Below are 43577 nucleotides of genomic sequence, written 5' to 3' on the forward strand. Positions count from 1 at the left end.
GATTATTTTAGTTCTTATCGAGAACTTGGTGCGGAAAGAGAGACTTGAACTCTCACATCCGAAGATACTGGAACCTAAATCCAGCGCGTCTACCAATTCCGCCACTTCCGCATATTTTATCTCATAAAGAGATGGCTGGAGTACCAGGATTTGAACCTGGGAATGGCGGGATCAAAACCCGCTGCCTTACCGCTTGGCGATACTCCAACAATGGTAGTTGATTATTTTGATTCTTATCGAGAATATGGTGCGGAAAGAGAGACTTGAACTCTCACATCCGAAGATACTGGAACCTAAATCCAGCGCGTCTACCAATTCCGCCACTTCCGCATGTATTTTCTTTTTTAAGAAAATGGTGGCTATGCCCTGATTTGAACAGGGGACCCCATCATTATGAGTGATGTGCTCTAACCAGCTGAGCTACATAGCCATTGGCTGGAGTACCAGGATTTGAACCTGGGAATGGCGGGATCAAAACCCGCTGCCTTACCGCTTGGCGATACTCCAACGAAACTTCAAATCTAAATTGTTGGTCCCAGGATTTGAATCTGGGGGTGGATGAGTGAGGGATCAAAACCTCTCTCTTCTGTCCTTACCGCTTGGCGATACTCCAACGAAACGATTATTTTAGTTCTTATCGAGAACTTGGTGCGGAAAGAGAGACTTGAACTCTCACATCCGAAGATACTGGAACCTAAATCCAGCGCGTCTACCAATTCCGCCACTTCCGCACATTAGGGTAGTTAGTTTTAAAGTTGCTAATCAACTTGAAAATGCATGGTGGCTATGCCCTGATTTGAACAGGGGACCCCATCATTATGAGTGATGTGCTCTAACCAGCTGAGCTACATAGCCATGTCTTTTTCGTTTATCACCATCGCTGGTGCGGGGCGTATTATGCGTATATGCCCCCATGCCGTCAACACCTTTTTTCGAAAAAATTTCGTATCACAGATTGTTTGCAGATAAATTAAGCGAAACGGCCTGTTTTTATACCAAATCAAATAGAAAAGTACAAATATTGATAGTAGTCAGGTTTAAAAAATATAAAGGTAGTTTGTACCTTTTAGGGTGGAAGCCTATAAAAGTGAGCTTATGAATAGATAGAGTGGTTCAGTTGAAACAAAAAAAGCCCTGCATAAGGGCTTTTTTAGCTGTTCATTAAGAAGGGTAATTAAACGTTGAACAAGAAGTTCATCACGTCGCCATCTTTTACGATGTAATCTTTACCTTCTTGACGCATTTTACCTGCGTCTTTTGCTCCACTTTCGCCTTGGTATTCAACGTAATCATCAAAACCAATGGTTTGTGCACGAATAAAGCCACGCTCAAAGTCTGTGTGGATCTTGCCTGCGGCTTGTGGTGCAGTTGCACCAACAGGAATAGTCCATGCACGGACTTCTTTTACACCAGCGGTGAAGTAAGTTTGAAGTTTTAGAAGCTCATATCCACCACGAATAACGAGGTTAAGACCTGGCTCTTCTAAGCCAAGATCAGCCATAAACTCAAGTTTGTCTTCTTCTTCAAGTTCTGATAGTTCAGATTCAATCGCCGCACATACTGGGATCACAACTGCATCTTCTGCTTCTGCGATTTCACGAACCTTGTCCAAGAATGGGTTATTTTCAAAGCCATCTTCAGGTACGTTTGCGATATACATCGTCGGTTTGATCGTTAAGAAATTAAGCGGCTTGATTGCCACTAGTTCTTCTTTAGTCAATTCCAAAGAACGTAATGTTAGGCCTTCATCAAGGTGTGCTTTAACTTTTTCTAGTACGTCGTTTTGGAATTTAGCTTCTTTATCGCCGCCTTTTGCTTTTTTAGCATTACGTTGAGCCGCACGATCTGCCGCTTCCATATCTGCTAAAACAAGCTCAGTATTGATAACGTCAATATCATCCGCTGGGTTTACTTGACCCGAAACGTGTACGATATTTTCATCTTCAAAGCAACGAACAACGTGGCCAATGGCATCAGTTTCACGAATGTTTGCTAGGAACTGGTTACCAAGACCTTCACCTTTTGAAGCGCCTTTAACCAGACCGGCAATATCAACAAATTCCATCGTTGTTGCAATGGTCTTTTGTGGATTAACAATCGCAGCCAATTGGTCTAGACGAGGATCCGGAACGGCAACAACGCCTGTGTTTGGTTCGATTGTACAAAACGGAAAGTTTGCGGCTTCGATCCCCGCTTTAGTTAATGCATTAAATAGGGTTGATTTACCAACGTTTGGTAAACCCACAATGCCACATTTAAAACCCATAATTTTGAACCTTCAGTTAATCAAATTGTTGCCGTATAAAAATACTTTACGGCTTAAATGAATGTAGTCTGTTTTGTGCTTTTAACACACCGTCTTTCGCTAAAATTTCCATGCAACGAACTGCTTCATCAACGACCGCATCAATTTTTTCTTGGTCAGCTTTCGGTGCTTTGCCTAATACCCAGCCCGTGACTTTGTCTCGGTGACCCGGGTGACCAATGCCTATTCGCAAGCGCATAAATTCTTTGTTATTGCCAAGCTTAGAAATAATGTCTTTCAAGCCATTATGTCCACCGTGGCCACCGCCCTTTTTAATTTTAGCGATACCAGGGTCCATATCCATTTCGTCATGTGCAACGAGAATGTTTTCGGCTGGAATTTTAAAAAAGTTTGCAAGGCTTGAGACTGCTTTGCCACTTAAATTCATATAAGTGGTGGGAATAAGCAATTTAAATTCTTGGTTATTGATAAGTATTTTGCCCGTAAGGCCATGATACTTAGAGTCAGGTTTGAGAATGCAATTGTAGCGCTTAGCCAGTTCTTCTACGAACCACGCACCGGCATTGTGACGAGTGTTTGCATATTCGGGGCCTGGATTAGCCAGGCCCACAAGCATTTGAATATTATTCAAGGTGTTAACACCTTAAAAATTACTCAGCAGCTTCTTCAGCTTCTTCTTCAGAAGCAGCGCCTTTAGGAGCGTTCAAAGTAACAACAGCTTGGTCGTGGTCCGCACCTTTAGCTAGTTCTACTGAAACAACACCTGCAGGTAGTGCAACGTCAGATAGGTGTACAGTTGCACCTACTTCTAACGCAGCAACATCAACTTCTACGAACTCAGGAAGTTGAGCTGGTAGACATGTGATTTCGATTTCTGTTACGTGGTGAGCAACAGTGTTACCGCCTTTAGTAGCAGCTTCTTCGTTGATGAAGTGTACTGGTACTTTAGTGTGGATCTTCTGAGAAGCATCAACACGTTGGAAGTCTAAGTGAGTGATCTTAGGCTTGTATGGGTGACGCTGGATGTCTTTAACGATAGCTTCAACAGACTCACCGCCAATGTTTAGCGTAAGGATGTGAGTGTAGAAACCTTCGTCTTCTTGCATGTGGATCACTTTGTTGTGATCTAGAGTAAGAGAAACAACTTCTTTGCCTGCACCGTAAAGGATTGCAGGAACTTTCTCAGCGCGACGTAGGCGGCGGCTCGCACCAGTACCTAATTCTACGCGTACTTCAGCGTCTAAAACGTATTGTGACATAACTGTCTCCAAAATATTTAAAGTTAATAATGTCAGAAAACTCGCGACCAAATTTTCTGGCGTATACCTATCGAACTGACAAATTTGTCTACTCAGTAGGTAAAAAAGGCGCGCTAATATAGCACTATCATGGCTAGATTAAAACCATTAGAGCAATAAAAAAGCACCGTTAGGTGCTTTTTTATTTAATCTTGCAATGAATTAATGTTCAAACATCGCAGAGATTGATTCTTCGTTGCTGATACGGCGAATTGTTTCAGCCATCATATCAGCCAAGGTTAGTACTTTAACCTTGTCAATTGCACGAAGTTCGTCTGACAGTGGGATTGAATCTGTAACGATGACTTCGTCAATTACTGAGTTACGCAAGTTTTCTGCTGCATTACCAGATAATACTGGATGAGTAGCATAAGCAAATACGCGCTTAGCACCATGCTCTTTTAATGCCGCAGCTGCCTTACATAAAGTACCACCTGTATCGATCATATCATCAACAATGATGCAGTCACGGCCTTCAACGTCACCGATAATGTGCATAACTTGTGATACGTTTGCTTGAGGACGACGCTTGTCGATGATAGCAAGGTCTTTGTCGTCAAGTAGCTTTGCAATAGCACGCGCACGTACTACGCCACCAATGTCAGGTGATACAACGACGACATCATCAAAGTCACGCTCTTTCATGTCTTCGATAAGTACTGGGCTACCAAATACGTTATCTACTGGAACATCGAAGAAACCTTGGATTTGTTCTGCATGTAGATCCACAGTTAAAACGCGGTCAACACCTACACTTGATAGGAAGTCTGCTACCACTTTCGCAGTGATAGGCACACGTGCTGAACGAACGCGGCGGTCTTGACGTGCATAACCAAAATATGGGATCACTGCGGTAATACGGCCCGCAGAGGCACGACGAAGTGCATCAACCATAACGATAAGTTCCATTAGGTTATCGTTTGTTGGCGCACAAGTTGATTGAATAATAAAGACGTCTGAACCACGTACATTTTCATTGATTTGAACGCTGATCTCACCGTCACTAAAACGGCCTACAACGGCATCACCTAACTCAATAAATAAACGTTTTGCAACTTTTTGAGCTAGCTCGGGTGTTGCGTTACCAGCGAAGAGCTTCATGTCGGGCACGGTAGGGTTCCTCAGGCACTGAATTTTTGGACTAACATGCAAAGACTAAAATAGCACAGTCAATACAGGCTAACTTAAACTAATTTACTTCTCTTTGTTTAGCCACGTAGCTAATTGCTTGTGAGTGATCGACTCACGTGCACTTTTGGCTACAAAGCCTTGCCAAGATGACGGCATTTTCTGGAGTACACGCAGTGCTGTTTGCTCGTCATCAAAAACTGCAAAACAACAACTTCCAGTTCCTGTCATTCTTGACGGCGCATATTTTAGCAACCACGTCAGGGTCTTTTCAACCTCAGGGTAAAGCTTTTTAACTAACTCTTCGCAGTCATTCCGTGTCTCGGCCATTTTCCAAGGGGTTTTTAGTTTCGGTGTGCTGCGTGGTAAGTTCGGATCGGTGAACACTTTAACTGTGCTGACATGAACGCCTGGAGCGATAACTAAATACCATTTTTCCGGGTGTTCAAATGGGCTTAATTCTTCTCCAACACCTTGGGCTAGCGCGGTTTTACCATGTATAAACACGGGGACATCTGCGCCTAGTTTGAGTCCTATTTCAGCCAAAGTTTGTATAGAGAGCGAGCAGCCCCACAGAGCATTTAAGGCAAGCAAGGTTGTCGCCGCATCAGATGAGCCACCACCAACACCTCCGCCCATCGGTAAGTGTTTCGTTAAATGTACGTTTACCCCTTTTTTCATCTTTCTATATGGAAGTAGTTCGTTTGCGGCTTTAAAAATGAGGTTGTCTTCTTTGTTAATGCCTGCCACATCACCGCTGATCAAAATCTCATCTTGGTCGATTAACTCAAAGCTCAGTTCATCACCAAAGTCGAGCATAGTAAAGAGACTTTCAAGTTCGTGGTAGCCATCGGCTCTACGACCATTAATATGTAAAAAAAGATTGAGTTTGGCCGGGGCTGTTAGAGTGAGTTTATTCATTAGGAGTCGAACTGCCATGCGTTAATTTGAATTTTTATTGTGATGTCTTGATGGGACAATGTCAGCCTTGCGGGCAGGGTTAAGCCACTAAAATTACGGTAGCGTTGATACTTTATGGTCCATATTTTCCCCTGCTCATCCTGCCAACTGGCCTGTTTTACTCGGCCTGTACTATCTAATTGGAAGTCATTTTCAAAGCGAGTTGCTGTAAACCAGCTAGGTGCTTGCTTGATTGGCAGCTGCCAGCCACTAACACGCTGAATTAAAGGGCCGCTCTCTGGTCCTGTATATGATTTACCATCGATGACTAGCTCACTATACTGTGCAAGCTCAGTCATTTTTAATATTTGTGTGCCGATGAAGCTAGTGAGTGTGAGTGCTTGCTTGTTATTCGTGTACTGCCAATTAAAATTCACAGACTGGCGATCATCAGGTGCGATAAAAGCAATTTTGCCACGGGCCTGCCATTTGTTGTACTCAACAAGGGTATTTAAAGCCGTTTGTCCCTGTGCTGGGTGCTTGGGTGATTGCGCACAGCCACCTAGAAACAAAAAAAACATGAGCAAAATCAAATGAAATTGTTTCAAATGAGGTTCCTTACTTTCCATATTCGATTGATTTTTGGTAAAATTGGCCGCTTTAAAGCAGGGCTTGGGCAACACTGGCATTTATGACCATCATCGCACTTGGTATTAATCACAAAACCGCTTCCGTTGAATTACGTGAAAAAGTCGCATTTTCACCAGAGCAATTGTCTCGTGCTTTGGAGCAGCTCAATCGGTTATCAGAGTTTCATGAATCAGTGATTGTGTCTACCTGTAACCGTACCGAAATCTATTGTAGCCTCGACAATGATAATTCCCAAGCGCTTCTCGGTTGGCTGGCAAATTTTCATGATATTTCGCAACAAGAACTGGCTGACAATGTGTATATTCATCAAAATCAAGATGCGGTGAATCATTTAATGCGAGTTGCATGCGGTTTGGATTCATTGGTGTTAGGTGAACCGCAAATTCTTGGCCAGATAAAGCAAGCTTATAACAGCTCGAAGCACCATCATGTGATCCAGCCCATGTTTGAGCGCTTATTTCAAAAAACCTTCTCGGTTGCAAAGCAGGTACGCACTGAAACTGAGATTGGTGCCAGTGCGGTATCCGTTGCTTATGCTGCGGTGAATCTAGCAAAACACATCTATGGTAAGCTCGATAAAACAAAGGTCTTGTTGATCGGAGCAGGTGAAACCATAGAGTTAGTTGCCAAGCACCTCTCTCAACATCACCCGCAGCACATTACCGTTGCAAACCGAACGATTGAGCGTGCTAAAAATCTCGCCGAGGAAATTGGCGGGGATGTCATATCTCTTGCTCAGCTACCCGATGAATTACACAATGCAGATATCGTGATAAGCTCTACAGCAAGTACTTTACCGATAATTGGTAAAGGGGTGGTAGAGCAAGCGTTAAAGCAAAGAAAGTATCGTCCTATGTTGTTTGTTGATATTGCAGTGCCAAGGGACATTGAAAGCCAAGTCAATGAACTCGATGCTGCTTATTTATATACGGTTGATGACTTACAAGCCATCGTCAATGAAAACATCGCAAGCCGCGAACAGGCAGCAACACAAGCCCAGGAGATCATTGACGATAAAACCAGAGAGTTTGCAGATTGGCAGCGCTCTTTAAAATCGGTTGATGTGATCCGTCAGTACAGGACATCAGCACAGGAAATAAAATTAGAGCTCGTGGAAAAGGCTGTAAATCAGCTACAATCGGGTAAAGATTCAGAAAAAGTCTTGCTTGAGTTGGCTAATAAGCTCACAAACCGACTTACTCACGCCCCTACGCACGCTATCCAAAAGGCAGCAAAAGATGGGGATACAGAGCAGTTAATATTGCTTAAGCAGGCATTAGGTATTGAACAGGAATAATATATAGATGAAAGAGTCTGTCTATCGTAAGTTAGAAACCCTAGTTGAGCGTCATGAAGAAGTAGAAGCAATGCTAGGCGATCCAGAAGTGATTGGCGATCAGAACCGCTTTCGCGCACTTTCTAAAGAGTACTCGGAGCTTGAAGATGTTGTAAAAACATTTACTGCTTATCAGCAAGCACAAGAAGATGTCGCTACAGCAGAAGAAATGTTGAAGGATTCAGATCCTGATATGCGCGAAATGGCGCAAGAAGAATATAAAGAAGCAAAAGCGGCGATTGTTGAATTAGAAGATCAGCTACAAGTATTGATGCTGCCAAAAGATCCAAAAGACGATAACAATGTTTACCTAGAAGTGCGTGCTGGTACGGGTGGTGATGAGGCGGCTATTTTCGCCGGTGACTTATTCCGTATGTACAGCCGCTACGCTGAAACGCAAAAGTGGCAAGTAGAGGTTGTCAGCGCTAACGAAGGTGAACATGGTGGTTATAAAGAAGTCATTGCCAATATTAAAGGTGATGGTGTGTATGGCAAGTTGAAGTTTGAATCAGGTGCGCACCGTGTACAACGTGTTCCTGAAACTGAGTCTCAAGGACGTGTTCATACCTCAGCATGTACTGTTGCTGTTATGGCCGAAATTCCAGAAGCTGAAGCAATAGAAATTAATCCTTCAGACCTTAAAGTAGATACATTTAGAGCGTCAGGTGCCGGTGGTCAGCACGTCAACAAAACAGACTCTGCCATTCGTATTACGCACATTCCAACAGGCGTTGTTGTTGAGTGTCAGGATGAACGTTCTCAGCATAAAAACCGAGCGAAAGCACTTTCGGTATTAGGAGCGCGACTACAGCAAGCTGAAGATGAAAAGCGCCAAGCAGCAGAGGCCAGTGAGCGCCGCAACTTAGTTGGTAGTGGTGATCGCTCAGAACGTATTCGCACCTATAATTACCCACAAGGTCGTATTACAGACCACCGTATTAACTTAACGCTTTATCGCTTAAATGAAGTAGTCAGTGGTGAACTGGGCGCGATCATTGACCCACTTCTGATTGAACATCAAGCAGATTTACTTGCTGCAATGGGTGATGACTAAGGTGATCCCGCAGTCCAATGCCCAAGCGATTGCTTGGGCTACGAATCAATTGCTTGAGCATTCGGACTCTCCCAAACTTGACGCAGAGGTACTGCTGCTGCATATCCTCGACAAGCCTAGAAGTTACCTATTTACATGGCCCGAAGCTGAACTTGCTGAAAAACACCAACAATTATTCAAAGAGTATATTGCGCGGCGATTGCAAGGCGAGCCTGTTGCGCATATTACAGGTGAACGAGAGTTTTGGAGTTTATCATTCTATGTTAACAACAGCACGCTAATCCCAAGACCTGATACAGAGACTTTGGTTGAGTATGCCCTTGACTTAGCATTACCTGAGCAGGCAAAAGTGTTAGATTTGGGCACTGGCACAGGCGCAATTGCTTTATCTCTTGCCTCTGAAATGCCCAATTGGCAAGTATGGGCGGTTGATTATTCTCACGACGCCGTCGCACTAGCAGTGCGGAATCAACAAAGGCATGGCTTAAATAATGTGACTATTGCACAAAGCGATTGGTTCTCTAATGTACCTGAGCAGCTATATGACCTAATTGTCAGCAACCCTCCTTATATCGAAAGTGATGACGTTCATTTAAAGCAGGGAGATGTTCGCTTTGAACCTTTGTCAGCGCTGGTTGCACCAGAAAAAGGTTATGCTGATATTCGCCATATTGCTTCGCAGGCTAGAAAATACCTACGCCCAAGTGGCTTTATTTTAGTCGAACATGGTTTTGAACAAGGTTGCGGTGTCAGAGAGATTTTTGCACAAATGGACTATCGCAATATACTTACAATAAAAGATATGGCAGGCTGTGATAGAGTAACTTTGGCACAAATGCCTCAGTGATGCGTTGAATGCATTAATATTTTTTAGTTACAGCCCGCGTCAAACAAGCGTTAAGGACTCTCTATGGATGATTTTTTGTTTTCAGATGAGCCAACAGATGTCATAGAAACGGAACAAAGTGGCACTTGGAAAGTCATTATTGTCGATGACGAACCTGAAGTACATGCAGTCACAAAGCTTGCATTGAGTGATTTTGAGTTTCAAAAGAAAAAACTAGAATTCCTCAGTGCTTACTCTGGTGAAGAAGCAAAGCAAGTGGTTATTGAGCACCCAGATGCAGCCATTGTGTTACTCGATGTGGTGATGGAAACTGACGACGCGGGTCTTAAGGTCGCGCAGTTTATTCGTGAAACGGCAAAGAATAACAATATCCGAATTATTCTTAGAACGGGACAGCCTGGACAAGCCCCCGAACGACAAGTGATCGTTAACTATGATATTAATGATTATAAATCTAAAACAGAATTGACCGCGCAAAAACTGTTTACAGTTGTGATGTCTAGTTTGCGTTCCTATCGAGATATTTTATCTATCGATCAATCTCGGCAAGGCCTTGAGAAAATTATTACCGCCTCACGCGATATTTTTGCAACACATTCAATCGAGCAGTTTATCGAAGGCGTTATGCAGCAACTGACCTCACTGCTAGGCACAGTTGATGAAGCCATGTATGCAACCTCCCTAGTTGCCAGCAACGAACCTGATACATGCAGTGAAGAACTTGTCGTATTTACTGGGCGAGGAGAGTTTGCAAAATGTGAAGGTAAGCCGATAGAAGACGTCCTCAACGAAGAGCAAATTCGAGCTTGTAAACAAGCCCTCAATGAGAAAAGCATAGTTTACAAAGACAACTATTTATTCTCATATTGCTCGAGTGAATATAATCATGCTTCTATGTTATTTGTGTCTGGGATCCCTGAGTTTTTAACCGATACACAAAAACACTTAATCGAAATATTTTCTCAAAATGTGCAGTTGGCGTACGAAAATGTGCAGCTGCAAGCCGAAATTGAAGATACACAGCAAGAACTTGTTTATCGCCTTAGTGAAGCATTGGAAATGCACTCGACTGAGTCTGGCAACCATGTAAAGCGTGTAGCGTATATTTGCCATGCGCTTGCTGTGGGCTATGGACTTGGAAATAGAGAAGCAGATCTCGTTCGGATCGCGTCACCTTTACATGATGTTGGCAAAGTGGGCATTCCTGACGCCATACTCAATAAGCCAGCAAAACTTGATGACGAAGAATGGACAGTGATGCAAAGCCATGCCAAAAAAGGTTATCAATTATTGCGTGACTCGAAGCGGGAAATTGTGAATGCAGGGGCGATCATTGCAAGAGACCACCATGAGAAGTGGGATGGTAGTGGTTACCCTAAAGGCACTAAAGGTGAAGATATTCATGTGTTTGGACGAATTGTCGCCTTGGCTGATGTATATGATGCACTGCGCCATCGCCGCTGCTACAAAGAAGCATGGGAGCTGCCTGACGTCATTAAAGAAATTAACAATCAAAGCGGAAAGCACTTTGACCCGAAATTGGTCAAGGTGTTCAATGAGATCATAGATGATCTAGAAGATATCTTGGTGCGTTACCCAGATAAAGAGTGAGGTTGATGTGGATTATATTGCTCTAAAACATACCCATATGATTTTTGCCCTGTTGAGTATCATACTGTTCTATACACGCTCAGTATCCCGTTTAGCAACTGGCAAATTGGCAAAACAAAAATTAGTGTTTATTACCAGTCATGGCGTTGATACCTTGTTGCTTATATCTGCTGTGTATTTGGCAATAACATTAGGAATGAAACCTAGCTCACAACCTTGGTTAATGGAAAAAATTATCCTTGTTGTGGGCTATATTGCACTGGGCTTTGTGATTGCGAAGTCAAAAAGTAAGGCAAAACAAATCCCTGCGTTGCTTGGGGCGACAGGCGCTTTATTAGCGATTGGTTATTTGGCTTCGACTAAGAGTGCATTTATTCTTTAATCTATTGCCAGAAAACCCACTACAGCCCGGCGTGTTCGAATAATCAGCGAGTTAATTGAGCGATAAATTTCCCCTTGGGAATGGGCTAAAAAGTGTTACACTACCGCCTTATTACTTTCACATGGGTTAGCAGTACAGTCTATGACGGATACTTGGTTTGATGAACAGCAAGAATTAGGTATGGATTACGCCGTGCCTGCATTACTTCGTAGCATTTATGCTGAACAGCGTTGGGATGCGCAAGCCGACACCGAGCAAACGCTGTGCCTATTGGCTGAGCTAGAGTTGGCTGTTGACGAAATGTGTGTAAAGGAAAAAGATGTACACAAGCGTGTAGACTTGTTGCTTGATACATTTTATACCAAGTGGTTGTTTAGCGGGACGGGGCAAAAAGTTCCTGAGTACTTACTCAATAACATCGCTTATGTGATTAAAATGCGCAGTGGCACTAGCACTGCGTTGGCTATTTTGCTTGCGCACCTTCTGGAGCGTGCAAACTTTAATGCGACTGTTGCACTGATGCAAAATGAAGTCATGGTACATGTGGCATTAAGTAGTGAAGAAGGCTATATCATAGATCCGGCTTCCGGCCAGCAATCTTGGTACGTAACCCCCGAAAATGATAGCGAAAAAGATCAAGAGCCAATGGAGTTGATCATAGGGGATGAGGCTTTCAAACTTTATCTTGCTCAACAAAAATGGTCTTTTATTGCTGCTGAAAAGTTTAGCCACGCGTTGAGCTGTGTTGAGTTACTAATGGAACTATTAGGCGATGACCCTTACGAGAGACGTGACAGAGGGTATTTACTCAATCAACTTAACTGCCCCAAAATGGCCAAAGATGATTTACAGTTTTTTGTAGATGAATGCCCTGATGACCCTACCATTGAGATCATACAGAACCAAATAGAAGAGCTTGCCGACCACAATAACATATTGCACTGATGTGTGCTGGCCATGTCAGCACAACAAGTAGTGGATGTTATAGCCGTTGAAAATACGCAAGTAAAATACCGATCATCGACTAACCGCGAGTAGTCAAACCAAGTGCAAGATTATATGCTCTAAACACTTTAATTAGAGTTTTTGGTTAAGCTGAGTGCTCTTAGGAATCGTATTGCCAAACTAAGAAGCGCACTCAGCTTTTTTGCCATAATGGCACTATGCTTGATTTTATCAATCGCAGATTTGCCCTCAAAGAGAATAAAAAATACAGTGTACTAGGTAGCAGGGCATATTGATTGTTCTTCACCTGTTTAAATTGGATTGAAATATGAATACACAGATTATAAAAGTTGGAAACATCGAAGTTGCTAACGACAAACCCTTTGTTTTGTTCGGTGGCATGAATGTGCTTGAATCACGTGATCTTGCAATGCAAATTGCAGAGCACTATGTTGAAGTCACTTCAAAGCTCAACATCCCATATGTATTTAAAGCTTCTTTCGATAAGGCGAATCGCTCTTCAATTAATTCATACCGCGGGCCGGGAATGGAAGAAGGACTTAAAATTTTTGAGGAGATCAAACGTACTTTTAACGTTCCGGTGATCACTGATGTACATGAACCATTCCAAGCAGCCCCGGTTGCGGAAGTGGCAGATGTGATTCAATTGCCTGCCTTTTTGGCGCGCCAAACTGATTTAGTTGTGTCTATGGCAAAAACAGGTGCTGTGATCAATGTTAAAAAGCCGCAATTCTTGGCACCTCATGAAATGCGTCACATCATCAAAAAAATTAATGAAGCGGGCAATGAGCATGTAATTTTATGTGAACGCGGAAGCAGCTTTGGTTACAACAACCTCGTGGTTGATATGTTAGGTATGGATGATATGAAACATATGGCACCGGTGATTTTTGATGCGACACACGCGCTACAACGTCCTGGTGGTCGCACTGATTCTGCAGATGGCCGCAGAGCACAGGCGGCTGAATTAGCAAGAAGTGGGATGGCACTCGGGCTTGCTGGTTTATTCATTGAGGCGCACCCAGATCCAAATGTTGCTAAATGTGATGGTCCTTGTGCTTTACCGTTAGATAAGCTTGAAGGCTACTTAAAGCAAATGAAAGCAGTTGACGATCTAATCAAAAGCTTTGACTCGTTAGATACCAGCGCGAGTGTATAAGCAGCCTATTTTAAAGGCCGGGCAGTGACCAAAGGATGGTGGTTGCCCATCAATACAACATCTCAATATAACAACATGTAAAGGCGTCCTGCTATGGCAAGAAGGTTACCACCACTGAATGCTTTAAAGGCTTTTGAAGCAGCAGCCAGGCACTTAAGTTTTACCAAAGCCGCCGAAGAGTTATTTGTGACTCAAGCGGCCATCAGCCACCAAATAAAAACACTCGAAGAGCACTTAGGCTTAAAGCTATTTTTAAGAAAAAACCGCTCACTGTTGCTGACCGAAGAAGGACAAGGTTATTTTTTAGATATTAAAGATATTTTTTCGCAGTTAATTGATGCGACTGAAAAGTTACTTGCTCGGGGCGCAAAAGGGTCGTTGACCGTGAGTTTAACGCCGAGTTTTGCGATCCAGTGGTTAGTTCCTCGACTGAGTAAGTTCAATGAGCTTTTTCCTGATATTGACGTTCGGATAAAAGCGCAAGACCAAGATGAAAACTCTTTAACAGATGACGTTGACGTTGCAATTTATTATGGACGAGGTAACTGGAGTGGCGTGCAAACCCATAAATTGCACACTGAATATTTGGTTCCATTGTGTAGCCCACTGCTTTTAAATGGACCTAAACCTCTAGACCAGCCAAGTGATTTGGCCAATCATAACTTATTGCACGATACGACGCGTCGCTCTTGGAAGGCATGGTTAAAAACAGCTGGCGTGCGCAATGTGCCTGCGAATACAGGGCCTATTTTTAGCCATTCATCCATGGTGCTACAGGCTGCTGTGCACGGTCAAGGAATTGCTTTGGGCAACAGTGTGCTTGCCAAACCAGATCTTGATGCTGGGCGACTAGTTATCCCATTTAGCCATAGTTTAGAAAGTAAAAACGCTTATTACTTGGTCTGTCGAGAGGCGCAAGCGGAGCTTGGAAAAATTGTCTCATTTAAGGATTGGATGCTCAGTATGGTTGAGCAAGAACAAATTTAAGAAGCGATAGTGAATATGAATGACAAAGTAACCATAGAATGGCACCGCGCACAAAATCCAGTGGCGCAATTTGTGTTTGCCCATGGAGCAGGTGCAGGGCGCGACTCTGAATTTATGCAAGACATGGCATCAAAGCTCGCCGGACAAGGGATTGACGTTGCACTGTTTGACTTTGAGTATATGGAAACAGCCAAAGCACAAAATAAAAAACGACCACCTGATAGAGCCCCCAAATTATTAGCGCGTTACGAACAGGTATTGTCACAGCTCGATGACGCACTGCCGATATTTATCGGTGGTAAATCAATGGGCGGGCGTATGGCTTCTATGCTAGTGTGCGAATCGGCTTCATCTATAAAAGGTGTGCTTGCATTTGGTTATCCATTTCACCCACCCGGTAAGCCGGAAAAGCTGAGAGTAGAGCACTTTGGTAATATTCTGTGTCCATTTTTAATACTGCAAGGCGAGCGAGATACATTTGGCAACAAAGCGGAGGTAACCGCACTACAATTGGATGCAACGCCAGAGTATTTTTGGCTACCAGATGGTGATCACTCCCTTAAACCGCGTAAAGCAAGTGGCTTGACCGAAATGCAGAATCGCGATGCTGCTGCGCAAAAAGCAGTGCAATTTATGCGAGACATTAACCATGGCTAAACTATTTTTATTGGCAGGCAGCGTATTTTGTATGCTATCAGTCGCACTAGGGGCATTTGCGGCTCATGGGTTAAAGCACCACGTGAGCGAGTATGCAGTCGATATATTTAAAACGGCTGCCGAATATCAAATGACACATGGTTTGGCGCTCATTGCGGTGGCACTGCTGATGAAGTGGGGTATGCAGCTTAAGTGGGCTGGTCTTGCATTTATCGCAGGAATTATACTGTTTAGTGGCAGTTTATACTTATTGGCACTGACAGGCTCAAAGTGGCTAGGCCCTATCACTCCCATCGGTGGAATGTGTTTTATAATTGGTTGGCTGATACTCATAGTAAAAGCCGCAAAGCAACCTCTTTAATTTTGGAAACTCTTTAACTTTGGAAATATTGAAACAATGTCGAGTGTAGTAATTTATTGCCGCAGTGGTTTTGAAAGTGATGCGGCTGCCGAAATTAATCATCACGCCATGCAGCAAGGTGTTGCCGGTTATGTAAAGGCTAAACCAAATACCGGGTTTGTGACCTTTGAATGTTACGCCAGAGAAGATGCTGAGCGGCTGGTCAAACAAATAGACTTCAAAAGCCTGGTTTTTGCCAGACAGTGGTTTACAGGTACTCTACTGACAAATATGCCACTGGAAGATCGCGTTGGGGAAATAAAGCAGTGTGTAGCAGATTTCCCGTTATGTGGTGACTTACGTGTCGAAACACCAGATACCAATGAAGGCAAAGAGCTATCTAAATTTTGTAAAAAAATCTCGACGCCACTGGCTAAATCACTTGAGAAACAAAATAAGTTGACGCGCAGTATCAAGCCACAAAAGCCTGTTTTGCATATTTTATTTTTAGCCAATGATACTGCATACGTAGGTTACTCATTTAGCGACAATAACTCACCGTTTTTTATGGGGATCCCAAGACTGAAAATGCCGGCTGACGGGCCAAGTCGTTCGACCTTAAAATTAGACGAAGCATTTAACGTATTCTTGACCAAGGAGCAGGCAGAAGAGCGCGCCCGTCCGGGTATGAGAGGAGTTGATTTAGGGGCATGCCCAGGCGGCTGGACGTACCAATTAGTCAGGCGCGGTATGTTTGTGGCGGCCATTGATAACGGCCCGATGAACGATAAACTGATGGACAGTGGCCAGGTTAAGCACTTCAGAGAGGATGGTTTTAAATATCGCCCTGAAAAGCGCAATATAGATTGGCTGGTGTGTGATATGGTCGAAAAACCAAGTAAAGTAACTCAGCTGATGATCGATTGGATAGTTAACGGTTTTGCCAAGGAACTCATTTTCAACCTTAAGCTGCCAATGAAAAAGCGTTTTGATAGTGTGTACGAATGTTTGCAGCTGATTGATGATGAGCTTGCACATTATAATGTTGGTTACAAATTGCAAGCTAAGCACCTATACCATGATCGCGAAGAAGTCACAGTTCATATTCAGGTCTTAAAAGTCCCGCAAAACTTGTATAGTTAATGCTAATGTGTTGTATTTATAAGGAAATTAATGCAACATGCTAACCTTCTATATCTAATTATTTTTTATTTAATTGCTTTATAACTAAAAAATAAAATCTCGCCGATTTAAAAATCTTTTATGTTCTTAAATTGTAAGTGCTAGCTTATAGCCTAAATGGGCGATTTATATTGGAAGGTATGGTGATAAATAATACGATGGAAGTTGATATGATATTAAATAGAATAAAAAGTTATGCAGTGACAATCGTATTGTCAACTTGCTTGATGATGACGCAAGAGTCAGAGGCATGCGCAGTAGCACGTGATGAATATATGTTAAATCATGAGAAAATGATTCAACAGTCGGCTGATATTTATCTTGTAAAAGCGATAAGTAAAAAGCTAGAGAACAAGGTTATTACTACCACATTTAATGTACTTGACGTTGTAAAAGGACGTGATAGAAAGCAAGTAACCATATCTTTTCCTGCCTTTGAATATGAGAAAAATTCTTCACATCGATTCATGACCGACTTCTCTCTTCATAATGATGAGAAGTTTTGGAAGAGTGGCGTAGGTCGAAGTCAAATATTAACCAACTGTGAGACGGTTGCTAGCTTCAGATTAGGCTATGGCTATTTATTATTTCCTAAGTTTAAATCAAATGCTAAAGGTGCAGAGATTATTAATGATACGTCTGATAAATGGTATCAATTTGTCAAGGAAAGTGTTTCAGCTGATTTAAAATAAACCTGGTTAGGGAAGATAAATTTAAAAGGCGTATATGGACACACCATTTATGTCAATTTAAGTAAGCGTAGCGGGGCAGTTTTTACTGCCTCGTTATCTTTTATTTTAATACCTACCAGCCACGGTTAAATGACTAACTATGTGCAATTAAGGGTTGCTCTCACATACATCCCTCAATTTAACCTGCAAGTGCACCACATAAAAAACCAAATAAAAGGATGGGCTTATCAACCTTTTCCGGTGTAAACGTATGACCCATTACACTTTAGGAACTAAAAGGAAAATAGCAAAGACGTTTCAGTCCTAATCGGAGATCTTGTATAGAAGCCATCAGCATTTCAATGCTAAACGTGGTGTAGAATCTTTAATTTAACATTCACCAACAATTTTTAAGCATTTTTGTATTTTTTATACTCGAAATTACGTCTTTATGATAATGTTTGAATGAAAACTCAACAATATAAAAACATAATAAAGGATAAAATTATGAAAACTGCTTGTACAATGTTCGCTATCGCCCTTCTTTTAGGTTCTTCTTCTGCACTTGCTAGCTGTAATAAATATAGCTGTGAAGGCGTATCAAATGTCGTCTTTTCTTCAGTTATTGCTGATAGTGATGCAGTGAAAATCAAGTTTCATGAGGGCACGAACGCGACGTTAAGCTGTAACCTTGATGCTGATAATGCAGCTGTATTGGATCAAAAGAACCCTAATTACCGCAATATGCAATCTATGTTGTTAACTGCCATCGCGGCAAATTTACCTGTTGGTCTACAATTTGACAAATCGTCTTCAGGCTGCGCTGTACAATCGGTAGAAGTCAAAGTCGTAGAATAACTTTTCTTAACGAACTACTCGCAACGAGCAAGCAAGTGTAATTTATTTTGGGTATGACTTAGGCTTATTAGCTTAAGTTAGCAGTTACTTCTTTATGTTACGAAGTACTTTATTTGCTCTGTGATCAATGCCTATTCATGGCTTCGATATACAACAAGAAAAGTGAATTCTGTATGTTAAAGAAACAAGGATTATTGGCCCTACCTCTTGGGCTATTGAGTTGCTGGGTGCATGCCAGTCCAGTTACTCCTACTAATAATGTATGGCAAGACAATTCCGGAAATTTATATTACCAACAACCAGTTAAACAAGTTACAACCGCAGATGAAGTGCCCGTCAGCATCCGGGTTTTTGAATCTCATCCTTATGTTCGTATTATTCAAACTGCGAACGGATTCGAACTAGAAGGTATTTCTAAGTCTGAGTTTGCAGCGCAACATAGCGAAATGGATGTTGTGGGCAAACGACTGCGTAGTGACTTCGATGGCGATGGCCAAGCAGATGCACTGATCCAGACGGATCTCGGCCACGAATTGTTGGTGTCACGCAATACGGTTAAACCTTATCGCATCGGAATTAATATCCGAGACTTTGGTCAGCAAATGGAAGTGCGTGATTTCAACTACGATTTTCGTGCTGATATTGTCGATAAGAGCAATAATAAAGTGCACTACGCACAATCAACGGGGTTGAGTCATGCCATTAATACCAATGATTATGTTGGCTCTTTACCTGCCCAAAGTAATGTTTCGCCAGGCGGTGAATTTACCTACAATATTCCGATCACCTTAGGCGAAGCGACTGGTGGACTGAAACCAAATGTATCACTGAGCTATGCATCTAACCCGCGCAATGGCCACGTTGGGGTCGGTTTTAACATCGATGGGCTCAGTGCCATCACTCGATGTGAAAAAAATATGGAGACCGATGGCGTTGCTGGATCAGTAAATCTTGATCAGAATGATCGCTTTTGTCTAGATGGGCAGCGTCTGATTGTGAAATCAGGCCGCACCTATGGCAGCAACAACTCAGAATACCGAACTAGGCAGAATACTGGGCAAAAGATCATTGCTCATACATCTAGCACAGCTACGGGCCCATACGCGTTTACTGTGTACGATACACAGGGAAATAAACTGACTTATGGTAAACACGGCTCTGCACAGGATGCGCTAGTTAAGGCCAGCAATGGCCGAGGTTATACTTGGGCGTTAAAGCGTGTCGAAGATGCGTCGGGTAATTACTATGTTTACAATTACACCAAGGTGAACGGCAGTCTTGAGTTTTATCCTACATCTATCAAGTACTCAGGTCACGGCAGTGGTGCCACTCGCAATGAAGTTCGCTTCAACTGGGAAGATCGCCTTGATAAGCGCAGGCTCGCCTATTTAAAAAACAATAAGATAACGCTGACCAAGCGCCTGAAAAATATTGAGTCGTATTATTCGGGCCGTTTACTACGCCGCTATAATTTGACTTACGGCTATGCTGGTACAGGTGTGACAGAAAGTGTGCTGAAAAAGGTGCAAGCGTGCTCAAGTAATAATAAGTGTTTGTCACCAACAGTTTTCAACTGGAACTCGAGGGGATCTGTGAGGCTAGGTCGAGATATTGGTCGTGATTACTCGAGAAACAGTCGCTATAAAGCGCATCAGTTTATGGACTTCAATGGTGATGGATTAACTGATATTGCCTATGTGCGCAATGATAGAGGCAGTTCATCGGACCATTTATATATGATCCCAAATAATGGTCGAGGATTTGGCGATGAGCGACGATTTCATGATCTTGCTAATAAAACATTCCGCAGAACATGGAAAATAGTCGATTATGATAAAGATGGTAAAGATGACATTCTTTATTTATCTGGCAGCAATCAGCATTGGAAGCTGATGCGTCATACTTCTGCGATGAACTTTTCATTTACGTCTTTAACCTCTATTAGTAAGCCAACAAATGATGAAAATACGCGGTTTTTGGATATTGATGCCGATGGTTACCCGGAACTATTGCATTTTGTCGGCAACAAATTGTCTTATCAAAAAGGCACTAAAACTGGCCTAGCTAGTGGTGCTGCCAAACCAATTAAGTTCAATTTAAATGCGCCAAGCGGTTCAACGGCTTCGATGATGTCCTATGACAAGGATGACAATACATTTCCAGCAATGGACTTTAATGGCGATGGCCGTGCGGACTTTTTAGCAAAAGTAAGAGTATCTACCTACAATGATGATCCTTTTCCACCTTGCGATCGTCCGTGGGCTTGTGAAGATCCCAGAATAGTAGCGCCCCAAATACAGGCTGGCGCTTCAATAAAACAAGCCAGTGAAAATCAAGCTTTGATACCTGTGTCACCTAAGCAATTGAACCCAGTTGATATGAGTCGATCGCCAGCGGTTGAGACCCAGCAGTTGATGCAGCAACAAAGCGGGCTTATTACTCCACAAGGGTACAGCCACAGCTATAGCTGGAAAATTCTCGTATCGCAGGGCAGTGATACATTTGCAGAATTTGTCACTGTATCGTCAACCTATAATATTAAAGATATTCAAGCTGTCGAACTAAATGGCGATGGTTTGGCTGATATTCTCTACCGTAATAACAGCGATAACTGGTATGCCAGAATAAACAATGGACACGGGTTCAACAGTGCCATTTACTTATTCAAGTATAACAAAGCTGCCTTAAAAACATTTGATATCAACGGTGATGGCACAGCTGAGGTCTATAGAGAAGATCATGGAGATCACTTCTATTTCTTTAATGGCAGTGGCTTTACAGCGAGAAAGCTGACATCACATGGGTCAAATTTTGATTTCACCACTTTTATGGATGTTACAGGGGACGGTACACCTGATAAGTTGGTCTTTTCTGGACGTATGGGCTTGTATCAAAACAGTGATAGTCCAGCCACTTTGATCTCTTCAGTGACAGATGGGTTTGGTGTCAATACATCGGTTTCCTACTCTACGCTCAATAATCGCAGTGTGTATGTACCAGACTATGATGCGAGGCACAAAAACTGGGGTAACGGCAGGGTAACAGACATTAAAAAAGGTGCTCGTGTTGTTAGCTTATTGCGTAAAGGTGAGGATTTATTTACCTATAAGTATTATGGCGCAAAAGCGCAAGTAGGTCGTGGTATGCTCGGCTTTAGACAAGTTGTCATAGAGAGCAGAAACGCCGGAACTAAAGTTGTAAGTACTTATCGCCAAGATGGTGATTATCGAGGCTCGGTGTCTAAAGTGCAGACATACGTTAAGTATGGTAGCGATACGAGCTCAGGCGGAGGCGGAAATCCCCCCCCACCACCAATTGACCCGTGCGATGAAATTCCAGAGATGTGTAATTGTAACTGGGAACCAGGCAAACGCTGTGAGCTGCCAAGAGCTATTCCTGTCGATGAGCTGATAGCTTCTCCGCTAACAGCCATGAGTCGTTCAGAGTTAAGTATCCAAAGTGCTTCATCAAGCAGTGTTTGGCGTTTGAAGTCAGAAGTAACCAATACCCATGGTAATAAGAGAGATACAGGCTTTAAAGCTGGTAGTAGCACTTATCCGTATATGGTTTATCCAAGTCGTTCAGTGACAAAGACCTATAATACGGACACTAGTAGCCAGACGCTCATTGCGACAAAAACTGAGCAATTAACAATAGATAGTTTTGGCAACCCAGTATCGAAAAAAAGCACTATTGACAGTAAAAATGGCTATGCACACACGTCTGAGGCACATACCTACTCGTACAGTAAATATGGCGGTAGATTGACTAAAAAGCAGACAACAAAGCGCTATTTAAATCGTCTTAACGGCAGCAACCGAGGCAATTATCAAAATACACAAACGGTAAACTATGCCTACGACAGCAAAGGGCGAATGATCAAAACTACCGCAGATAATGGCGTGGCCACGAGCTACACGCTGAATAGCTATGGTATGGTCACCAAAGAAACGGTATCGTCCTCCGGTCTACCTACTAAGGTACTGACGAAATACTATGACAGTACGAGTCGCCACTTGACCGGAGAGTCAAATAGCTTGGGCCACAGAAGTACCATCGGTTATGATAATTTGGGTCGCAAGTATTATGTGCAAACAGCCAATGGCCAGCGTACTTATAGCACCTATAACCAACTTGGACGAGTGACAGGGGAGGTGTCTACACCGGCAAATAATACCAGTATTTCAGGCAGTCAAGCGCTGAGTACTAGTAAAGTGCAATATTGGTGTAAATCGATAAACCACTGTCCGTCAAATGCAACTTACTATGAAGAAACTACCGTAGAAGGGACACCTGACTCCAGAGTCTATTTTGATAAATATGGGCGTGAAATTCGCAAAGGCAGTGTGTCTCTAAGTGGCACTTATGTATACACAGACTTTACTTATGATACTAAGGGTCGTAAATATAGAGAGTCTCTACCTTATTTTGCTGGTGGCACAATACGTTGGACAGTTTATCAATATGATAAGCAAAACCGTGTGATTAAAATTACCAAGGCTGATGGCTCTGTCTGGAAAACCGAATACAACGGTGAAGCGGTGACAAACGTTAACCCCTTAGGACGCCGTAATACTCAGGTTAAAAATGCCATGGGACTGTTGGTTAAAGTCACGGATGCAAATAATAAATCCGCAGAATATCAATATGATGAAAATGGTAAATCTCGAAACTTGAAGGGACCGAAAGGGAACCAAATTCAAATATTGTATGATAAATACGGCAACAAAACTCGCGTGGTTGATCCTGATAAAGGCACAATTAACTACACGTACAACAAATATCATCAGTTGACCAAAGAAACGGACAGCAACGGCAATGTGATGACGTACAGCTATGATGTTTTGGGTCGTCTTATTGAGTCTGTACGTAAAAAAGGCACTGTTGTAGAGCATCATACGGTCACTAGCTATGACAGTGGCAGCTATGCAAAAGGCCAAGTTTTTACTGTTAATGATAAGGTATCAGGGTTTACTGAACGTTATTACTACGATGCATTTAGCCGCAGTCGTGAAAAGCAGACAGTGATAGAAGGGGACACCTATAAGGAGAAGTGGGAATACAACAACTCAGGCCAGTTAACTAAGGAAATTGACGCGTCTGGTAAGAGTGTTATCTATACATATAATGCTCATAAGCACTTAGCCTCGTTGAAAGACAGTCAAACCAATTCTGTGGTTTGGCGAGCTGTTACCGTGGATGCATTTGGCAATCTAACTAAAGAGCAACTTGGTAGTCGGATTGTACGAAACAAAGGTTTCGATGCAGAGACAGGTCTATTGACCAGTATGACGACGACAGGTAGTGGTACTTTGCAAAACTTGCGATATGACTGGGATAACCTGGGCAATTTGAATTATCGACAAGATCTGGCGATTGGTAAAAAAGAAACTTTTGCTTATGACGCACTTAACCGGGTGACACGCAGCACGATATCTGGCGTTGCGACAACGGATATCCGTTACAATGAGCTGGGGAACATAACCTACAAGACTGGTGTGGGTAACTATCATTATCAATCAAGTCGACCCCATGCTGTCACTGAGGTCACCGGGGCCCGTGCGAATAAGTATCAATATGATGCCTCGGGCAATATGGTCAAAGACAATGACAGAGTACTAAGTTATAACACTTTCCATAAACCAACCTATATAGAAAAAGGGGATTACTGGGTTGAGTTTGAGTACTCAGGTAATGGTAAACGTTTTAGACGCCTCGAGTTTGGTGGTGAAAAAGGCGCATTGATCCCCATTTTGAATGGAGACATCACTACTTTCATTCCAATTGCTCAGGAAACCCGGTATGTCGGTAAAGTTGAATTTATCCGATATGGAGGGTCAAGTACCTGGGTGAGCAAGCGCTATATTGCTGGCAAAGTGTTGGTAACGACGGTCAATAACCAAGCAACCACACGCTATATCTTGGACGATCACTTAGGGTCGACGCATGTGATAGCTGACAGTAATGGGCGCTCAGTTCAAGTCATGAGTTTTGATGTATTTGGCGCGCGTCGAGATGCTAAAACTTGGGCACGTGATTTCAGTGACACCAACAAATTTACCAGCATGATCACTTTGCGCGGCTTCACCGGTCATGAGCAAATTGATGAGGTAGGCCTTGTTCATATGGGGGGGCGGATCTATGACCCAATCCTTGGTCGATTCTTACAAGCCGATCCTATGGTTCAGGCGCCTGAAAATATTCAAAGTCTTAACCGCTATTCTTACGTAGTTAATAACCCGCTCAATAAAACAGATCCGAGTGGGTATATTTGGGTGACGTTGGCAATTACCGCTCTTAAGGCAATTGCAGCAAGTTCGGCGGTAAGCGCTGCGGTTGCTACTGCGATTAGCTACGCGTTGACTGCTTATACTTATTATGGCTACGCGCAATTTGCGATCAGTGTTAACAATGCCATTAAAGGAGGTGGAACGGCGATGGCCAACTTCTTAGGTGGGCTAAGTAAGAGTTTGGCAAAACAGTGGTTACAGGGCAAAGTCATGGATGCCACAGGTATGACGCAAGCAATTGAAGAGATTGACAAGAAGTTCTCTCTAAAGGTTACACCGAGTGCGATTGCTGATTTACCAAAAATTGAAGCGGCATCCTGTGTGTATGAGGATTTTGCTCAGTGTCAGGGGACGGATCACTACAAGCGGCTTTCAGATCAAGAGCTTGAAGCAATGGACTTAGATCCGAAGGATTTTAATACAGAAAGCAGTATGAATGCGGCTTTGTTTAAAGATAATCAGGGTAAATACCTCTTGGTTTACCGTGGTACTGCGGAGCTACTACCAGATGTTGGCGCAGACATTACCCAAGCGTTTGGTATTGAAACCACACAGTACACTGAAGCGATGGACTTGGCACAGGTGGTGGTGGACAGACTGGGCAATAATGTTGAGTTTGCCGGGCATTCACTTGGTGGCGGGCTTGCAGCCGCAGCGTCAATGTTTACTGGCAACCCAGCAACCACGATAAATGCGGCGGGTGTGCATGATCGAACCATGACTCGGCGGGATGTGGATATGTCGACGGTTGATCCGTCCAAGATCAAAGCTTACTACAACACCACCGATTTGCTGCATATTGGGCAATTATTACCCTTCTTGCCGTCTGCCAATGGCAAGCAAATTGCGTTGACGCCTTTGAGTTCACACGGCGTGGTTGGGGCATGTTCATCTATGGGGGGTAAACCTTGCGACTATTCCGATTGATTATAGTTGCGCTTATGTTCCTGCAGACCGGGTGTTTACAACTCGGTCATGCAGTAACAGGCGGGATTTATAGCATTTTGCCGGGCCAGGAATACACGGACCAAATGTGTTTAAAGCTTGCCCGTGCGGCATTGAATGGTAATTTAAAGCGCTTAAATAAGCTGCTTGCTACGCCGAGTCACCAGGTAAATTGCCAAGGTAAAACCGGGTTTACGCCTTTATACTTTGCCATAAAAGGCAGGCAGCTCAGTGCCTACACTAGGTTACTTGAAGCGGGGGCTGATCCCAATATTCCATTTGGCGGAAGGGGTAACAATGTTACGTTTCTTGCAAGCTGGATAGGGATTGAATATTTACGGCCCGCTGCTGAGCATGGCGCTGATTTTAACCAAAAAGATGCATTTGGCAGAACGCCGGTATATAAAATTATTAGCTCAGATACGAACGAGGCATTTTTGTTAGCACTGAGCAAAGGGTTTGATGTCAACAATGTTGATAACTCTGGAGGAACGCCTATTGTAAGAGCGCTTGGTTCTTATCGGTTTTTTATGGCGTGGAAGTTATTAGAGAATGGAGCTGATATAAATTTGAATCCAAAATCTAATATAGGGGATGCGTGCTTCCAGTTAAATAGAGCCATTGGGCGTAAACATGAGTTGACGCAGTCTGCACAGTTAGAGATTGATAAGTATTACCAAAGTTTGGCGGATGCTGCCAAATGTAATGATGGTTAAATATATATTATATATATTATATATGTTTTTTATTTTTACATTGGTGGTTATTTCTTTATTATTAACGCTCTTTTTTAATAAAGTTTAAGGATAGAAGAAAATGAAAAAAATAATCGCTCTTTGCTGCTTGCTTCTCTCGAGTGAAACAGTGTTAGCTTATAATGCTAACTCGAGTGTGGAAATTAAAAATATTAGGGTTAGACCTACTGTAGCATACGTTTTGTTTGAAGGTTGTAGTAGATATTCGAAGATTTATTTGTCTAATGACTATTATAAATCGATGTTTTCCGTTGCGATGATGGCGGCGGCGTCTAATAAAAAGGTAGCAGTTGAATTTCAGGAAAATAAAAGCTGTGCATCAACGGAGCCTGTTATTAATTACATAGACATAAAAATATAATCACACCTTAATACTTGTCTATTTGTAAAGTTGGTTTGTTTGTTTTTCCTGATGAACCAACTTTACGTTCTCCCCATCTAATTCAATTGGTACTTCTTATGAAAAGGACTTGATTACTTATTAATATAATTATATTAATAAGGTGTTTTGTTTTTCTTAAAATTATATATAATTGGTTTTCACTTTAGATTTTAAGGGTTTTTAAATGAGTAAGTTTTTGTTTTCATTGCTGTTATTAGGGGTTTCTGCTCAGTCGGCGTTTGCATCAAATACAGAACTATCGATAGGGACGCAAATTACGGAACTGAATGTTTACTCTAGGCTTGGTAATGCTGATGTTTACGTCAAGCTAGATACTAATGGTAACTATTGCAAACATGGCTACTTTATAAACAAAAATAGCGCCGGATATGAATCTATACTTAGCAGCTTGTTAAGCGCATATCATACACAATCAAATATAAAAATATATGCTTTTACTGGTCAAGCGCATCATTGGAGTGGAAATGCAGGTCCAACTTGCGAAATTTACTCAGTTCAGTTTAAGCGTTAAACAAGAGTTTGTTATTAGAAACCAAAGTGGTTTAAAAGTTAACAGAGATTAAATAAATCTTGCAGGTGCACTATTGCCTTTTGCGCCTGCATTTTCGGTCAGTAGCGAAACTTAGCCTTCTCAGTCCCTACCTGCTCCCCTTATAAAGAAATATTTTGATACACATCTAGTGCAAGTGCTTACTATCCATTTTTTATAGGATATATGGGTTTGTAAAATACTCTAAGTTACTTTTCCTCTAGTTATTTAGTCTAATTTATATACAGATCTTGTCCTTTTTATTGCTACATTAAAGCTGTCATACGAACAAGCGCACCGAGTTAGGATTGTGGTTTAGCGCCGTATGGCGAATAACAATAACATGTAAGGACAGGACTATGGATAACAAAGAAAAAAACTTGATTTCACAATCAACGGAGCTGACGTCTCGACGTAGTTTCTTGAAAAAGTCACTGGCTGTCGGGGGCGCCGTTGGCGCTGCACCGTTAGCTTTGCAGTCTTCGGCTGCTCAGGCGCGGGGGGAGTACGGGCAGTATCACAAAGTATTTGGCAATGACCCGCGCTATATTTCAATGCTATTGGGTTCCAACATGCGCTTCTTAAGCCAGCCAACATACATTGGCGCCTGTAGCTCAGCCCATGAAGTTTATATGGCGGCAAGAGATGCGATCACGCAAGGAAAGCGAATCACAGTGCGCGCGGGCGGTCATTGTTATGAGGGGTTTGTGGATAATGATAATGGCGTTGTAATTGATATCAGTAATATGGACCGAATTTACAAAGAGGGCGATTATTATGTGGTTGAAGCGGGTGCTAACTTGGGCCATACCTACAAAACCTTGTTTAAGGAGTTTGGTAAAATAATCCCAGCAGGTTCGTGTTTTGGTGTGGGTATTGGCGGTCATGTTTGTGGTGGGGGATTTGGTGTGCACTCGAGACAATTTGGCTTGTCGAGTGACTATTTAGCCGGGGTTGAATTAGTCGCGTTTAACGAATGGGGCGGTCAGGCGACTTACCCTCGCAAATACTTCAAAGGGCAATCGGCGCAGGCAGATGAAATCGTATGGGCTCACCAAGGTGGCGGCGGTGGCAATTTTGGCATTGTTACAAAATACTTTTTCAAAGATCTACCAGATGTACCAGCCTTTATACATGCACAAGAAATATCGATACCATGGGCTAGTTTGGACTATACCCAATTTGCAGCTCTACTAAAAAATTATGGTGAATTCTGGACTAAAAACAATGGACCAGAAAGCCGCTTTAATGCATTGCATTCATCCATGTCTGTACCCAACTCTGTAGGAGGAGGTGGCGATATACGTATGCAATTGTTTAGCAGTGGCAATCCGGGCTTAATTGATGAGTTTTTGGATGCCGTGTTCTCTGTATCTCAATTGGCACAGGCAAAAATAGGCTTGCGCACAACCGATCATATGGGGTTGCAGAGTCAAGAAGATGCGCCGCCAAGACCTACACCGCCAGGCAGTTATTTCAGCTTACCATGGTGGTACGGAACACAATATGCGGCAGGTCCGTTAATTGGTGCTAGGGGGAAAAACAAATCTGCTTATATGAATCAACCGTTTCCTGAATCACAGATACGCACGTTATGGAATGAGCTACGAAATGGCGATTATTTAAGCCCAGGAGGCTTGGTACAAATTTCCTCTTACGGTGGTCAAATTAATGCATTATCTTCTTCAGATACGGCAGTCTCGCATCGAAGTTCTGTAATGAAGTTACAATATCAAACTTATTGGTTTGAACCTACTCAAGACCCTTATCATATTGGCTGGATGAATGGCCTATACCTGAAAATGTATGGTGAAAGGGGACCTGCTCCAGATGGAACTATGGACGGCTGTTACGTGAACTATGCAGATACGGATATTCCCAATTGGCAATACCTGTATTACAAGGATAACTACCCAAGGTTGCAGCAGGTCAAACGTTTGTTGGATCCGACAAATCGATTGAACCATGCTCAGTCGATAGAGTTATAGCCCGCGCGCTTTAAAATCAAGATTAAGGTAAAAACCGAGTAGTATTTACCTTATGATTCTAATAGGAAAGTCTAATTGTTTGGTTTTTAAAATAATATCAAAGATTTAAAAAGAGGGTGAATTTATTATTCTCTCTAATGTTTTATTTTGAGGCTGGCTTTTAAGTTGCTCGATTAAAATTGATTCGTAGTATGTGAGACGATTTTAATAAGGAGTATGAGATGTTAAACCTTAAAAAGCGTAAACTAAAAACCTTGTCTCAAGATGCTGCGATTATTCCATCAAAGATGACCAAGCAAATTGGTGGTGCACACGTAAGTGTGTCGTCAGATACTTATACAACAACCCACCCAGATGCATACAAGCTGACCGATAAGGCAACAATTATTCAAACGGGACCAACGGATCCTGCTACGGGGCCATTTACTGGTACTTTAACAGGGCCGAGCACAATTACAGGTCCAGGTACAAGTGGCCCAAGTATTTATATCTAAGCTGTATCGAATAGGTACGATGTGTCGTATTGATAACACATCGTACAAGACTTGAAATTAGTAAAGGTTCATACAGTTGGCGTAAAATGTCGTTGTCGCGGGCCAATCACTAAATACCCCTTTAACGCCAACTTGTTTAGCCAATACATCCAGTACTGTATAAACATCGCCTTCGTTTTTAACAGCATCGCTGATCCCTTGATAGTACCATCCACCACCTTGAGAGATCAGTCCTGAGCGTTCAAGAGTCCACGTTATTATATCGAGATTGGCTGCTTTTGCTGCAATTGCATATTGTGAAGGTACCAGCTTGCCTGCGTCATCTAGCGTTAACAGTACCCATAAAGGCGGGGCGATAATATTAACTCCGCTGGCTTTGATTTCATCCATGTTTGGACGCCAAGTTAGCGCATTGTTTGGGTCGAAGTTGGGGTCGGAATAGCGACCATCTAAATACACACCACGTTTACCGTAGCGAGTGTTATGACGCCAAAACTTAACATCTTCAATATTGAAAGATTGTGGTAAAACTTTACGGGGAGAGACTCGTGCGGCGCGATATTCATCAACCATTTTTTGGGCGTAATCTTGTTGTGTCATACCCTGATATGGCATTGCAACCGCGGGGGCCTTTAACTCAGGCGTCATTTTTACTCGTAGAGATTTAAATAACTCAATACTCTGTGCATGGGTCATCAATGTACCGGTTGCGGAGTAAAGGTCTGTACGCCAGTTAGCAGTGCCTTTTACATACTCCTGCGGTGTGCTTGCATTGGGGTTTGCGCCATCCATTTTGCCTTTGAGCTGCATAAACTCGTCAAGCGTTAAATCCGACGTACAGCATTTCGCGTTTGCTGGCGTGCCAGTGTCGGGATCTGCTGGGGTAAAAGGCTGGCTGCATTTGGCTGCCAATTCTGGGCGTAGTAAAATGTCAGTGCTGGTATGTAAATCGCACTGGGCATGACGGCAAACTAACTCTTTATCTTTAGTAAATGTGACATCACACTCTAATACGCCGGCTCCCATTCGTGCAGCTGCGATATAAGACTCTTTTGTATGTTCAGGGAATTGAGTGGGAGCGCCACGGTGTCCGATAGAAAACTGAGATTTAAAAAAGGGTCTGTTTACACACCGAGAGAGCTTGGATTTAAGTGCACTTGTTGCCATTTGGTCGAGCAAATAAAACGGTCTTGGCCCAAGTTGTGCAGAAGCACTGGCGCTGGCACTGCCTAGCAGTGCCATAGTGAATACGACTTTAGTTAAAATGTTCATAACGTCCCAGTATGGATTTTTTCAACTATTATCGGTATGAAATGTGACGTTTTTACGAGTCGTTATCGGTAATTGCTTCGGTAATTCTCTACCCATAGTTTTGTGGCGCCACAGACAGCAGCAGGCATGACGATGAGGTTAACAAATGGGATGGCTGTGAGTACAAATACTGCAAAACCAAATCCATATGATAGGCCCTGCTTGCCTTTTAGATCTTGCTTCATCTGATTAAAGCTGATCTTATGATTGTCAAACGGATAGTCATTATACTGTACGTTGTACATCCAGCAGGTAAATAGGATCCAAAGGATTTGTCCAATAATAGGCAGCATCCATAACATTAAAAAGAAAATGATTGCCCTTGGTAGGTAATAGCATAGCTTAGTCCACTCCCGCCCCATCATCCGAGGAACGTCTTTTAGTAGATCTGTAAAACCATCATCATTAATAGGTTGGCCTGTGAGGTGGAGCTCCACTTTTTCCGATAGCAAACCATTAAACGGCGCAGCAATAAAATTGGTAATAACAGTAAATACCATACTGTAACTAAATAGAATAATTAAGATTGCCAGGGGCCATAGTAGCCATTCTAGCCAACTAAGCCACGTAGGTAGTGCGCTATTTAGATATTCAAACCCCTGTGTTAACCAGTCAAATAGAAAAAACAGCGATCCGCCAAATAACAGAATATTGATAAATAACGGGATAAAAACAAAGCGTTTGAGTCCTTTTTGGCTAAGCATGGAAAAGCCCGCAATAAAGTACTCCATCCCTTTTGTAATTTGCATCGTTAAGCTCTAAATTGGGAACAGTTGAAGTCTATTATAATCGTTAATTGCATTTTAGTGCGTGATTTTTTGATCTCTATCATTGCAAAAGAAAGTCTTTAAATTCATGGCCTAGAGAGGGAATGTCACACTCTCTTACAATTAACTTAGGTGTGGGATCAGGGGTTACCCCTTGTAAACACCTAGGTGAGTCCATACACTAATTGATAGATCATCTAGGAGTGAAAAACAGCATGCGTGTCTTTCAGTTATTGTTTGCAGTCAGCTTAGCGACGTTACTTTGTGTAACGGCGGCAGGCGTGCACGCAGCTGAAGAAAGGCAGCAGGTTATCGAGCTTATTGCAGATCTCGATTTACAGTACTTAGATGTAGATCTTGATGAAGCCTTGCCGTTAGCTAGTGTTAAAAGTTCGCTGTGTACTACAGATTTTGTTAACTCAACTTCTTGGTCTTTCCTAAGTTCTTCACAAAATGCGACGCAAATTCGCGCACCACCTGCTCAATAATCCCCATATAAAACACCATAATTAATTTAACTTAATCATCGTGAGGTGGATCATGAGCTATTATCATGCACTTAAGACTGCGGCTGTTAATACAGGCGCTGTAACAAACAATACCGTTAATGTGGCTACGGCCAATACTAAAGCGTTTGAACAATTACCTGCGGAGCAATTTCTTCGCCCTTTACCAACGATATACATCGACTTAGACGCGACCCTAGATGAAGCTGCGTTGGTATTGAACAAAACACATCAAGCAGCGGCACTTGTCATATCGACAACAGGTGAACCAATTGGATTAATTTCTTCAGCTTTATTAGGTAGCCGAAATGTCCTTGAAAAGGCACAGACTATGGGCTTAAGTCGAAATGACTTAAGTGTTGCGGATATGATGATTGCAATATCGTCACTACGTCAAATATCAACTGCTCAGGTTGTTGAAGCTCAAGTTGGAGACATTAAAGCAACCATCGAAGCGGATGGCCTAACCTATTTATTTGTACAAAATAGCCAACAAAAAGCAGTCGGTTATTTTGATGTAATTGATTTAGTAAAAAGTAGTAATGGCGTGATCACTGCGCTTAAACCGTGTCATGATTTTAAAGATGTAGTCGCGCAAATACTACACAATAAAGAAATGTAACAGTTCCCCCAAAGTTAATGTAAATTAAACCCAAGGCATCTTTATGATGCCTTTTTTAGTGCTTAAATTTATTAAGGCAGCTTTACATTGTGGTGCTTTGCGTACCAGTAAAACAAAGGCAGCTCTATGATTGTAAAACTTACCAATGTAAACCAAGCCCAATTTACCTCAAAAAAGAACAAGGTAAACTCGACACCTGTGGCAAAGTACTCAGAACCAACGATTGCGAGCGAGAGCATTGATGCAATAAAATCTTGTGTAGACACCTTTTTAAAGTCGTTACCGGCATATTTGGGTGAGATAACAAAATAGGTTATTGCAAGAATAACGATATTTAGCAGGATAACGTGGAGCTCTGCGGACATAACTGCGTCTCAAATTGGGGTTAACTAGGAGTGATTTCAATGTGTATCACTTTTTATTTTGTTGCTATTGTAATCACAACTGAAAGTGAGTGCAAAGCGCACTGACTCAGGGGGGAGTGAATATTTGTCGTTCGCCTTCGCTTCGAAAGCAGCAATTCCACTGCCCTTTGTCCTATATTGTGTATATACTTCGCTTCCTAACCAAATGAGGTGTGTATGCTGTCTAAAAATCAACAAAAACTTATTCGCGCTCTGGCTCAAAAAAAGTACCGTAAACAACACGGTCTGTACTTAGTTCAAGGCGAAAAGAATGTCTTGGAGTTACTGCAAGCAAAAGTGGAAGTACAGCAGGTTTTCGCCACACCTCAATTTATTCTTAGTCATAAAAACACCTTGAAGCATTGCCAAGTTACGGAATGTGATGAACAGGCGCTTAGTAAAGTCAGTACGTTAGTGAGCAATAATGCGGCCATTGCGATTGTGCCAATTGCTGAGCCGAAAGAAATAGATAAAAGTGGCTTCGTATTGGCGCTTGACGGTGTATCTGATCCAGGTAACTTAGGCACGATCATTCGACTTGCAGATTGGTATGGGTTGAAGCAGGTGGTGGTCAGTGAAGACTGTGCAGACCATTTAAATCCAAAAGTGATCAGTGCAACAATGGGATCGTTTGTGCGGGTAGATGTGATCAGAACAGATCTAGAGCAACTATTAAGCCATTACAACGGACCCATATATGGTGCATATCTTGAAGGGCAAAGTGTTCATCAAACTCCATTTACCGAGCGCGGGCTACTTGTTATGGGCAGCGAGTCTCATGGGATCCGCGAAAAAGCCAGTCAGTACATCAATCAGCCCATAACTATTCCGGCATATGGTCAAGCAGAGTCTCTCAATGTGGCTATGGCGACGGGCATCATTCTTGATAATTTTCGCCGCTCAATCTAATGTACGATTGTTGCGGCATTAATCAAAATATACAGCTTTCTCTATGCGCTTAAGTCACATAAAACTAGCAGGTTTCAAGTCTTTTGTTGAGCCCACTAAAATCCCTTTTCCTGATCAAATGACATGTGTGGTTGGGCCTAATGGATGTGGCAAATCTAATGTCATTGATGCTGTGCGCTGGGTATTGGGTGAAAGCTCTGCAAAAAACTTGCGTGGCGACGCAATGACGGATGTCATTTTTAATGGTTCGACTCAGCGAAAAGCGATTTCTCAAGCATCCGTTGAGTTAATGTTTGACAATACGAAGGGCACGTTGCCAGGGTCACTGGCTGATCGCAACCAAATCGCCATTAAACGTCTCGTGACTCGAGATGGACAGTCACTATACTTTTTAAATGGTAGCAAATGTCGTCGTCGCGATATTACCGATATCTTTCTAGGGACGGGCTTGGGGCCTCGCAGTTATGCAATTATTGAACAGGGCATGATTTCTCGTCTAATAGAGAGTAAGCCTCATGAATTAAGAGTCTTTTTAGAAGAAGCCGCAGGTGTCTCTAAATATAAGGAGCGCAGGCGTGAAACTCAAACACGTATTAAAAGCACGCGGGATAATTTAGAACGCTTGCTCGACATGCGTAAAGAGTTGCAATCACAGCTTGACCGATTGGCTCAACAAGCCGAAGCAGCAAAAAAATACAAAGACCTCAAAGCGAAGGAGCGAACTCTCAAAGGACAACTTGCCGTTATTAAATGGCAGGACTTTAATGACAAGCTGAAGCAAAAAGTACAACAAATAGCAAAGCTTGATGAGCAGCTACAGTTTTTAGAGCAGGCTCACGGTGGACAAAGTGATGTGATTGCTAGCTTCGAACACAAAGTAGTGCATTTAAACGATGCACTGAGTGTATTGCAGCAGGAAAAACATAAAACCCATACAGCACTGACTCGTGCTGAGCAGCAAAAGATCCACCTCACTGAAAAGCGCATTGAACTCAGCGAAGCTCAAGTTAAGTGTCAGGCTGAACATGCCAATGCACAGTTGCTCTTGACACAGCAGCAAGCCACTTGCGAGTTACATAAACAAAAGAGTGAAGAGGCTGCTGAGCGCCTAACACTCCAAGAGGCGCTATTGGAAGAGCGGGAAGCGCTTTACGAACAGCAGCATCAAGCCAATAGTGAAATTGAAGGTCTTCTCAAAGAATTGACCGAGCGCGTTACTATGGCAAAAGAGCAACATGCATCAAGCAATATTACTTTGCAGCAGGCAAAACAAACACACCTTCATTTACAAGATAACCTCACAGGTTTGGTAGCAGATGAACAGGCGCTCACGACACAAAATAACAGTGAGTTATTGAGTGAGGAGCGGGCCAAACAGCACGAGCTGCTTAAAGAGATGGCGAGTTTGCAAAGTCAGGCTCAAAAGCTGGTAGAGCAGCGACTAAAGAGCGAGGCGCAGTTGCACCAAAGTGAAGAGATGGTGCAAGACGCGCAGCAGCAGCTGTTACAATCCACAGCCGAGCGAGATACCTTAATTTCCCTGCTTGATGTGCATGAAGAGTCACAGGCTCCGTCGTTTTTAGCTCAGTTAAAAGTCCGAGAAGGCTATGCACAAATTGTAGAGTGCGCGCTACTTGGGCTGAACTCTCTGTCGATTAGCGAAGTCCCCAATGGAGCGGGTTTATGGGCGCATACACAAACAAGTGACTCTGACAGTGTTGCACAGTTTATAGAATCTGGTGTTTTCCCAAGCTTTTTAAACCATGTTAAGTGGTTAGGAAAACATCGACAATTTACTGTGACTTCCCATTATATTTTTGCCGTTGATGATGAAGGCTGTTTGTATGGCGAAAATTTCAAAATGCCGACGTCAGAAGGCGGCTCGAACCAACTGGTGAATTATCAAAAGCTTGATAACTTAAATACGAGTTTGCCAGCCCAACAAAAAGCGCTAGAAGAAGCACAGCGACAGTTAAGCACAAACGCGACCAAACATACTGAGCTTGAAAATGTGATAGAGCAGAATAAACAAGCTGTTCACACGGTTGCTCAGCAAGTTGCAGCAAATAAAAGTCGCCTTGAAGTGCTAGAGTTACAGCAGCAAGGGTGGCAGAGTCAAGCGGATAAATTGGCCGCTGAGATAACTAAAACTCGTCAAGAAATGACAACGACACAAGAGTTGGTTGAGCAGCGTGAATTAAATCATTTGCACTGTACTCAGCAGTTAGAAGTGACCCAGCACAATTTAGAAGAGAAGCGTGAGCAGGTTGAAGCGCAAAGGCATCAGATACAAAATGCGCTGACAGGAAAAAGCCAAGCGCAAGAGCAAGTGCATCTTGCGAAAATGGCGTTGCAGCAAGCGCAGAGTGACCAGCAAATAAGCGCAACAAAATCAGTACATTTAAGCGAAAGTTTGCAACTGTGTGTGGCTGCATTGGAGGCAAATACCGAACAACAGGTTTTACTAGAAGCACCGTTATCAGAGACGCAATCTCAAATTTCGACATTGCTGAATACTGACCGCGAACAGCAACAAAAATTGGCCCATTTTGAGCAGCAAGTTTCAGAAGCAAAACAACAGCTTGCTGAAAAGCAAAATAGCGTGCAGGATGCGCAATCGCACAGTCTTAAACTCAAAGAGCAAAAACAGCAGCTACAATTACAAGAACAAAGTTTGCTGGTAAAAGCACAAGCTGCGCTGGAACCGTTAATTGAGCTAAAGCAAACCTTAAAAGGAGTGCTTGCGACTCTGGATGAAAAAGTGAGTACCGGAGTATATCAAAGCCAATTGACAGCAACCGTACAAAAGCTGTCGGTATTAGGCGCTGTTAATTTAGCTGCAATTGAAGAGTTTGATGAAGCCCAGTCGCGTAAAACATACTTGGATGAGCAGCTTAACGACTTAACTGCGGCGCTTGAAACCCTTGAGAATGCGATTAAAAAAATAGATAGAGAGACGAAAACGCGCTTTAGAGCCACTTTTGATCAGGTCAATCGAGATCTTGCAGAGTTGTTTCCAAAGGTGTTTGGTGGCGGGAATGCGTATTTAGAGCTCACCAGTGATGATTTGTTAGAAAGTGGTGTTACTATAATGGCAAGGCCACCAGGCAAGAAAAACTCGACAATTCATCTGTTAAGTGGTGGAGAAAAAGCGTTGACCGCATTATCATTGGTATTTTCTATCTTCAGGTTAAATCCGGCACCGTTTTGTATGCTGGACGAAGTAGATGCACCGTTAGACGATGCCAATGTTGGACGTTTTTGTCGCCTCGTTGAAGAGATGTCTCAAACGGTGCAATTTATTTATATTAGCCACAACAAAGTGGCTATGGAAATGGCCGCAAGGCTGACGGGGGTAACTATGGCAGAACCGGGTGTTTCTCGCGTAGTTGCCGTAGATATAGAACAAGCAGTGCAGATGGCACATACATAATAAAAGTAAAGGTGAACAATGGCCACAGAATTAAGATGGGCATTAATCGTGATCAGCGCGTTGATCATAGGTGGACTACTGATACATGGGCTATGGTCTGTAAGAAAAAAAGAAGATAAAGAGGATCGTAGACAAAATTTGCCAACTGCAAATGAGCATAGCAAACCCTCAGAACCTGAACTAAATGATATGAGCTTTACGGCTGTAGAAGAGGAGCAGCATTCGCACTCCACGGATGCATCTGAAGTACAAGCTGATCCACAGCCTTCTCTGCAAGAAGAACAAGCACAAACAGCTCAGAGCGCAGAGCCCGCTGTGGAGCCTCAGGATTTTATAATTCTGCACATACAAATGCCGGAAGGCTTAGCAATGGAAGGCTCAAAATTATTGCCGAGTGTACTCAGTTTGGGCTTTAAATTCTCTGAAGAGGGCTTTTTTAATCGCCACTTAGAGTCATCAGGTAATGGACCTGTGTTATTTAGACTTGTGAATATGTATAACCCAGGTACGTTCGATATCGATAATATGGAGCAATTTAGCACAGCTGGCGTCAGTTTATTTATGACATTGCCTTGTGAAGGCGACAGTATGGCTGCATTCAATATGTTGCACGGAGCAGCGAAAAAATTATCGGATGAGTTCGGTGCACAAGTTCTAGACAGTAAGCGCGAGCCACTGACGGTAGATACCATTAGAACGTACGTTGAAAAAGTACGTGAGTTCGCAGCCTAGTTCTATGGTGTAAACTGCATCGTATTTCGAATGAAATGGTAAAAGATAGAGTAAGCCACTGGCACAGGCCGGTGGCTTTTGTTTTATTAAGAGGTTGAAATGTCCGAATCTATCAGCAATAGAATCAATGAATTAAAAGCACAAGTGGAAGAGCACAATTACAAATATTATGTGCAGGATATGCCCACCGTGCCAGATGCCGAATATGATAGGTTAATGCGAGAGCTGATTGATTTAGAAACAGGGCACCCGGAGCTACTTACGGCTGACTCCCCTTCACAAAAAGTGGGTGGCGCAGCACTGAGTAAGTTTGATCAAGTAACTCACAAGGTCCCGATGCTGTCGTTGGACAACGCGTTTGATGACGCAGAATTTAATGCATTCAACCGTCGTATCAAAGAGCGCCTGTTAGAATCTGGTGAGCTAACATTTTGTTGTGAACCCAAATTAGATGGTCTCGCGGTGTCAATTTTGTATCGTGACGGTGTATTAGTGCAAGCGGCTACACGTGGAGACGGACAAGTTGGCGAGAATATCACTGAAAATGTGAAAACGATCCGTAATATTCCATTGCGTTTGAGGGGGGACAACATCCCTGCGGAAGTTGAAGTACGTGGTGAAGTGTTTATGGACAAAGCGGGTTTTGAGCGCCTCAATGAAACCGCTTTGGCCAAAGACGAGAAAACCTTTGCTAATCCAAGAAATGCGGCAGCGGGTAGCTTGCGTCAGCTTGATTCAAAAATTACCGCCAAGCGACCCTTGATGTTTTATGCCTATTCAATGGGAACGGTTGAAGGGGCACAACTGGCAGAGACGCACTATGGCCAACTAGAGCAGCTTAAGCTTTGGGGCCTGCCTATGTGCCCTGAAACCAAACGTGTTAATGGCGTTGCGCAGGCGCTGGCATATTATCAAGATATTCTTAACCGTCGCGATGCACTAAGTTATGAAATTGATGGCGTTGTTATTAAGGTGGATAACAAACAACAGCAATCTCAATTAGGTTTTGTGGCGCGGGCACCTCGCTGGGCGATTGCATTTAAGTTTCCAGCACAAGAAGAGATCACTCAATTGCTCGATGTTGAATTCCAAGTCGGGCGTACCGGCGCGATAACACCCGTTGCAAGGCTTGAGCCTATATTTGTTGGAGGTGTCACAGTATCGAATGCAACACTGCATAATCAAGATGAAATTGACCGCCTAGGCATTAAAGTAAAAGATCACGTGATTATCCGACGCGCAGGTGACGTCATTCCACAAATTACGCAAGTGGTGTTAGACAAGCGTCCGAGTGATGCGTTTGATATCGAATTTCCAAACACTTGTCCGGTGTGTGACTCGCATGTAGATCGCGTTGAAGGGGAGGCTGTTGCGCGCTGTACTGGCGGGTTGGTATGCCAAGCGCAAAGAAAAGAGGCGATAAAGCACTTTTCATCCAGAAAAGCCCTCGATATTGACGGGTTAGGGGACAAAATCGTTGAGCAGCTGGTGGATAGGGAGCTGATCAAAACTCCCGCTGAGCTATTTAAATTACGCCAAGGGCACTTTGAATCCCTAGAGCGTATGGGGCCTAAGTCTGCCAAAAACTTGGTGAATGCACTAGAAGCAGGTAAACAGACTACGTTAGCTAAATTCTTATATGCGTTAGGGATCAGAGAGGTCGGTGAAGCGACCGCACAAAATTTAGCAAACCATTACTTAACCCTTGAAAAAGTCATGAATGCCTCCATTGAGAGTTTACAAGAAGTGAGTGATGTCGGTGTGATTGTTGCGCAGCATATTCATGCCTTTTTTGGTGAGCAACACAACCAGCAAGTTGTATCCGAACTATTAGAAGTTGGGGTGTATTGGTCAGATATTGAAGCGCCATCAGAACAGGCTCAGCCGTTAGCTGGATTGACCTATGTTTTGACCGGGACCTTGAATGAACTCAATCGCAATGATGCAAAAGCGCGATTGCAAGCACTCGGAGCAAAGGTTGCAGGTAGTGTCTCGAAAAATACACATGCTTTGGTTGCGGGTGAGAAAGCAGGTTCAAAGCTAACTAAAGCGCAGGATCTGGGCATCGAGATTATGGATGAAGCGGCCTTAATCGCACTCTTTGAGCAGTACCAAGCATAATAGTTTGGCCTGCCTCAAAGAGGTAGCTAAACGCAGTTTTTATTTGGGGGCAAAGTGAGTAAATTGATAGGGCGGTTTGGGCCTGAATATTGGGATAAATATGGTGTGTATCGCACGCCACTAGGGTTCAATTTAACTTTATTTGTATTGCTTCGCCCCTTTCTTGTGTGGCTGATGTCAGCACTTACTTGGCGCCCTGATTTAGATATTATGAGTTTGTTTTTTCCTTCAAAAAACGACTTTTTGGTTGCTATTTCTATTGCTGCTATCGCATTAGTACCGACCGTTTTATATTCAATGCGGCGGCCCAGTAGTGCACAAAAATGGGGTAGGGCGTGGCGCTACATGCGGTGGCCTCTATTGCTTACCGCTGTCCTAGATTTGGCGTGGCTGATCTCACAGGCGGCGAGCAACCATTTCCAGTTTTCATTTTATCTTGCCGCGCAAATTGTATTGGTTTCATGGGTAATTTTGTACCTAATTAATAGCCGTTATTTAACGTGTTTTTTTGGTGACTGGCCTGAACCAGACCCAAAATAGCTTGACGTGAATGCCCGCAAAAGCCTAAATGATACTGAGGTATTTTGTCTATCTGCTCAAACCTTATGAATGGTTAATTTGTCATGCACTGTGCCTAACAAGGTGCGTAGCTCCAGGTTCATTTTATTAGCGCTGTGGCGCACATTGTCCTAGTTGTGTCATGAATTGGATATATGCTCAAAAGCTACTGCGCTGAGATAGATAAGATAGTTATTATTGGCGGCAAATAATAAAAATCAAATGAATATTGGGAAGATCAACATGTTACTTTGGCAAGATATACTGACTTGGGCGAAAGAAGGTAACCCAACACCACCGCGAAAAGTGGAGAAAAGCATCATGCAATGGCAGGCTTTACTTGAACCTTCGGTATTCCATATTACTCGCAATAAAGGGACTGAGAGGCCGTTCAGTTCTGAATCTTGCAGTCTATTTGAACCAGGACAATACGAGTGTGCTTGTTGTGGCGAATTACTGTTTGACGCACAAGAAAAGTTTGAAAGTGGTTCTGGATGGCCCTCGTTTACGCAACCAGCAAAGCCCAATGCAGTCGCCTATCACTTAGATAGTACGCATGGTATGGATCGAGTAGAAATAGTCTGTAATGTATGTGACGCACACCTAGGACATGTTTTTCCCGATGGGCCTAAACCGAGTGGGTTGCGTTATTGCGTCAATGCACTTGCGATGGTTAAACATGAAACGGTGAGTTAAACACCCTGAAATGTAATAGGTGCTCTGATACATCAGACGCCTATTGCGCAAGCCCCATCTCTTTCATTTGCGCTAACAGTTTATCGAAGCGGGTTAGTTGCTCTGAATCAAGATCAGCACTTTGTAGCACTTTGAGGCATTTTTTGGCAAGGTTGGTGTTGAACGTAATGCCTTTTTTCCCAGTCGCATCCGCTAAGCACTGTAACAAGTTAAGCGCAATACTGGCATTTTTAGGCATGACTCTAAATGCCTGAGAAAAAGCCTCTAATGCAACGTCAAGTTCGCCTTTATTGAACTGTTTAACAGCGTGGTTATTTAACTCCTTAGGACCCATGGTAATGTCTTTTCGTTCATCATGTTGCTGCTGCAAATAGCGCATCATGACAGGATCTTCATGGCTTTGATGACGTTCACAATGTTCAATGATCTGGCCAAAGAGTGCTTGGGCTTTATGTTGAAAGCCTAACTCATGAAATGCTTTGGCTTTATCGAGTGCAGCATCCACTGAACGGATCTGGGGTTCATCATCTAATTGTTCCATGAGCTGACGTGCTTTTTTATGCTCATCTTTCAGATAATGTAACCGCGCATGAAGCACATCCATTTGAGTTTGATTAATGGCATGTGGAAACTGCTTTTTAAGATCGTTCAAATATTGTTGTGTTTGTCTAGTGATCTTATTTATTTGTTCGTGCTGATCGGTAGCCAAAGCAAAGTCGATACCAGCTCGAGCGGCATTTAGGTACACCTCTGGGCTATCATGAATAGAGTATCGAGCGAAACTGGCAATCTCTTTTTGGGCATTGTAGCTGCACTCGTAGTCGTGATTAATCATTGCAACGGTACTTAGCGATTTTTGCCGTGATAGATTGCGTGGTGCTATTTGCGAGGCTTCATGGAGTGCTTTTTGGGCATGTTCAAACTGATTTAATTTAATTTCTAAACGACCGAGCAGATCAAGTGCGGCAAGTCGGGTTTCGCTTTTTTCAATTAAGCCTTTTAATAGCTTTTGTGCAGTGAGATCTTCATTATTTGCGATTAACGCTTCAACTAAACCGAGTTTGGCCCAAGTGAATTTTTGTAACTCTAGTGCCGACTTATAAAACTGCTTCGCCTCTTCATAGCGCTTTAGTTTAAGCAACATTTCACCTTTGAGCTTAAGTAGCATAACTGAGTAGCTAGTTTGCTGGCTATCTAGTTCGGCATTTATAAACTTGAGCGCTTTAGAATAGTTTTCATCATCAATGAGCGTATATAACTTTTTAAGGCTTTGCTTCCTTTTTAGCACGCGCTCAATTCTGGACTGTAAATCTTTGATGGTGAAAGGCTTAACTAAAAAATCATCGGGTTGAAGCTCAACAACACTATGGACTAGTTCAGGGCTTGTTTCTGCAGAAGTAAAAATAAATCCGGTACAGCGTTTTATTAAACGCTTTTTTAATAGCTCTTCGTAAAGTTGATAGCCATTTTGCCGTTTACTCAAATCAAAAGAACATATGATCAGATCGAACTTATTGACTTCACAGCTTTCTTTGGCAACAGCGGCGGACTCAGCAATGAAAATATTCCGATAGGCTAAACGTTCTAGCGACTGTTTTAGATAGCTAAGTGCCAGAGGTTGTTCTTCCACAATTAAAATTTTTGAATTAACAAATGGTTGAACGGCCATATCGATATTAAGGTGTTGCTAGCAATAATTTTAGTCTAGTCGTTTCTTCAAACTTTTAAAACAGTCTGAGATAGAAGTTAAAATAAGAAGTTTGGAGACAACTTTGACATAACAGAAAGAATAGAAAGTGAATGGTGGGTTGTACTGGACTT

General features: G+C 42.8%; 37 protein-coding genes and 7 tRNA genes. 27 read left to right on the forward strand and 17 right to left on the reverse strand.

What is annotated here, in order from left to right; all coding sequences use genetic code 11:
* Window positions 1–26: 26 nt before the first annotated feature.
* The 13 genes from N483_RS12730 to lolB form a co-directional block, all read right to left on the reverse strand.
* Window positions 27–111, reverse strand: a tRNA-Leu gene (locus tag N483_RS12730).
* A gap of 21 nt (window positions 112–132) precedes the next feature.
* Window positions 133–207, reverse strand: a tRNA-Gln gene (locus N483_RS12735).
* A gap of 38 nt (window positions 208–245) precedes the next feature.
* Window positions 246–330, reverse strand: a tRNA-Leu gene (locus tag N483_RS12740).
* 23 nt (window positions 331–353) lie between these two features.
* Window positions 354–430 (reverse strand) — tRNA-Met (locus N483_RS12745).
* 2 nt (window positions 431–432) lie between these two features.
* A tRNA-Gln gene (locus N483_RS12750) sits at window positions 433–507 on the reverse strand.
* 139 nt (window positions 508–646) lie between these two features.
* Window positions 647–731, reverse strand: a tRNA-Leu gene (locus N483_RS12755).
* Between the two features lie 47 nt (window positions 732–778).
* A tRNA-Met gene (locus N483_RS12760) sits at window positions 779–855 on the reverse strand.
* Between the two features lie 319 nt (window positions 856–1174).
* The gene (gene ychF, locus N483_RS12765) at window positions 1175–2266 is read right to left on the reverse strand and encodes a redox-regulated ATPase YchF (RefSeq protein WP_023397327.1); all 1092 of its coding nucleotides are present in this window, start codon (window positions 2264–2266) and stop codon (window positions 1175–1177) included.
* Window positions 2267–2312: 46 nt separating this feature from the next.
* Complete coding sequence (pth, locus tag N483_RS12770) at window positions 2313–2897, reverse strand: aminoacyl-tRNA hydrolase (RefSeq protein WP_036974945.1); 585 nt, start codon at window positions 2895–2897, stop codon at window positions 2313–2315.
* Window positions 2898–2916: 19 nt separating this feature from the next.
* Entirely contained in the window at window positions 2917–3525 is a 609-nt protein-coding gene (locus tag N483_RS12775; RefSeq protein ID WP_023397325.1) for a 50S ribosomal protein L25/general stress protein Ctc, read from the reverse strand.
* Window positions 3526–3726: 201 nt separating this feature from the next.
* Window positions 3727–4674: a ribose-phosphate pyrophosphokinase gene (locus N483_RS12780; protein WP_023397324.1), complete on the reverse strand. Its 948-nt coding sequence runs from the start codon at window positions 4672–4674 to the stop codon at window positions 3727–3729.
* A gap of 84 nt (window positions 4675–4758) precedes the next feature.
* Complete coding sequence (ispE, locus tag N483_RS12785; protein WP_023397323.1) at window positions 4759–5613, reverse strand: 4-(cytidine 5'-diphospho)-2-C-methyl-D-erythritol kinase; 855 nt, start codon at window positions 5611–5613, stop codon at window positions 4759–4761.
* A complete protein-coding gene (gene lolB, locus N483_RS12790) occupies window positions 5613–6200 on the reverse strand; it encodes a lipoprotein insertase outer membrane protein LolB (RefSeq protein WP_023397322.1) in 588 nt (195 codons plus the stop codon). The genes ispE and lolB overlap by 1 nt, the downstream gene beginning before the upstream one ends.
* Window positions 6201–6283: 83 nt before the next feature.
* Here lolB and hemA point away from each other — a divergent pair, with 83 nt between their 5' ends.
* The 19 genes from hemA (at window position 6284) to N483_RS12885 (ending at window position 29697) form a co-directional block, all read left to right on the forward strand.
* A complete protein-coding gene (hemA, locus tag N483_RS12795; RefSeq protein WP_023397321.1) occupies window positions 6284–7540 on the forward strand; it encodes a glutamyl-tRNA reductase in 1257 nt (418 codons plus the stop codon).
* 7 nt (window positions 7541–7547) lie between these two features.
* Window positions 7548–8633, forward strand: a complete 1086-nt coding sequence (prfA, locus tag N483_RS12800) for a peptide chain release factor 1 (RefSeq protein WP_023397320.1) — start codon at window positions 7548–7550, stop codon at window positions 8631–8633.
* A gap of 4 nt (window positions 8634–8637) precedes the next feature.
* Entirely contained in the window at window positions 8638–9480 is an 843-nt protein-coding gene (gene prmC / locus N483_RS12805; RefSeq protein WP_036974954.1) for a peptide chain release factor N(5)-glutamine methyltransferase, read from the forward strand.
* Window positions 9481–9543: 63 nt separating this feature from the next.
* Window positions 9544–11091: a DUF3369 domain-containing protein gene (locus tag N483_RS12810; protein ID WP_023397318.1), complete on the forward strand. Its 1548-nt coding sequence runs from the start codon at window positions 9544–9546 to the stop codon at window positions 11089–11091.
* A 7-nt stretch (window positions 11092–11098) separates the two neighbouring features.
* Window positions 11099–11473 (forward strand): SirB2 family protein, encoded by a 375-nt coding sequence (locus N483_RS12815; RefSeq protein ID WP_023397317.1) that lies wholly within the window; start codon window positions 11099–11101, stop codon window positions 11471–11473.
* Window positions 11474–11614: 141 nt separating this feature from the next.
* Window positions 11615–12418, forward strand: coding sequence for a tetratricopeptide repeat protein (locus N483_RS12820; RefSeq protein ID WP_023397316.1), 804 nt, complete (start codon window positions 11615–11617; stop codon window positions 12416–12418).
* Window positions 12419–12746: 328 nt separating this feature from the next.
* Window positions 12747–13598, forward strand: coding sequence for a 3-deoxy-8-phosphooctulonate synthase (gene kdsA, locus N483_RS12825; protein WP_023397315.1), 852 nt, complete (start codon window positions 12747–12749; stop codon window positions 13596–13598).
* Window positions 13599–13691: 93 nt separating this feature from the next.
* Complete coding sequence (locus N483_RS12830) at window positions 13692–14585, forward strand: transcriptional regulator GcvA (protein WP_023397314.1); 894 nt, start codon at window positions 13692–13694, stop codon at window positions 14583–14585.
* A gap of 15 nt (window positions 14586–14600) precedes the next feature.
* Window positions 14601–15242, forward strand: a complete 642-nt coding sequence (locus N483_RS12835) for an alpha/beta family hydrolase (protein ID WP_023397313.1) — start codon at window positions 14601–14603, stop codon at window positions 15240–15242.
* A complete protein-coding gene (locus N483_RS12840; protein WP_023397312.1) occupies window positions 15235–15603 on the forward strand; it encodes a DUF423 domain-containing protein in 369 nt (122 codons plus the stop codon). Before N483_RS12835 ends, N483_RS12840 begins: the two co-directional genes overlap by 8 nt.
* 36 nt (window positions 15604–15639) lie before the next feature.
* Window positions 15640–16725, forward strand: a complete 1086-nt coding sequence (gene rlmM, locus N483_RS12845; protein WP_023397311.1) for a 23S rRNA (cytidine(2498)-2'-O)-methyltransferase RlmM — start codon at window positions 15640–15642, stop codon at window positions 16723–16725.
* A gap of 170 nt (window positions 16726–16895) precedes the next feature.
* Window positions 16896–17456: a hypothetical protein gene (locus tag N483_RS12850; protein WP_155735413.1), complete on the forward strand. Its 561-nt coding sequence runs from the start codon at window positions 16896–16898 to the stop codon at window positions 17454–17456.
* Between the two features lie 486 nt (window positions 17457–17942).
* Window positions 17943–18293 (forward strand): hypothetical protein, encoded by a 351-nt coding sequence (locus N483_RS12855; protein WP_023397309.1) that lies wholly within the window; start codon window positions 17943–17945, stop codon window positions 18291–18293.
* Between the two features lie 173 nt (window positions 18294–18466).
* A complete protein-coding gene (locus tag N483_RS12860; protein ID WP_023397308.1) occupies window positions 18467–25510 on the forward strand; it encodes an FG-GAP-like repeat-containing protein in 7044 nt (2347 codons plus the stop codon).
* Between the two features lie 14 nt (window positions 25511–25524).
* Entirely contained in the window at window positions 25525–26244 is a 720-nt protein-coding gene (locus tag N483_RS12865; protein ID WP_023397307.1) for an ankyrin repeat domain-containing protein, read from the forward strand.
* Window positions 26245–26344: 100 nt separating this feature from the next.
* Window positions 26345–26644: a hypothetical protein gene (locus N483_RS12870; protein WP_023397306.1), complete on the forward strand. Its 300-nt coding sequence runs from the start codon at window positions 26345–26347 to the stop codon at window positions 26642–26644.
* A gap of 205 nt (window positions 26645–26849) precedes the next feature.
* Window positions 26850–27197 (forward strand): hypothetical protein, encoded by a 348-nt coding sequence (locus N483_RS12875; RefSeq protein WP_023397305.1) that lies wholly within the window; start codon window positions 26850–26852, stop codon window positions 27195–27197.
* Window positions 27198–27574: 377 nt separating this feature from the next.
* Window positions 27575–29203: a BBE domain-containing protein gene (locus N483_RS12880; protein WP_023397304.1), complete on the forward strand. Its 1629-nt coding sequence runs from the start codon at window positions 27575–27577 to the stop codon at window positions 29201–29203.
* A gap of 221 nt (window positions 29204–29424) precedes the next feature.
* A complete protein-coding gene (locus tag N483_RS12885; RefSeq protein ID WP_023397303.1) occupies window positions 29425–29697 on the forward strand; it encodes a hypothetical protein in 273 nt (90 codons plus the stop codon).
* 57 nt (window positions 29698–29754) lie between these two features.
* Here N483_RS12885 and N483_RS12890 read toward each other — a convergent pair whose 3' ends face one another.
* Complete coding sequence (locus tag N483_RS12890) at window positions 29755–30939, reverse strand: glycerophosphodiester phosphodiesterase family protein (RefSeq protein WP_231105457.1); 1185 nt, start codon at window positions 30937–30939, stop codon at window positions 29755–29757.
* A 92-nt stretch (window positions 30940–31031) separates the two neighbouring features.
* Entirely contained in the window at window positions 31032–31757 is a 726-nt protein-coding gene (gene cysZ, locus N483_RS12895) for a sulfate transporter CysZ (RefSeq protein ID WP_023397301.1), read from the reverse strand.
* Between the two features lie 233 nt (window positions 31758–31990).
* Here cysZ and N483_RS12900 point away from each other — a divergent pair, with 233 nt between their 5' ends.
* Together N483_RS12900 and N483_RS12905 are read left to right on the forward strand one after the other, a co-directional pair.
* The gene (locus N483_RS12900) at window positions 31991–32263 is read left to right on the forward strand and encodes a hypothetical protein (RefSeq protein ID WP_023397300.1); all 273 of its coding nucleotides are present in this window, start codon (window positions 31991–31993) and stop codon (window positions 32261–32263) included.
* A gap of 52 nt (window positions 32264–32315) precedes the next feature.
* Complete coding sequence (locus N483_RS12905; protein WP_023397299.1) at window positions 32316–32903, forward strand: hypothetical protein; 588 nt, start codon at window positions 32316–32318, stop codon at window positions 32901–32903.
* A 71-nt stretch (window positions 32904–32974) separates the two neighbouring features.
* Here the strand turns inward: N483_RS12905 and N483_RS12910 are convergent, their stop codons facing one another.
* A complete protein-coding gene (locus N483_RS12910; RefSeq protein ID WP_023397298.1) occupies window positions 32975–33268 on the reverse strand; it encodes a hypothetical protein in 294 nt (97 codons plus the stop codon).
* A gap of 216 nt (window positions 33269–33484) precedes the next feature.
* Between N483_RS12910 and N483_RS12915 the strand changes: the two genes are divergently transcribed.
* From N483_RS12915 to msrB, 6 genes are all read left to right on the forward strand, one after another.
* A complete protein-coding gene (locus tag N483_RS12915) occupies window positions 33485–34216 on the forward strand; it encodes a TrmH family RNA methyltransferase (protein ID WP_023397297.1) in 732 nt (243 codons plus the stop codon).
* 43 nt (window positions 34217–34259) lie between these two features.
* On the forward strand, window positions 34260–37649 hold the full coding sequence (locus N483_RS12920) for a chromosome segregation SMC family protein (RefSeq protein WP_023397296.1): 3390 nt from the start codon (window positions 34260–34262) through the stop codon (window positions 37647–37649).
* Window positions 37650–37667: 18 nt separating this feature from the next.
* Complete coding sequence (gene zipA, locus N483_RS12925) at window positions 37668–38381, forward strand: cell division protein ZipA (protein WP_023397295.1); 714 nt, start codon at window positions 37668–37670, stop codon at window positions 38379–38381.
* A gap of 99 nt (window positions 38382–38480) precedes the next feature.
* Window positions 38481–40502 (forward strand): NAD-dependent DNA ligase LigA, encoded by a 2022-nt coding sequence (gene ligA / locus N483_RS12930; RefSeq protein WP_023397294.1) that lies wholly within the window; start codon window positions 38481–38483, stop codon window positions 40500–40502.
* A 66-nt stretch (window positions 40503–40568) separates the two neighbouring features.
* Window positions 40569–41042 (forward strand): DUF2919 domain-containing protein, encoded by a 474-nt coding sequence (locus N483_RS12935; RefSeq protein ID WP_036974947.1) that lies wholly within the window; start codon window positions 40569–40571, stop codon window positions 41040–41042.
* A 261-nt stretch (window positions 41043–41303) separates the two neighbouring features.
* On the forward strand, window positions 41304–41756 hold the full coding sequence (gene msrB / locus N483_RS12940) for a peptide-methionine (R)-S-oxide reductase MsrB (protein ID WP_023397292.1): 453 nt from the start codon (window positions 41304–41306) through the stop codon (window positions 41754–41756).
* A gap of 40 nt (window positions 41757–41796) precedes the next feature.
* Here msrB and N483_RS12945 read toward each other — a convergent pair whose 3' ends face one another.
* Window positions 41797–43425: a response regulator gene (locus N483_RS12945; RefSeq protein ID WP_023397291.1), complete on the reverse strand. Its 1629-nt coding sequence runs from the start codon at window positions 43423–43425 to the stop codon at window positions 41797–41799.
* Window positions 43426–43577 lie beyond the last annotated feature (152 nt).

The organism is Pseudoalteromonas luteoviolacea NCIMB 1944, assembly GCF_001625565.1.
Taxonomy (GTDB): Bacteria; Pseudomonadota; Gammaproteobacteria; order Enterobacterales; family Alteromonadaceae; genus Pseudoalteromonas; species Pseudoalteromonas luteoviolacea_F.

Coding starts and splice junctions, on each gene's coding strand:
- ychF (WP_023397327.1), bottom strand. CDS start 2,266: ATGGGTTTTAAATGTGGCATTGTGGGTTTACCAAACGTTGGTAAATCA.
- N483_RS12775 (WP_023397325.1), bottom strand. CDS start 3,525: ATGTCACAATACGTTTTAGACGCTGAAGTACGCGTAGAATTAGGTACT.
- ispE (WP_023397323.1), bottom strand. CDS start 5,613: ATGAATAAACTCACTCTAACAGCCCCGGCCAAACTCAATCTTTTTTTA.
- hemA (WP_023397321.1), top strand. CDS start 6,284: ATGACCATCATCGCACTTGGTATTAATCACAAAACCGCTTCCGTTGAA.
- prfA (WP_023397320.1), top strand. CDS start 7,548: ATGAAAGAGTCTGTCTATCGTAAGTTAGAAACCCTAGTTGAGCGTCAT.
- N483_RS12810 (WP_023397318.1), top strand. CDS start 9,544: ATGGATGATTTTTTGTTTTCAGATGAGCCAACAGATGTCATAGAAACG.
- N483_RS12820 (WP_023397316.1), top strand. CDS start 11,615: ATGACGGATACTTGGTTTGATGAACAGCAAGAATTAGGTATGGATTAC.
- kdsA (WP_023397315.1), top strand. CDS start 12,747: ATGAATACACAGATTATAAAAGTTGGAAACATCGAAGTTGCTAACGAC.
- N483_RS12830 (WP_023397314.1), top strand. CDS start 13,692: ATGGCAAGAAGGTTACCACCACTGAATGCTTTAAAGGCTTTTGAAGCA.
- N483_RS12835 (WP_023397313.1), top strand. CDS start 14,601: ATGAATGACAAAGTAACCATAGAATGGCACCGCGCACAAAATCCAGTG.
- N483_RS12840 (WP_023397312.1), top strand. CDS start 15,235: ATGGCTAAACTATTTTTATTGGCAGGCAGCGTATTTTGTATGCTATCA.
- rlmM (WP_023397311.1), top strand. CDS start 15,640: ATGTCGAGTGTAGTAATTTATTGCCGCAGTGGTTTTGAAAGTGATGCG.
- N483_RS12855 (WP_023397309.1), top strand. CDS start 17,943: ATGAAAACTGCTTGTACAATGTTCGCTATCGCCCTTCTTTTAGGTTCT.
- N483_RS12860 (WP_023397308.1), top strand. CDS start 18,467: ATGTTAAAGAAACAAGGATTATTGGCCCTACCTCTTGGGCTATTGAGT.
- N483_RS12865 (WP_023397307.1), top strand. CDS start 25,525: ATGTTCCTGCAGACCGGGTGTTTACAACTCGGTCATGCAGTAACAGGC.
- N483_RS12870 (WP_023397306.1), top strand. CDS start 26,345: ATGAAAAAAATAATCGCTCTTTGCTGCTTGCTTCTCTCGAGTGAAACA.
- N483_RS12875 (WP_023397305.1), top strand. CDS start 26,850: ATGAGTAAGTTTTTGTTTTCATTGCTGTTATTAGGGGTTTCTGCTCAG.
- N483_RS12880 (WP_023397304.1), top strand. CDS start 27,575: ATGGATAACAAAGAAAAAAACTTGATTTCACAATCAACGGAGCTGACG.
- N483_RS12885 (WP_023397303.1), top strand. CDS start 29,425: ATGTTAAACCTTAAAAAGCGTAAACTAAAAACCTTGTCTCAAGATGCT.
- N483_RS12890 (WP_231105457.1), bottom strand. CDS start 30,939: ATGGCACTGCTAGGCAGTGCCAGCGCCAGTGCTTCTGCACAACTTGGG.
- cysZ (WP_023397301.1), bottom strand. CDS start 31,757: ATGCAAATTACAAAAGGGATGGAGTACTTTATTGCGGGCTTTTCCATG.
- N483_RS12900 (WP_023397300.1), top strand. CDS start 31,991: ATGCGTGTCTTTCAGTTATTGTTTGCAGTCAGCTTAGCGACGTTACTT.
- N483_RS12905 (WP_023397299.1), top strand. CDS start 32,316: ATGAGCTATTATCATGCACTTAAGACTGCGGCTGTTAATACAGGCGCT.
- N483_RS12910 (WP_023397298.1), bottom strand. CDS start 33,268: ATGTCCGCAGAGCTCCACGTTATCCTGCTAAATATCGTTATTCTTGCA.
- N483_RS12915 (WP_023397297.1), top strand. CDS start 33,485: ATGCTGTCTAAAAATCAACAAAAACTTATTCGCGCTCTGGCTCAAAAA.
- N483_RS12920 (WP_023397296.1), top strand. CDS start 34,260: ATGCGCTTAAGTCACATAAAACTAGCAGGTTTCAAGTCTTTTGTTGAG.
- zipA (WP_023397295.1), top strand. CDS start 37,668: ATGGCCACAGAATTAAGATGGGCATTAATCGTGATCAGCGCGTTGATC.
- ligA (WP_023397294.1), top strand. CDS start 38,481: ATGTCCGAATCTATCAGCAATAGAATCAATGAATTAAAAGCACAAGTG.
- msrB (WP_023397292.1), top strand. CDS start 41,304: ATGTTACTTTGGCAAGATATACTGACTTGGGCGAAAGAAGGTAACCCA.
- N483_RS12945 (WP_023397291.1), bottom strand. CDS start 43,425: ATGGCCGTTCAACCATTTGTTAATTCAAAAATTTTAATTGTGGAAGAA.